Origin of the sequence: Kitasatospora sp. NPDC089797, from assembly GCF_040684795.1 — a bacterium.
Classification (GTDB): Bacteria; Actinomycetota; Actinomycetes; order Streptomycetales; family Streptomycetaceae; genus Kitasatospora.
Window position 1 is genome coordinate 10,334 of sequence record NZ_JBFBGS010000065.1, and the last position, 41,783, is coordinate 52,116.

The window sequence follows — 41,783 nt, forward strand, 5'->3', positions numbered from 1 at the left end:
CCCGCCGGCCGGGCGCGGGCGGGCCCGCCCGGGCTCCGGCCGACCCGCCCGGCGGCGCCCCGCGGGCCGGGCCGCCGGCGCACCATGCCGGCGGCGGGGCCGCGCCCTCACCGCCGCGGGTGGCCGGTGCGCACGGCGGCGACCAGGCTCAGGCCGAACATCAGGACGCCCAGCGGGAGATGGACCGCCGGGACGTGCGCGACGCCCAGCACCACCTGGGCGGAGGCGAGCAGCAGGAAGCCCGCCGCGTGCCACACCGGCCGCAGCGGGCCGCCGCCCGGCTTCCAGGCGAGCACCGCCGCGAGGAGGTGGAGCATCGAGGCGCCGTACATCACCCGGGCCCCGGCACTGTGCAGCGTCTCGCCGTAGGAGGTGCTCAGCAGCAGCCCGGCGGACGCGGCCTGGACGAGGATCGTGAGCGTCTGGAGGGCGACCGCGAGGCGCAGCAGGGAGGCGAAGGCGGAGGTGCGGGGCGCCGTGGGGCGGGTGGTGGTGGCCATGGTCCTCGTTCCGGTGAGGTGAGTAGGGTCTTGCCGGTTCGACGACGCAGGCGCGCGAAAGGTCAGGCGATGGTGGCGGGGGAGCACGGGCAGCTGATCAACATCGCCTACCGGCTGCTCGGTTCGCTGGCCGAGGCCGAGGACGCCGTGCAGGAGGCGTACGCGCGGTGGTACGCGCTGCCGGGGGCGCGGCGGGAGGAGATCGCCTCGCCGGGGGCCTGGCTGACGACGGTCACCGGGCGGATCTGCCTGGACGTGCTCGGCTCGGCGCGGGTGCGGCGCGAGCGGTACGTGGGGCAGTGGCTGCCGGAGCCGCTGCCGGGGCACGGCGAGTCCTGCTCCGACGTGGCCGAGCGGGTGGTGCAGGACGAGTCGGTGAGCATGGCGCTGCTCGTCGTGCTGGAGACGATGACGCCGGCCGAGCGGGTCGCCTTCGTGCTGCACGACGTGTTCCGGTACCCGTTCGCGGAGATCGCCGGGGTGCTCGGGCGGACGCCCGCGGCCTGCAAGCAGCTGGCCTCCTCGGCGCGGCGGCGGGTGGCCGCCGGGCGCCCGCCCGCCGCCGGGAACCGGGCGGAGCTCGTGCGGAGGGTGCGGACGGCGTGGGAGGACGGGGACATCGCGGGGCTCGTCGCCGTCCTGGACCCGTCCGCCGTGATGACGGCGGACGGCGGCGGGGCGGTCGGCGCCGCCCTGCGGCCGGTCGAGGGCGGGGCGCGGATCGCCCAGTACATGGTGGCGGTCGCGCAGGCGGCGCCCGGGCTGGTGCTGGAGGAGCGGACGGTCAACGGACTGCCCGGCCTGGTGGCGCTGCGGGCCGGGGCGGTGGTGACGGTGGCGGCGTTCGAGGTGGCGGACGGCCGGGTGAGCCGGATCTGGGTGGTGCGCAACCCGGCGAAGCTGGGGGCCTGGACGCCCCAGGGCGTGCCCTAGCGTCGTTCGGCGCCCGGTTCCTGTGCGGGCAGGCCGCGCAGCAGCGTGCCGAGGAACAGGTCGAAGCGGGGGGTGCTGTCGCCGAGGTCGAGGGGGTGTTCCTGGGCGGCGAGCCAGCCGACGACGGAGGTGATGAAGACGTACCAGCTCTGTTCGGCGAGGTGGGGCGGGACCCCGGCGTCGGTGAAGGCCGCGATGACGCCGGCGCGCAGGCGCCCGAAGGCCGGGCCGGTGTGGCGGTGCGGTCGTGAGAGGCGGGACGCGTAGCCGGGCAGGGCGAGGAAGACGTCGTGCATGCCCCAGGCGAGGTCGGCGAGCCAGGTCCGCCACTCCCGGTCGCGCGGGCCGTCGGCCGGGAGGACGCGTTCGACCATCACCTCGTTGACGAGGTCCAGCAGTTGGTCCCGGTTGGCGACCCAGCGGTAGAGCGCGGCGTGGGTGACCCCGAGGCGGGTGGCGAGCTCCCGCATGGTCAGGGTGTCGAGGTTCCCGGCCGCGACGGCGGCGTCGACGATCAGCTCGCGGCTGATCCGTGCGGGGCGCCCCCGGCGGGCGGGGGTCGTCGGGGTGTCGGCCATGGTCAGGACTATACGAGGGCCGTCGTGGGGCGCCCGTCACGGGGGCTTTCGCCGTGGGCTGGACCGGCGCGAAGAAATAAGTAACCATTGGTAAATAAGTGGGTCGGCCGGCTGGCCGCCCCGCCGACACCCATGCCGTCACGAAGCCGGGAGGACGCGGTGATGGACGAGAAGACGATGGTCGGGACGACGACGGTCGAGACGACGACGGTCGGGAAGACGACGGACGAGAACACGGTGCGGGGCACGGTGGCCGCCGGTTTCGAGCCGGTGCGCGCGGAGTTCGCCGCCGTCGCGGCCGAGGAGGGCGGCGACCACGCCGCGCAGCTCACGGTCTACCGGTGGGGCGAACGCGTCGTGGACCTGTGGACCGGCCCGGGGACGGACGCGGACTCGCTGTTCGGCGCGTACTCCGCGTCCAAGGGCGCCGCGCACCTGGTCGTCGCCTCGCTGGTCCAGGACGGCGTGCTGGACCTGGACCGGAAGGTCGGCCACTACTGGCCGCAGTTCGCGGTGCACGGCAAGGGCGACCTCCTGCTGCGCGAGCTGCTGGCCCACCGGGCCGGCCTGGTCGGTACGGACAGCGGCTTCAGCGCCGAGGAACTCGCCGACGACCGGACCGTCGCCGAGCGCCTCGGCGCCCAGCGCCCCTACTGGCGGCCGGGCACCGCGTTCGGCTACCACGCGCTGGTCGCGGCGGCGCTCAGCGGCGAAGTGGTGCGCCGCGCCACCGGGCGCAGCGTCCAGGAACTGTTCGCCGAGCGGGTGCGCGACCGCTACGGCGTCGACTTCCACCTCGGGCTGGCCGCGGAGCAGGAGCACCGCTTCCTCGACGCCCGGCCGATGCTGGCGACCCCTGAGCGGCTGGCCGCCCTGGCGGCCGGCACGGGCGCCCCGAACAGCCTGTCCGGCATCGCCTTCAACCGCCACCACCCGCGCAACCCCGCGGTGTGGGAGCTGCCGAACATCCCGGCGGTCCGCTCCCGGGGGACGGCCTCCTTCGGCGGCGTCGCCTCGGCGCGCGGCCTGGCCCGGATGTACGCGGCGGCGATCGGGCCGCTCGACGGGACGCCGCCGCTGCTCGGGCCGGAGACGGTCGCGCTGGCCGGGCAGATCCAGTCCTGCGGCCACGACCTGGTCCTCGGTGCCCCGAAGGCGTTCACCATCGGTTTCCACGCCACCGCCGAGTACCACTCCGAGCTCGGCCAGGGCTCCTTCGGGCACAGCGGCGCGGGCGGTCAGCAGGCCTTCGCCGACCCCCGCAACGGCATCGCCTACGGCTACACCCGCCGCCGCACCCCCTTCCCGGCCGCCGCCGGCCCCGAGAACGACCGCCTGATCCGCGTCCTGTACGCGGCCGCCGCACGATGAGCGTCCCTCCTGGCCGCCGGCGGGCCCCACCCCGGGCCGGCCCGGCACGAGGCCGGCGCCGGAGCGCGCCGCACGGGACGCGGCACCGGCTCAGGGCCGCCAGTAGTTGTTGGCGGCGGCGATGGTCCGGAACTCCACGGCGACGGCGTGGGCGGCGGCGATCAGGACGGCCGGGTCCGTCGAGTAGTTCGGTCGGCCGCCCTTGAGGACGTCCAGGTCGGGCTGGATGGTGTGGATGGTGTGCCGGGCCAGGGTGAGGGCCAGGGCGCGGCCCTCCTCCGGCGTCCCGGTGATCAGGGTGTTGCCGGGAACGAGGACCAGGCCTTCGTCGGGTACGCGGTTCATGGCACCACCTTCGGTCCCCGGCGGCGTCCGCGCGGCCCCGGGTCCGCACCCGCTCGGCCGTACGGGGGGCGGAACGGGCCCGGTGCCGGGAACTCGGTGACACTGGGCCGCATGGACGGCTTCCTTCCCGAGTCGACGCTGCACGACGTCGTCGACGTGTTCGTTCGCCTGGTCGAACTCGCGGGTGCGCTGATCATCTTCGTCGGCGCGGTGTGGGCGTTCGTCCGCTTCCTCCTCTTCTGGACCAGGCGGCCGTCCCGGACGCCCGTCCCCGAGCCGGGCCCGCACTGGGACTTCACCCGCATCCGGCTCGGCATGGGCCGCTTCCTCATCCTGGGGCTGGAGTTCCAGCTCGCCGGCGACATCCTGCGCACCGCCGTCGCGCCCACCTTCACCGAGATCGGCCAGCTCGGGGCCATCGCGGCGATCCGCACCGCGCTGAACTACTTCCTCGGCCGGGAGATCCAGGAGGAGCGGGCCGAGATCGAACGCACCACCGGCGCGGCCGCCGTGGCCCGGCCCACCGAAGGATGACCGCCGCCCTCCTGGGGCAGGCCGCGCTCTGGGCCACCGTGCTCGGGATCGGCGCGGCCGCACTGGCGGCCCTGCGCCTGCGCCGGGTCCGGCCCGCCGTGACCCTGCTGTCCGACTACCTCCTCGCCGCCGGACTGATCCACCTCGCCGGGCGGGCCACCTGGGCCTCGCTCGCCCTCGCGGCGAGCACCGCCGCCCTGCGCATCGTGCTCAACCTCGATCTGCGCGCCCTCGCCGCCCGGCGACGCGAGAGCGGCGCCCCGCGGCAGGGCTGACCGGGCATCACCGGCGGAAGCGGTCGGACCGGCCGCGGAGGCGACGGGTCACCCGCCCTGCCCCGGGCGGCAGTTGGGCCCGCTGCGGAGGACCGGGCCGTGCGGGGCGCCCGGTCGGGCGGGAACGTCCCCGGTGACGGCGCCGGTCGGCGGCGGGCGCCGATCGGAGCGTCTGCCCAGGTCCGGGGTCCGGCCGCCGGTCAACCGGGCCGAACCGACGAGCGTGCCGCGCCCGTTCCAGCATCGGGGGCTCACCGCAACGAGCCCGGTCGCGCCCGCGGCCTTCCCCTCCCCGAAAGGTGGCCATGCCCCACACCTCCGCCATGCTCGCCCGCCCGGCCGGTGCCGCCCTGCGGCGTCTGCGGCGCCTGACCCGGAGGGCGACGGTGACCGCCCTCGCCACCTTCGCCCTGGCCGTGGCCCCGCTGGCCGTACCGCACGCCGCCCTGGCCGAGGGGACGGACAACCGCGACGCCTTCCAGAACCTCGGTTCGGCCGACCAGCAGGACTGGATGGGCAAGCTGGGGGCGACCACGCCGCTGACGGCGATGTCCATCCCCGGCACCCACGAGACGCTGGCCGTGCACGGGGGATCCAGCGTCGAGACCCAGCAGAGCTTCGGCGACAGCGCGGCGACCCTGAGCGCGCAACTGGACCGCGGGATCCGCGCGGTCGACATCCGGGTGCGCATCATCAACGACAAGTTCGTGATCCACCACGGCGCCTTCTACCAGAACGCCAACTTCGACGACGTCCTGACCAAGGCGAAGGCCTTCCTCTCGGCCCACCGGGGCGAGACCCTCCTGATGCGGCTGCGGGCCGAGTGCGACGGCTCCACCTTCGGCTGCACGGACGACCACCCGACGGCGAGCCACACCGCCCTCTTCGACGCCTACGCGAAGCAGTACGCGGGCCTGTTCTACAACAACGGCAAGCGCAGCGACCCGCCGACGCTGGGCCAGGCCCGCGGCAAGATCGTGCTGTCCGTCTTCAACGCCGACAACGGCGACTCCTACGGCCTCAACGGCTTCGGCGACCACACCGAGGACACCTGGGCGGCCACCGACGCCCCGGCCAAGTGGAACCTGGTCAACAGGAACATCGCCGCGGCCGGATCGGCCCCCGCCGACCAGACCTTCGTGACCTACACCTCCGCGTCCCGGGCGCCGCTCGACCTCGTCCCCTCCGAGTACGCGGGCGGCTACGGCGTCCTGCGGGGCAAGGAGTTGGTCTGGGTCGACGGCGTCAACGTGCGGCTGATGAACTACCTCAACAACGACACCGCCAACCGCCGGCTGGGCATCGTCATGATGGACTACCCGGGCTGGGCGCTGGTGCACGACATCATCGCCCGCAACAGGAACTACGAGGGCAGGAACACCAGCCCGGCGATCTGGGTGGTCAAGGCCGACAAGACGTACGTGGACAGCAAGTACGGCCGGTGCATGACCCGCGGCCCCGAGTTCGACAGCTCCGGGCAGGGCGGCCTGGTGCAGCAGCGGGCCTGCCAGGGCAACCCGCCCAGCAGCCACCAGTGGCAGGCCGCCAAGCCGTCCACCTTCGACAGCAAGGGCTACTTCTCCATCAAGGCCGCCAACGGCCAGTGCCTGACCGCCCCGTACAACAACGGGACGCCCCCGTCGGCCGGGACCCAGCTGTTCTGGTGGCCCTGCGAGACCCGCTGGATGTCCGACAACCAGATGTGGAACATCATCCCCACCAACCTCCCCGACCAGGCGGCCTACAAGTTCATCAACAAGTGGACGAACCTGTGCCTGATGGTCGACCCGGCGACCGCCTCGCAGTCGGGCGGCAAGGTCGTCCTGGGCAACTGCCCGGCCTGACCGAACCGTTCCGCCACCCGGCCCGGCCCGGCCCGGCCCGACGCGACACCGCGCCGGGCCGGGCCGGGCCCAATGCTCGTACCGGGCCCCGCCGTTGCGACGACCGGGCCGGCGGGCACCGTCGGCGGTCCGCCCCCGGGCAGCCCGCCGGTGCCCTGCCCGCCGGTCCGTCCGGAGGTCGGTCGTGCAGGAGGGCCCGGCCGGCCCGCGGGCGTCTCAAGGTGAGGGGAGGCCCCGCGGGGTGTCCACAGGTGAGCGTGGTGGGACGGGTCGTTGAGACGGGGAGGAGCGTGTTGAGACGCCGACCCGTCGCGGGCGGAGCCGGCCGGACCGCACGATGATCAAGCCCGGCGGCGCCGCGACGCCGATGGTCGCGCCGCGCCGCCGCGCCGTCCGTCCATCCCCCGCGCAACCGGCCCGCCCGCGGTCCACCCGGCGCGCGGCGACCTCCTCCTCACTACCCAAGGAACCCGCATGATCAAGAACGTCATCGGCCGCGGTCTCGTGGCCGCCGCCGCCCTCACGCTCTCCGCCGTCGGGCTGGCCGGTACCGCGCAGGCGTCGACCACCGCGCCCTACCTCGGCTACGGCCACACCACCTCGGGCACCGGGGTGTGGTGCGTGCAGCACCTCGTCAACGACTACCTGCGCGCGGGCGGCAACCCGACCATCGACGAGGACAGCCAGTGGGGCCCGAAGACGGACGCCGCCGTGCGGGACTTCCAGGCGCACGTGCGGGGCAACCTGCAGCAGGACGGCATCGTCGGCCCGCAGACGGGCAGCGTGCTGCTCAACTACGACTGGACCGACCCGGCCGCCGGCCCCAACGGCACGTGCCGGCCGTTCGTCCCGTCGGTCAGCTGACGGCCGGGACCGGACAGCGGGGGCGAGCCCCGGACGACCACCGCCGGGTGGCCGTCCGGGGCTCGCCCCCGTTCAGCGGCGGTACCGCCCCGGGCCGGCGGGCGGGTACTCCCCGGTGGCCGGCGCGACCGGTGAGTACCCGCCGTGGCGGGGCCCCGGAGGTCGGGCCCGCGTCAGTGCTGGGGGTCGGGGCGGGGGTTGAGCCGGTCCTTCAGCCGGACCGCGGTGAGTGCGGCCGCGTACCCGGCGGCGAACGGCACCGCCAGGGCCAGGGTGGCGGTGGCGTTCAGGAAGCCGTAGCCCACCAGGGTGGGGGTGAACAGCGGCGGCACGGCCAGGACGGCTGCGGTCAGGGCCGCGGAGCGGACCGTGCGGGTGGTGCAGGCGACGGCCACGCCGGTGACCAGCGGGGCGGTGAGGTGGAATCCGCTGGAGAAGACGACCGTCGCCCCGTCCGAGCCCTTGGACAGGGCGAGGGCGAGGTCCACGGCGGTGAGCGCGATGACGACCGCCCACGGCACGGCGTTGCGCGGCTGCGTGGTGCGGTCCGGCGGGGCGAGCACCAGGACGAGGGCGTTGAGGGCGAACAGCGCGGCGTCCGGGCCGCCCAGGGTGTAGGTGAGCGGGATGTGGGTGTACGCGCCGGGCAGTTCGGGGTGGCCGAGCAGGGCGGGCAGCGGCGCCAGGACGACGGTGACCGCCGCGAGGACCCGGGCCGTGGTCCAGCGGCCGGTCAGGGCCGCGACCGCCATCAGCGCGGCGGGGACGAGCAGCGCGATGACCGCCCAGGCGCCCGGATCGCCGGCGGCCCGGACGGCCCACCACAGGTGCACGGCGGCGTAGCTGCCGACCAGGGCCGCGGCGATCGGGGCCGCGGTGGCCAGGGCCCGGCCCGCCGGCCGGTGGGAGGTCAGGCCGTACCGGACCCGCAGGCCGTGCCCCGCCACGTCGGCGACCTCGCGCAGGCCGGCGATCGGGCCCGCGGTGCGGACGCGGCGTTCGGCGTGGTCGGCGACGTCGGCCAGTGCGTCGGCGCTGTAGGAGGCCGGGTAGAGGGCGAGGGCGCGGCGCAGCAGGTGGGTGGTCAGGCGGGCCGCCTCGGGGCGGCCCTGACGGTCGTTCCGGTCACCGCTTCGGTCATCGCTTCGGTCGTCGTTCCGGTGCGGGGTCATGCCGGGCCTCCTGCGAGCCGGTTGCGGGTGAGGGCGAGGCGGCGGTCGGCCTCGCGGAGGGCGGCCCGCATCCGTTCGCTCTCGTCGGTGAGGGCCTGGGTGCCGGCCGGGGTGAGGGCGAAGACGCGGCGCGGGCGTCCGTCGACGGTCTCCTCCCGTTCGACCCGGATGAGCCCCTCGGCGAGCAGCCGGTCGAGGGTGCCGTACAGGGTGCCGGCCCCGAGCCGCACCCGGCCGTCGGAGATCGCGGTGACCTCCTCGCCCAGGGCGTAGCCGTGCCGTGGCCGGTCGGCGAGGGCGGTGAGGATCAGGAAGGTGGGCTCCTGCATGGAGCGTTTCTTCGTCACACCGACCACCATAGTACGGTCACCGTAGTGTCTGGCGCCGGGGGTCCCCGTGGGCCGCTCCCCGGCAGGGCCCGAGGCGTCAGGTGTTGTCGAGGGTCTTCATGATGACGAAGCTGTTGACGGTGGCGACGCCGGGCAGCGCGGCCAACTGGTTGGCGTGGAAGTCCTCGTACGCCTCCAGGTCGGCGACCTCGACGTGCAGGAGGTAGTCGAAGCTGCCGGTGATGTGGTGGCAGGCGCGCACCTCGGCCAGCTCCGTCACGGCGCTCTCGAACGCGGCGACATCCGCGCGCACGTGCCGGACCAGGCGGACCCCGGCGAACACCCGCAGGCCCCGCCCCACCGCCTTCGCGTCCACGATCGCCCGGTAGCCGCGGATCACCCCCGTCTCCTCCAACTGCCGCACCCGGCGCAGGCACGGCGAGGGGGAGAGGCCCACGCGCGCGGCGAGCTCGCTGTTGCTGATCCGCCCCTCCCGCTCCAGCACCGCCACGATCGCCCGATCGATCTCGTCCATGGGCAGATTATTGCGCCACCTGGGCCGATCGGGCCTTGCCGTGTCGGCGGGCGACGCAATCTGCTGCCGAAGTTGCCGGGGACGAGGTCGACGCGCGACCCCTCACCGGCATGCTGGAGCGCGGCGTACGACCCCTGGAGGCGGCACGGCCGACCGCACCGACCCCGTCCGCCCGGCCGCAGGCGCCGAGGACACCGCCGACCCCGCCGCCGACCCCGGTGCCGTCCTCGCCGCCCGGACCCGACCGCCCCCACCGCGGCGGTCCGCCCCGGCCGTACACCGGCCTTCCGATCACGCACGTGCAAGGGAGCAACACCCGTGAAGACCCTCATCACCGGCGGCACCGTCCTGACCGTGGACCCGACCCTGGGCGACTTCGCCCGCGGCGACGTCCTCATCGAGGACGGGAGGATCGCGGCGGTGGCCGAACGCATCGACGCCCCCGACGCCGAGGAGATCGACGCCACCGACCGGATCGTGATGCCCGGCTTCATCGACAACCACCGCCACACCTGGCAGACCGCGTTCCGCGGCATCGGCGCCGACTGGACCTTCACCCAGTGGGCCCACGCCATGCACGGCACCGTCAAGCCCCACTACACGCCCGAGGACGTCCACGCGGCCACCCTGCTGGGCCGCCTGGAAGCCCTGCACTCCGGCATCACCACCATGCTCGACTGGTACCACGTCGCCCAGGGCCCCGACCACGAGGACGCCGCCGTCACCGCCCTGCGCCAGGCCCCCGCCCGGTCGGTGTTCTGCCTCGGCGCCGGCTGGGCCACCCCGACCCCCGTCGAGGCCGACATCCGCCGCCTGCGCGCCCACCTGGACGACACCGGACCGGTCACCATGGCCTGGGGCCTGCGCGGAGCCGACGACACCGGCATCGACACCCTCGCCCGCGAACTGCGGACCGCGGCCGAACTCGGCCTGCACACCAGCCTCCACACCGGCGGCGACCACCGCCCCGTCGCCGCCATGCACCACCACGGCCTGCTGCGCGACACCACCACCTTCGTCCACGGCAACGGCATCGCCGACGACGAACTGCGCATGCTCGCCGACGCCGGCAGCTCCCTGTCCGTCAGCCCCGACGTCGAACTCAAGATGGGCTTCGGAGCGCCCCTGACCGGCCGGGCCCTGGCCGCGGGCCTGCGCCCCACCCTGTCCGTCGACGTAGTCCCCTCCGTCGGCGGCGACATGTTCTCCACCATGCGCACCGCCTTCTGCGCCCAACGCGGCCTCGACGGCACCCTGCGCGCCCGCGACCTGATCCACTTCACCACCATCGACGCCGCCCGCTCCCTGGGCCTCCACACCCGCACCGGCAGCATCACCCCGGGCAAGGACGCCGACCTCGTCCTGCTGCGCACCGACGACCTGACCGTCTTCCCGGTCACCGACCCGGTCGGCTCGATCGTCACCGCCGGCCACCCCGGCCTCGTCGACACCGTCCTGGTCGCCGGACGCGTCGTCAAACGCAACGGCGCGCTGGTCGACATCGACCTGGCACCGCTGCGCGACCGCCTGCTCGAATCCCGCGACCGGATCGCCGCCGCCGCCGGCGTCCCCCTCGACGGCACCTGGGACCCGAAGCCCACCACCTGACCGCCCCGGGCCCGCCCGGCGGGCCCGGGCCGCCGACCGGCCCGGGCCCGCGCGGGCCCGCTACAGGGTCTTGCTCGCCAGGAGCTTGCCCTGGGCGTCGTAGGCGGCGAGCCGGACGCCCTGGAGGGGGCGGCGGTCGTTCGGGGTGGCCGGGGCCCAGGCGTGGCCGCTGGTGTAGCCGGGGGTGCCGGGCAGCGAGGTGACGGTGGCCCAGTAGGCGCGGCCGTCGACTTCGAGGGTCATCCGGGCGACCGGTCCGGGGCCGCGGTAGACGAGGTTGTACAGGCCCTCGGAGTGCTGGGCCGGGTCCCCGTAGTACTGCATGGTGAGCTCGGTGCCGCCGCCCGGCAGCCAGGAGTAGCCGCCGCAGCCCGGGCCGTCGTGGTAGGAGGGGGCGTCGTGGATGCAGATCTCCCGGTCGGCCAGCCGGATCCACCAGTCGGGGCGGCCCAGCGGCAGCTGCTGGCCGGGCTGCACCACGACGGGTTCGGGGGCCGGCCCGGCCGGGAGCCGCGGGGCCGTGGCGGCCGGGGCGGTGCCGCGGTCCCCGTGCTGGGCGGAGAGCACGGTGCCGGCGCCGGCCGCCACCGCGAACGCGGCCGCCACCGCCGCCGCGCCCAGCACCGTACGGCGCCGCCGCTGCCCGCGGCGGGCCAGGACCCGTACGGGCTCGGCGGACCACGGCCGCACGGCGAGCCCGGACGCCTCGTCGCGCAGGGCCCCGCGCACCATGTCCTCGGTGTCCATCACCTGTTGCCTCCGTCCGTGCCGTCCGTCGTCGATCCGGTGCCCGCCGCGTACGGGGCCAGCGCCGGGTGGGTGCGCAGCTTCGCCAGGCCGCGGCTGGCCTGGCTCTTCACGTTGCCCAGCGAGCAGCCGAGGACCTCGGCGACCTGCTGTTCGCTCATGTCCTCCCAGTACCGCAGGACGACCACCGCCCGCTGCCGCTGCGGCAGTTGGGCCAGCGCCTGGACCAGCACCGACCGCTCCTCGACGTCGCGGTGGCCGCTGCCCGCGGCGTGCGCCCGCTCCGGCAGCACGGGGACGAGCAACTGCCGTACCCGGCGCCGCCGGTGGCGGCTCAGGTTGTTGTTCACCAGGGCCCGGTGGACGTAGGCGTCCGGCTCGTGGAGGCGGCTGATCCGGGGCCAGTTCCGGAAGACCTTCGCGAACGTCGCCTGCACCACGTCCTCGGCCTCGTGGTGGTCGCCGGTCAGCAGGTAGGCGGTGCGCACCAGCCGCGGCCAGCGGGAGGCGGCGTACTCCTCGAAGCCCACCGCCTCGGTGTCCACCGCTGCGGTGTCCACCGTCTCGGTGTCCACCGTTTCCAGGCCCGCCGCCCCGGCGTCGGCCCCCCACGGCCCGGGGCCGCCGGCGGGAGCCGGCAGGGGCCCGGGCGCGGGCCCGTCCTCCACCGGGACGGGCAATATCCTCACGGTCATCCGGTTCCTCTTCGCATCGGCGCGACGGCCCGACCGGGCCATCGCTCTGCCCTACTCACCGCCGCACCGCCGCCAGGGTTGCACGCCGGAACCGAACACTCCGCAGGCGGCCCCGGCCGAGGGCGGGCTGCGTACAGGGCTCGGCCAAGTCCTCGGCCCGGAGCCGGGGCAGCCGCTTCGGAGTTCTTCGGCGATCGATGTCGGTGGCGAGCGGTGCCAGGAGGTGATCCAGGATTCGTCCAGGCGCAGATTGAACGAGCACACCGTCCGACCGTCCCGGTGGTACCGGAACCCCGGTGGCACCGGCTTGCCGTTTTCGGACGCCCTCCACTGTCGTGCCGAGACCGTCACCGGCTCACGGTTCCGGAGCCCACCCGGCGGCCACCACCGAACACGGTCCCCCGGAGCAGCACGTGGACCCGACGAGTGCACCTGGTGGGGGCGACGTCCCGGCCCCGGCGGCCGGGACGTGACCACCATCGCCTCTGACCGGTACCTCGCCCACGGTCGTACCCGGGTACGCCCTCCTCGCCCGCCGCAGCCGGGGCCCCGGACCTGGTGGGCGTTCGGGCCGGGGGCTCCCGGGTCAGAGGGCGTAATCCCATTGGCCGTCCCCGACGCAGAAGACGTCGGGTTCGCGTCGGAGCTTGTCGCGTTGCCGGTCGGTCAGCTGGGCGCAGAAGTTGTTGGCCTCGGCGCAGGCCCACAGCAGGGTGCCGTCCAAGCGGGCGAGCAGCGCGTCCAGGTCGCTGTCGTCTGCCACCCAGACCGAGTAGTGGCCCGCAACGCGGTGCTGCTCAGGGACTCGGAGGTAGCGGGCGATGCCGTCGACGCAGTCATGCTCGACGTACTCGACCTGGCGGTCGCTCCGCAGTACGGCGAGCTGGTCGGCGTCCAGGTCCGCTCCGACGACGAGGCCGTGACGCGTCCGGGCCGCGCCGGGGTCGATCCCGTATCGGGCCAGGATGTCCAGGACGCTCGGGCGGGTCGGTTCGGCGTGCGCCCAGTGCGTGGTGTAGATCAAGAAGCCGCGCTCCGACTGCGGCTGCCCTGTCGAGAACAACGGTGCCTCGTACGCGCCTGTCACATCGTCCACGCTTCCCCCTCCGCCGTCCGCCCTCCGGCATCGGCACGACAGTCTCCGGCACACCCGGCAGGACAGCAAGATGGGTGCACCGCGGCCAAACCCGGTGAGGCTGGTGGGACTTCGCCGCGACGGCACCGCCGGGCGCGGGTGGGAGATGGGGCCGTTTCCGGGGCCGGCCTTGTTCTGGGCGGTGGTGCTCGGCGGCCCGGCCGGCCCCGGGCCCCGGTCAGTGGTCAACCGCGCCGCGGCAGTCGTGCGCCGCCCCGAAGCCGAACAGGGCCGGTGCGTTGGTGTGGAGGATCTTCTCGATCTCCTGGTCGGACAGGCCGGATTCCTTGATGTACTCGAACGCCCGCCCGTAGGGCTCGACCGCCAGCAGGGCGGAGAAGTCGCTCCCGGGCACGAGGCGGTCGGCGCCGAAGGCCTCGCAGGCGCATCGGAGGGCGGCCTGTGAACCCCATCCGACGGTGTCGTAGTAGAGGCTGCGGGCCGTCTCGCTGGGCGGGCTGAGCAGGTCCGGCGTACTTGCCTGGCCGTCGAGGCGCGCCAGTTGCATGGGGATCAGGCCGCCCAGATGGGCGATGACGATCTTGATGTTCGGATAGCGGGCCGGGATGTTCCGCTTGATCAGGTGGAGAACGATGGCGGTGTCCTCCAGGGAGGCCCCGACCGCCGCCGTGAAGCCGTAGTCGTTGATGAACGGCGAGCAGATGCCGTTCTGGCTCGGGTGGAAGAAGAGGGTCGTCCCGCGTGCGTCCATCTCCGCGTACAGCGGCTCGAATTCGACCTCGGCCGTGGAGCGGTCGAACACCGAACAGCTGAGGGTTACGCCGACCATGCCCAGTTCGTCCAGCCCGCGCCGCATCTCCTCGAGTGCCTCCCCGACATGCGGCAAGGGGAGCGAGACGAAGGCGGAGAACCTGTGCGGGTGGGAAACCGTCAGCGCGCGTAAACCGTCGTTGAGCACGCGCGCCGCCTCGACCGCCGACCGGGATTCCGCCGCGTAAGGTGCCAGGCTGCCCGGCGAGAGGATCTGGCGTCCCACTCCGGCATCGTCCATCATGGCGATGCGCTGCTCGATCATTCCCGGTTCGTCGGACATCGCCGCGAACATCCGGCGTGCCGGTGATTCCGGGTCCGCCGTGGGCGCGGTCGGCGTGCCGGGCGCCGTGGCCGTCCTCTCCAGCACGTGCCGATACGCACCGGGCAAGTAGTGGGCGTGTACGTCGATGATCACGTCTGCTGATCCTCCTCGCGCCCTGAGGGGTGCTCCGACGGCGCGGCGGCTGGCAGGGCGATCGTGGTGGCCGTCGTCCCGTGGCCGCGGCTGCCGGCCCTGTCCGGAGTTACCAAACGATCGTTCGGAGAGTTGCCGAACAAACGTTAGGCAACTGGGGGATCCTTGTCCACCGCCGGGCCGGGATCCCTCCGCGGGGACGGCAGGGGGAAGTGGCGGGGGAGGGGAGGAAATACCGGATATCAGGCGAAGACCAGTGAGACGAACTCGTCGACGAAGGCCGTCACGGAGTCCGCGTCGTTGTGTTCGGCCGAGTCCTGGAAGAGGGCGACGCGACCGTGCGCGCCGACGAACGCGATGACAGCAGCTCGCTCGGCAGTCACCCGGAGCGCTACCCCCGCCTCGGCACAACGCGCGAAACCGGCGACGAGCAGGTCGATCACGTCGTGCAGCGGCCCGGACGGCCGGGCGCCGGGCGCGGTCCGGGGCGGCCCGTCGGCGGTCATCAGCCGGTAGTGCCCCGGGTTCTCCACCGCGAACCGGCAGGAAGCATGGATCATCGCCCGCACGCGGCCCACCACGTCACCGGCGTCCACCCGGTGCTCGGCGGCCTCCATCGTGACGCGCAGCCGGGCGAACTCGTGCTCGGTGAGGCCCGCGACGAGCGCAGCGCGATCGGAGAAGTGCTGGTAGATGCTGGCCGGCGCGATCCCGGCGGCGCGGGCGACACCGCGAATGGTCAGCCCGTCCTCTCCGCCGAGCTCGGACAGCAGCCGGCTGGCCGCGGCGAGGATCTCCCCGCGCAGCTGCTCGCCCTCCCCCCAGCGGTTGCGCTTGCGTGGTGCGCTGACCTGAGCCTCTTTCGACACGTGCCCATTCTTGCCGCCCCCGCCCCCGGGTCACAGTCCGCCCCCCGACCGGTGGGAACGGACCGGCGGGAACGGAGAAGTCCGGCACCGGTATGTGCTCAGCTCGACGGGCCTGGGCGTTCCGGGAACAGGAGCGCGACCCGGGTGGAAGAGGGTGGACACTTCACCGGGTGATCGTGATGCAGCCCGTCGTGGAGATAGTCGTCCCCGATGCGTTCGCCCTCTGGCCTGTCGCCGAGGTCGAACGCTTCGGCTTCCAGCCGCTCAGCGGCAAGCTCTCACCCGCCGAGGTCGGGACAGCAGTCATGGGCATCATCCGCTGCAACGACACCGAACCGGACAGCGACCACCCGCCGCGGCCGACCGACCCGCTCGGCTCCTTCCTCCACGGACTGCTGACCCTCGACCCCCTTTTCGCAGCCGGCGGCTTGCGGGTGACGGACACGTCAACAGGCGTCACCTTCCTGCCCGGGTGCTGCGACGGGCTGGAAGACTGGCGGGACTGGCACCGGCTGATCGACGACGGCGGCCCGCTCTGGTTCGGCCACGATCCCGTGTCACCGCTCGCCGAACGCATCGGCGACACCGTCCGGCTCACCGTCGACACCTGTCGGCACGACAGCCCGGTGATCGAACTGCCCGTGACCACGTTCGGCCGCCTTCTCGCCGACGCCGAACGCGACCTGGCCGGCTTCCTCGCACTGGCGGCCGACTGGGCTCCCGGACACCTGCCCGACCACGCCGACTCCGTTACCGCCGCGCTCGGTCGACTCTTCGGCCTGCCGGCTCCGGCCGCAGCACCGAAGGCATGAGCAACGGCAAGACGTAGCCGTGTGATCGCCTATGGCGCGGGCGGGCGCGTTCACGCTTACCTGGCTGGGCAGTTCGACATGTACGCCGACCGCCCGGAACCGGCTTGGCCGCTGTCGTGGCGGCCGGATATCCCGGAGGCAGCAGTCCACCACGACCACCGGGGGGCGCCCATGAGCATCCCCCGGCCGGTGGCCTTGCATGCCCCAGTGGTGGCAGGCGCCGCCCCCGGAACTCCCGGGCGGGGGATGGACCGGGTGGGGTTCCCCTCCCGCTGCGCCGGGCCCGGTGTGCCGTCGTCATCCGCGCCCGGTGCGGTGCCTCGCGCGTGCCGTCGGAGTGGAGGCGATCCCGGCCGTCGCCGCGCCGTCGTTCCGGCCACCGTCGGGCTCGGGGCGGCCTTTGGCGGGGGGTTTGGTCACTGATCCCGGTCGGCGGTGTAGGCGGTGAAGTCCGGGGCGAGCGCGGTTTCCAACTGCCGGCGGAGTTCCGGAGGGCAGGCGGGGTTGGCGGCCACGTTGCGGCGAACCGCGGGTGACGGGTCCTCGGCGAGCGTGGCGAGTACGTCGAGCGGGAGTTCGGGGTTGCCGGCCAGCCATTTGCGGTTGTCCGGGTCGGTCGATGCCGCCGTGGCCCGCATCAGCTTCCGGTCGGTCGTCCGGTACAGGGCCCACCAGCGGACGATGTCCTTCCTGCTGCGTGCCGCGGCGGTCACCAGCCGGGGCGGGGTTGCCGGGTTGAGGACGGCGAACACCCGGACCTGCTGGTCCCGGTCACGGGCGAGCTTCGCCAGGAGCTCGGCGGGGGTGCTCGGGTTCCGGGCCACGGCGACGCGGATGTACCACTCGTCGCGCGCCGCCCGCCGCAGGGCCGCGACATCGGTGGTGCGGCCGACGGCGCTGCGTCGTACGTCCCAGGCGTCGTCGTCGAGCATCCGGTCGACCAGGTCGGAAGGCGTATGGGGGTGGGCGAGCACCGCGACGCGGACGTCGGCGGCCGGGCTGGCCGTCAGGGTGCGCAGGAAGTGTTCGGGGAGGTCCTCGCGCAGGCGCGGCCCGGTCCGCCGGCCGCAGTCCATGATCCATTCGTCCCCGTGGTACCAAGCCGGCGCCTGGAGCATCCGGTCGCAGCCCGGGGCGAAGACGGCGTTGCAGGGCAGCTGTTCTTCCACGGGTCCTCCTGGCGTCGGCAGCCCGGCGGGCTTAGCGTCATTGAGACGATAACACTTTTCGTCTCAATGACGATAATGAAGCCCGGGGTGCCCGCGGACCGCATCCCAGGCCAACCAGCGGCGGCCGATCTCCAACCAGCAGACGTCGGCGTTCAGCGGCACCGGCAGCCCGTCCCGGCAGCCCGTCCGGGTGGCCGGTGCCCGGACCGTCCGCCCCGGGTGTACCTCGGCGTGCCCGCTGCGCCCCGGTGGCGCCTGCGGCGGCGAGCCCACCACAGCTTCTCCGCCCGGCAGTTCCCACAGCTCGGTTCCAGCCGCACGTCCGCCCGCGCCGGCCGCTGAGCGGGTGCCAGCTGGGGGCGGAGGGCGCGCGTTGGCTGAGAGGTCCTCGGTCCGGGCGGCACCGGTCGGGACGGTGGTGGGCTCTTGGGAAGCGGCCGGGTCCTGATCGGCGGTCAGTCGCAGGTCCGCCGACGCCGGCCGGGTACCCCGGAGGCCCGCCGTGCGGCCGGGACGACCAGCAGCAGCGGGCCTGGAGCGCCAGCGCCGCTCCGGGGCCGCCCGGCCACGTTCTCGCCGGTCCGTTCCTCTCCGGTGCCGGGGCGGTGGCGTTCGACGTACGCGCGCGGGCGGTGCAACTGGTCGCCGCTGCCTGCGGCGTGGGTGATGGGCTGGTGCACCCTGCCCTCGCCGACGGGCGGTTCGGGGTGGGGGAGGGGGCGAGCGCGGTCATCGCTTCCCGCACCGGGTAGCTCCGGTCTCCTGCGCACCCCGCCTGCCCGGATCGATCCGGGCAGGCGGGCGAAAATCCGTGCGCATGGCCTGGCGGTGTCGGGGCAGTCGTGGCGCCGAGTCCCTGATCGTTGTGGAGGTCGTGATGGTTCCCCTTCTGCTGGTGCTGCTGCTGGTCGTGATCCTGTTCGGCGCCGGGTTCGCGCTCAAGGTGTTGTGGTGGGTGGCCGTCGTCCTGTTCGTCTTCTGGCTGCTCGGGTTCATCGCCCGCGGTGCGCACCCTTCGGGTGGCCGGCGCCGCTGGTACCGCTGGTAGCCGCAGTGCCCTGCACCGGCGGGCCCCGGGCCGACGGGGCCCGCCGGTGCAGGGCGGACGCGGGGGAAGCCGGATTCGATCTCTGAGAGGTGCGGACATGACCACGACCCTGTTGCTGTTGCTGGTGACCCTGGCCGTGACGGCGATCCTGGCCGCGATGGCACCGCCCGGCGCCGTCCGCCGCGCCCGCCGCATGGCGGCGCGCACCGTGGTGCCCGCGCGGTCCCACCGCCCCGGGCGCACCCCCATCGTGCGCTGAGCGAACCGGGCCCTACGGCTCGTCCGGTGGTGTTCCTGGGCGGGGTGTCGGGTGGGTGCGCGTCACGGGCAATGGGGTGTGGCGCGCACCGCCGCTGTGATCTTTCCAGGGCTCGCCGGTCTCGTGCCGGGCGGGTCGGCGCCCGCTGCGCCGGGGGACTTGACGCGGCTTGCGCTGTGACTCCTGCTGTGGCGCCTGATGGCCTGCCCGTGTCGCCGCCGTGCTCGCCCGGCGCGCCGGGCGCGCGACGGGTGTTTGCGGTAGTGGGTCAGGGCAGGTCGTCAGGTGTGGCGAGGGCGGGGGCGAAGTCGGCGCGGGCCTGGGCGAGGACGTCGGCGGACGGTCCGCCGGGAGCGCACCAGGCTGCGAGGTCCCGGGCCTGGACGAGGTAGCGGCCGGAGTGGAGCTCGGTGACGGTCCATCGGGACAGATCCAGCACACGGTCGAGGTGGACGCTGTTCAGTAGCTGGAGGGCGTGTACGTCAGGTAGGCGCCGGGTCCACAGCGCGTTGTTGGTGTTCACGGCGCGGACGGGGAGGGACGGCAGTGGCCGGCCGCGATCCGCCCAGCCGTAGGACCACTTCGGGGTCAGGTCGATGAAGGCGAGCCTCGCTGTGGCGGAGTTCGACACGACGGCCTCCCGCGCCCGCTCCACCAGGGCCTCCCAACCGGCGGTGGGGTCGTACGCCTGGTAGACGGTCAGGCCGTCCTGTTGCACCCACACCCGGGCGGCCCGGGCCCGTGCGGGGTCGAGGTAGGCGAGGATGGCGCGGACGTTCACCAGCGACCGCGTGAAGTGCTGCGCGACGTCGGCGGAGGTGTCGAGCTGGAGGACCGGGCCGGCGGCGAGGTGGGCCTCACCCCCGCCGAGCCGAGCCCAGGCAACCGCGTCCTGGCACCAGCGCGTGGCGAACGACCGCTCGGTGAGGGGCTGCTCCAAGGCGATGAAGGCGCCGGCCCTCGGTTCCCGGCCGAAACGGAACCATCTGGGCGGCATCGCCGTGGGGGTGGCGTGGAGCCGGCCGGAGAAGCCCTGCTGGTCGAGTGAGCGGGCGAAGACGTCGAGCCAGGTGATCAGGGAGTCGGGTCCCCAGTAGTCCTCCACCCTGACGTCGACGCCCGCCAGGCTGAGGACGGGTGACTCGCCCCACATGTTCCCCTCGCTGCCGTCGCCGTTGGCCGCGCGAACCGCCTCCCGGACTGCGCAGAGAAGCCCGTCCTCGTTCCCCGGACCAGGCTGCTCCGGCACGTACTCGAGGTGACAGCCGTCGTGTCCGTTCTCTTCCAAGCTGCGCTCGATCGACCGGTGGTCGACCCGGATTCCCCCTGCGGTGGTCATGATTCAGGACTCTATCGACGGCCGACGACACCGGCCCCGGCCCCGGCCTTCGAACCGGCCGGCGCTGACGGCCTTGCCGATGGGCTGGCTGCGGATCGGCGCGCGCCGGCACGCCGCCCGGTTCCTCCGAACCGTCAAGCTCCGCTCCTTCAACCTGCGGGCGACCGCGAGACGGCGGATGCACGCCGTCGCGGCCGCGTTCCGCACGGTCACCTCGACCCCGCCGACAAGGAGCGGCACGGCGGGCTGGTCTCCTGGCTGGAGCGGCAGCGCTACCTGAACGGCCGGCACCTCCTCGACGCGGCCCGGGTCAGTGAACTGGACGCGCTGGGGATGGTCTGGTCGAAGAACGCCAACGCGTGGGAGCACGGCCACGCCTACACCCGGGCCTGGGCCGCCCGCCACGGCCACCTCGCCGTCCCCGCCGCCGAGAAGCTCGACGGCTACGCGGTGGGCGCGTGGATGCGCCGCCAGCGCAAAGCCGAGAACCTGATCACCGACCATGCCGCCAAGCTCGACGGCCTGGACGCCCTCCACCGGTACCTGCAGACCGTTACCGGCTGACCCCGTCCAGGGCCTCGTGGCCGTCGCCGGGTGTCGCCGCGCTGTTGCCGCCGCCGTGTCGTGCCGTCTTCATCGCCGGGGTGTCGAGCCTGCTGGTCGCTCACTGCGCCCCCAGCTCGTACGCGGGTAGGTCGGTCAGCCGGATGGTGGCGGGCGTGATGGGCCTGGCAGGGTCGGTGGCGATCTGCTGCTGTGTCGGCTTGGCTGTTGTCACTCACCAGCCTTCTTCGCACGCCTTCGCCACCGTCGATTCACCCGCCGAAGGGAAAAATCCAGACCGGGTCGTGCTCAGGCTCCTTCACCGCCGCGACGGTTCCCGGGTGCCATCGGAAGTGCAGCCTCAGTTCGTCCGGAGCGGTACTCACCGAGTCCAGGCGCAGCCGCCGGTCCGCCTCGTTCGTGAAGCGCGGTTGCGTCCAGTGCATGGACACCGTGGCGATCGGGCCCTCGCTTGTAGAGGGGGCGCCCTCGAAGAATATTGACCAGTTGGAGCCTCGTGTGTCGGGTTGTCGCCCGGGTGCACGTCGTCGCGCGTCAGGATTACTCGCATGCCGGAAAGCTAGCCCGACAGGCCTCTTATCGTCAATCTGACATAAATGGCTTCGTTGAGGATGGCTACAGTGGCTGTGCTCCCCCTCTCCGGATGGATTCGTGCACTTCTCCGGTCAGTGGCCAGCGGCGGTGACCGCATGGGCTCGCCGGATCGCCCGGTCGCGCGGGGAGGGCGAGCCCGCCGTCCCCGCCGGTGCCCTGGTCACCGCCCGGGCCGAGATGCAGCCTTGGCAACCCCGGGGCGCCGAATCCCGGGGCGTCGCCGGACGGGTCGTCCGGCAGTTGCGCGACGGCGAGCTGGACCATGGGCCTCACCCACTGCCGCGTCCCGAAGGGCTCGCCGCTCACCGGGCCCGGAAGACGCTGCCGCGTGGCGCCGGTGATGTGCCTGGCGTGCCCGAACGCGGTGGCCGTCACCTCCCAGCCGCCGCGGCTGCCGCTGTTCGCCGACCACGTCGAGCGGTTGCGCGAGCGCCTGGACCCGCCGGTGTGGCACCGGCACCGGGTCGCGAAGGTGAAAGTGACGGCCGAGCTGTTCGAGGAGTGCGCACACCCGCCGCCCACAGTGAGCCGACGTGGACCACCGGCCCGGGTCGGCTGCGGCAACGTCCCCCGGAGGGGCCACCCGGGAGTACGGCCGCGGCCTGTGCTGCGGGCCATGTGGCCGTCAAGTCAGCTGCAAGAGAGTCGAGTTGGCTTTCAATCGGTTTGTCGTGGCCGATACGGGCTACACGGCGGACATGAGCGGCAGATACCGAGGAGCGGGCGCGGCCCGCGCAGTCATGCTCGTCGCCGACGTCCTCGCGGGCGTCCTGGGGCTCTGGATCGCCCTGTCCCTCCTGGGCGCCAACCCGTCCAACGACCTGGCCCACGCCGTCCACGAGGTCGCCGACTGGCTGTCCACCTGGGCGCGCGACCTCTTCGCCCCCTCGCAGGACTGGCTGCGCACCCTGCTGAACTACGGCATCCCGGCGCTCGCCTACCTGCTCATCGGTCACATCGCGGCCGGCTGGCTGCGCCGCGTGGACTGACCGCCACGGCCGGGTCGAACGTCCGGCGGGACGGGCATCCCGGGTGCCCGCCAGTCGTCCCCTCCCCCCGGCCCGCTGTTCCCGCCGTCCCGGCCACCGGCGGCCGAGGGGCGGGTCAGCCGACCATTCCGGAGGCGTCCACCATCGACCGGGCCAGGCTGGAGTGCACGGTCCGGATGAAGGCCTACCAGTTCGTCTGCTTCGCCGGATCCGAGCAGGACTCCGGCGGGATCCGGCGCGGTTTCGCCCCGCGCTCGGACGGCAGGAGGAGCGCACTTACGGCTCCGCCAGCACGGGCGGCTTCGACGCTGCCGAATGTTCCCGGTGGGTCGCCGAGCACCACGGTGACGTGACCGAGGCGATGTGGGAGTGGCTGGTGGAGACCGGCCACGCCGTCGAGGACGCCGACATCGCCTACCTCGAAGTGCGCGGCTGGATCCCCGAGTAGCAGTCCCGCGGTCCCAGCACGCCCGCCACCGACCCGGCAGACGAAGGTGCACCCCGCCGTGGACACCGCGACCACCAATGGCCCGGTCGTCGCCAAGGCCTGCGTCCCGGCCCAACCGACCGGCACCATCGTGAACCCGTTGCCGCTGCACTGGCTCCAGAAGGACGCGGTCCCTGCGGCGGTGCGCTCGGCGAAGGACAGCGGGCGGGCGACGGTGGTCGGACCGCTCCCTCATGGTGGACGGATAAGAGGTCAGAGGTCCTGATTTATGAGACCAAAGACCATGTATCAGGAATCGAGAATCGGATGATGATTCTTCCGTGGGCGTCGATATTGAACGCGAGGGGGTCTGTGCGGCGAATGTCCGGTGTTCCGGGCGAATTTTCGCCGCGCTGTCGCGTCCGGAATTATCTCACCCTCCTCGCTGTCCGGCACGTGAAAGGAAGAGCCTGATGAAGAAGAATACGGGAAGGCTTGCTTTTAGTGCGTTCTCGGCGGTGGTCACTGCCGGGATCCTGATGTCCTCCACGCCGGCGGTCGCCGCGGCCGTCGGTCCCGTCGCGCCTCGGGTCGAGGCCCGTACCGCAGCCGCGGGGGAGACCCCACCGGCCGCACTCATAGGGCCGAACGGCGAAAGGCCTGTCGTGTGGGGATCCGTCTCCTTCGACGAGGGCTCCGGGCCGGTCACGAGAGAGAACGTCGGCGGCGGCACGTGGCAGCACGGATCGATGCGGGACGGTGGTTACAAGAAGTGCTATTCGAACTACACCCACCCCACCAAGAAGCATTCTGCCAGTGTCGCTATCGCGGATCAGGTCAACAAGGACGTTCAGGAAGCCGATATCTGGGCGAAGGCCGCTGCCACAAGCGGCTGGGCCTACACGTGCAAATCCTACTGGGGCATCTACTGATTTCTCTGCGCTCACTTGAAGGTGGTGTGGCCGCCTGTCTGCGGGGTGGGGGGCATGCCGCTGGCATTATTCCGGGAATCCGGAAAGGAGAAGTGGAGTCCTTCCATGCGTCCTTCGTGCCTGAGTCTCGCGCTTTCCCTCGCGAGCGGGCTGGCCGTCGGAGTGTTCGGGCCGCTTTTGGAAGCGTCGGGGAATCCGGTCGGCCATGTTGCGAGCGTCGTGCTCGTCGCGGGATGGATGTACGCGCTGCTCGCCTTCGGCGTGGGATGGGCGGCCCGGTCCAAGGTGGGAGCGGCTCTCAGGGCCTGGGTCGTGTTGGTGGTCGCGGTCGTGTCCTACTACGTGACGAAGGCGGTCCTGGGCGACTTCAGGGTGCCGGACTTCAACGATCCTGCTGACGGGGCCGTCGTCTTCGGGTGGAACGAGTTCTTGTCCATGATCGGAGTGTGGTGTGTTTTCGCCGCCGTGCTCGGGCCGCTGTGCGGACTGGCCGGATACCTCTCCCGGACCGGCTCTGGGTCCCTCCGGCCGCTTCTGCGGCTGCCCCCACGGCTGCTCGTCCCCGCCCTCGTCATTGTCGAGACGACCATGCGGCTGGCCTACGAGTCCGACACCGGACCGGACGCGCCCGTTGTCTGTGCGGTTTGGACCGTGACCCGCGCCCTGGCGGCAGCGGTCGCCCTGGTGGTGGCGGGCACCGCGCTCGTCGCCGACTTGAACTCCCGGTCCGCCGGCGTGCGCCCGCATCACTCGGACTGAACGGCGGCCGCACCATCGAGGGCGTCGCCGTCCGGGTCGGCCAGCGACTCCTGGCGATGACCTGCGCGATCTGGCACAACCGCACCACCGGCCAACCCGTCACCCGCTCACTCATCGCCTACGGCCACTGACCGACTTCGGAACTCCTCGTCCAGCCGGGCGGACCCGGGCCCCCTGTGGCTGCGATCGATGGATCGCGATTCCGAGCTCCGGTTTGCGAGGCGGGCGATCTCTCCGGTTAGTCGGCGTCGGCGGGCAGGAGCAGGAGCTTCCCGCGGGCGTGCCCGGTCAAGCTGATCTCGAGGGCCTTGCGCCAGTCCGTGAGAGGGAAGGTTCCGGCGACCGGCACGGTGAACCTGCCTTCGGCGGCCAGCTGCGCGAATTCCGGGAAGACGCCGAAGAGTTCGTCGTCGGTCCGCTTCGCGGGGTCTTCGTGAAAGGTGTCGCGTACCCCGAGCTCTGCCGCTGCGGCCATGTCGGAGCAGGTCAGTACACGCTTGGGATCGTCGCCGACGATCTCGACGAGTTCGGGCAGGGCGCCGCTCGGCGGCGCGGTGTCGAAGGCGAGGTCGACCTGGCCGGCGCCGAGGGCCTTGACCCGCTCGGCCAGGCCTTCGCCGTAGCCGACCACCGCGGCTCCGAGGGTGCGCAACTGCTCGGCGTAGGTCTGCCCGGCGGTCGCGATCACCCGCGCCCCGCGGATGACGGCGATCTGCACGGCCGCGTAGCCGATGGTGGTTCCGGCGCCGTTGATCAGGATGGTGCTGTCCGCGGCCAAGCCGAGTCGCGCGAGGTGCCAGGACGCGGTGCTCAGTGCCATCGGGAGCGCGGCGGCCCGGGTGAGGTCCAGGCCCTCGGGCACGGCGAACCAGTGATCCAGCACGGCGCGGTCCGCCGCGCCGGCGCTCGGCTGGCGGGCGAAGTCGGCTGTGCCGAACACGCGGTCACCGACGGCCACGTCCGTGACGCCCGGGCCGACGGCCTCGACGATGCCCGAGACGTCGCAGCCGATGCCGCGCGGCAGGGTTCCGGGGAAGAGCCCGCGGCACAGGGCCCAGTCGGCCGGGGCCAGTCCGCACGCGTGCACGGCGACGCGGATGCGGCCGGGTCCCGGCTCGGGCACGGGAGCGGTCTCCAGGCGCAGGACGTCGGCGGGCTCGCCGTTCTCGTGGAAGCGCAGCGTGCGCATGGTGCCGGGCGCGGAAGCGGGTTCGGCCATGAGGTCCCCTCCAGGGCTAATCGGAACATGTTCCGTTTTTGCTCGGGCCTAGACTAGCCCAACGACCCGCTCAAATGGAACGTGATCCGTTTAGACATGACCATCGACCCGTCCCCGGCAGCCCGCCAGCAGATGCTGCGCGCCGACGCCGTGCGCAACCGCGAGACCGTGCTCGCGGCGGCGACCCGCGCCTTCGCCACTTCCGACACCGAGCCATCGATGCGCGCGATCGCCCGAGACGCGGGCGTCGGCGTGGCCACCGTCTACCGCCACTTCCCGACCCGGGAAGCGCTCGTCGACGCCGTCTACCAGGACCAGGTCGTCCGACTGACCTCCGGGGCGCGCGAGTTGCTCGCCAACCATCCGCCCGCGCAGGCGCTGCGCCTGTGGATGGACCTGTTCGCGCAATGGCAGGCCACCAAGCACGGGATGACCGACACCCTGCTCGCCATGATCGATTCCGGTGAAGTCTCCCTCGCCCACACCCGGCAGGAACTCCTGTCGGCCATCACCACGATCCTCGACGCCGGCGCCGCCGCCGGGGACATCCGCACCGACGCCCGCGCCGACGACGTCTCCGCCGGCATCCTCGGCATGCTCGCCGTCGCCGCCAAGTCCGCAGACCCCGCCCAGGCCCGGCGCCTCCTCGACCTCCTCATGGACGGCCTCAGTACGCGCCGAGGCGCCACCGGAGAATGACGCTTCAGATCCGGCTGTCCATCGTGCCCATCAGCTCAAAGGAGCCCGGCCCCGCGAAGCCGGCGGCGCGGTGACGACGCTGACCCTGCCCTCGTCGCCGCTCTCGGATGAATGTCGCGCAGCGGCCCGGCACGCGACCAAGGGTGCGCACGGGACCGCAGTCGGGTGTCGGCGACGGCCGGATCTGCACTGTGTCCAGCCGTCCCGGGTAGGCCAGGCTGGTTGTCCACTCACGACGCGGGAGGATCCATGAGGAGTCAGACAGGCCGTGCTCTGGCCGTGGGCGTCGCCGGCTTAGCGGCGGCGGGCAGCCTGTTGCTGACCGCGCCCACCGCGCAGGCCGCGACCACGGCGCACTGCACCACCGCATCGGGCGGCATCAGCCTCACCACTCCCACGCTCGGGCCCTCCTTCACCGCGGCGTTGAGCAACTGCGGCGGGTCCTTCACCGACCTCGGAGCGCCCTACACGTTCACCCTGGCCAGCATAAGTGTGGGCTACATCAACGGACGTGGCATGCTGAGTTTCTACGTGTACAGCAACCTGACCGCGACGTGCACGACCGCATCCGTGAGCGGCAACCTGCTCCAGGCATCAGGGTGCACCTACGCAGCCACGAGCTGACGGACCGGTGGCCGTATCAGCCGTGGGGAAGCCCCGCGGCAAGTGGCCCGGCCCCGCGCCACAGGACAGCTGCCCGGCGCCTGCCGGCCCTGCCGCAGCGCCCTGTCCGCCGCCCAGACCCATCCTGCCCGGTGCTCGGTCTCGTGGTCCTGCTCCGGGAATTGCTCCGTTGTTGACACCGCGCGGGATCTTCCGGGCAGGCAGACTCGGCGGTCATGGCGTCGACGGCGAGGGCCGTAGGCCCCTTTCCGGCACGCCCGGACTCGATTCCCGACCGCTGCGCCGCCAGTGCAGGGCCGCGGGCCTGACCGCCGACCAGGCCGCGAAGCTCGACGGCCTGGACGAGTTGAGGCGGCTGGAGCCGGACCGGAACAGGTCGTACCGGCGCCTGCTCGCCTGCCCGGAGGCCGGCGGCACCCTCACCGGCCCCGCCAACCGCGCCGGCGGCGAAGCCGACCCCGGGCCTGGCCGGAGGTGCGGGTGTCGGTGACGAAGGCGGTGTGGATCCGGCCGACGTCGAGCGGGCGTTCGCGCCCGTGCCGGTCGGCGAGCTGTTCGGTTGCGGCGCAGCGAAGATCGGGCCCGCAGCCAGGGGCGGGGCAGGACTCGTCGGGCGGGGGGTGTCCGGTGCCTGCCGGGAGGCTGTCGGCGGGCGGCCTGGCTGCGGATCAGGTGCCGGACGGGTCGACCCGGTTGGCCGGGTCTCCTTGGCAGTACGCGTAGGCGTTCAGCCCTCCGCTGGCGAAGGGGGAGTCGAGATCGGGGGAGAGGAACCTCTGGAGCCAGGGGAGGTAGACCCGCCGGCCGAGGGAGTACCAGGCGAGGTCAGGACTGGCCTGCGCTCCGGCGAAGCCGGCGGGGGTCAGGCGGTCGATGGTGCCGGGCAGCGTCCGGGCGAGGTTGCCGGCCAGGGCCTGCGGTGTGCTGTTCAGCCTCTTCGCGGCGGCTATCAGCTGGTCGCCTCCGGCCTGGGTGATCTGGTCGGCGGTGACCGGTTCGTTCTCGCCCTGCCCGAACCAGGACGGGGTCTGCGGCAGGTTCAGCTCCACGACCACGTCGTTCTGCGGGTCGGGCTGGTCGGGGTTGCCGGTGGTCAGGAAGAGGGACGTCGACACGGGCTCTCCAGATTTAGATCTTTCTCGCTTGCCGGGACGTTACCGGGTCGTCCCGTCTGAGGCGCGGGTTTCACGGAGCCCACGGCTCCGGGCCTCGACCGCAGGGGGAGGGGGCGTTCCAGCTCCCGCCCCGCTGCCCACAGCTCTGTCCACCCACACGCCCGCCCGCTGCTGCTGAGCGGGTGCCAGGCCGGCGCGGACGGGCCGCGGTGGACCCGGTCCTCGGTGCGGGCGGCGTCGGTCGGGTCGGCCGTGCCGCCGCCGGCATCGGGCCCGGTGTCGGTCGCATGCGCTGCGGCTTCGAGGGCACGCGGGAGGTCGGGGGGAGGGGTGGTCCTCGTTCAGGCTGTTGGCCGGGGCCTGGGTCTGTTCCGGCCTCCGGGTGGTGACGAAGTCGAGGGCGGCGGACAACTGCTCGGCGGTGACGTGCACGGTGTTCCCGTTCGGGCCTGTGGATGCGGTCCTGCGTTCGGCGTATATCCCGGTACCGGACGGCCCAAGTTCCCCGGCGGGTGGGGGAGTAGGAGCGGTTCGTCATCGAACGGGCTTTAGGTTTCGAGGCTGCCACCCCCAGGCGGACCGGCCGACGGCCGGACCCGCCCCGTCCAGGAAGGACCTACGACGATGGACCGAAGCCGCCCCACCCCCACTACGGCGCTCCTTGCCGCCTTGCTGTTGACCGGCCTCGCCACCGGGGCCGGTCCGGCCCGTGCCGATGCGCCGGGCAACCCGCCGACGGCCGCCGGCCCTGCGGCCGGTCCCGCGACCGCTCCGCCCACCGTCGCCGACCCCGCCGTTCACGACGCGTTGGTTGCGGCGCTGCGGCAGGCGCAGGTCGACAGTCCCAACGCGCCGGCCCGGCACATCTGTTACGCGACGCACGTGGCGTTCATCGGCTGGCAGAAGCCGGTCTGCGACGGGCGGCCCAACGGGACCGAGGGGCAGAGCCGGGCCATCCAGGCGATCGACATCATCGCCACCAACACCGGCGGCGTCTGCGCCGACGCCAACGTGCAGAGCATCGGCTGGCAGGGCTGGCGGTGCGGTGACGACGGCACGGACATCCTCGTCGGTACGACCGGGCAGTCACTGCAGATGGAGGCCCTCGCCGTCAGCATCGCGACCAACGGGATCTGCGCCGATGCGTACGTGCAGGACCACGGCTGGCTGGGCTTCCAATGTGCCGCTGCCAAGCAGGTCGCCGTCGCCGGGACGACCGGCCAGGGGCTGCGCATGGAGGCGGTCGAGATCGTCGTGTGATCCCTCCGGGGGCTCGAAATGACAGCCCCGGCGGCACCCGGTCCGGGTACCCGCCCGCCGCCCTGGCCGTCACCGGCGCCGGACCCCTCGTGTTGGCCAACCGCCAGGAGGCCGTGGCGGACCTGTCGGCCGAGGTCTGGCGCGGCTCCTGGTGGACCGTGCCCCAGGGCGCGGCATCGGGGCCGGACGGACCGGCTGCGGATCGATGCGCGCCGACTTCGCCATAACGCTGCAGCACTCGCCTGAACCTGTAAAGATCGCTATGCCGCGCAACGGAGTTCCGCTGCGCGGCATAGCCGTACCTGAGGAGACCGCAGTGGGGAACTCCCGCCCGGGGACCCGCATGCTGACCGTCATCGGCGTGGTCGTCGCGCTGTTGACCGCAGGGGTGTTCGTTGCCGTGCAGCTCACCAGGGATGCGCACGAGCGTGACGCGGAGACCGAACTCAAGCGGCGAGTCGACTTGTTCGTCGCCGCGCTGAACAAGCAGTCGGCGGCCGGTCCGATCTCGCTGACCGACGCGCGGAAGCTGGCCGAATCAACCGGCCAGGGGGAGCTCGGCACGGTGATCGTCAGGTCCGCCGGAGCGGACGCCGTGGTCTACTTTCAGGGAAACGTGCGCTACGAGTCCCCGCCCACCGGCTGGGGCGGCGTGGTGGCGGGCTGCTACCAGGCGACCCTGCCCGGCACCGATGCCCCGGCCGTCCGGGAAATCTCCTGTGCACCGGACCAGTTTGGCCAGTAGTCCCACAGGCATGATGGCAGCTTGCTCGGACCAAGAAGACAGCCGCGTGTTCGTCGAGCTCCTGAACAGCTGAAACGCCTCGGCTCTTGAACTGGGCGAGGCTCCTGCGCATCTCCATGACGGCGCGGCGGGTGTGGACGGACTGCACGCCGGCCATGGCGTCGAGCGCACGATCAACCAGCTCAAACACTCCGGAGCCGTGGCCACACGCTACGACGAGCGCGCCTACGTCCTCACCGGCACCGTCACGGTGGCCTCGATCCGGTTCTGGCTCAAACCCTGACGAGCCGGTTCCCTCAGCGGGCTTCCGGCTCTTCGGCCTGCTCCGTGAGGCGCGCGGCAATGTCGTCCCAGTCCGGACCGTGCAGCCACAGGTTCTGCGCGGCCTCCCGCAGAAGAGCCGGCTCATCAGGCCGCTGCAGCAGCACGAGCCGATACGCGAGGTTGCGAACCCACACCGGCAGCTGGCCGTCGACCACGTTCGGGCAGAGCTCCCGCAGCATCGACAGGATCGCGTCCGCATCCGCGAACGTCAGCTCCTCGACGAAGTAGTGCTCGCGATGCTCCTGACCGCACGCCGGTGACGGACGGTACTCATCTCCGTAAAGACACCGGGCGTGCTCGGTCAGCGTGCTGTGCATGCGCTGCAGCCTACGACGTCATGATCCGCCGACCAGAACCCTTAGGCCGTATCAGCCTCGGACACCCTGCGTTCGCGGCGGAATTCAGCGACGAGCGTGAAGAAGAGTTCGATCGGATCTTGGGTCAGTGCTTCAGCTTCCCGCTCGATCTCGACCCACCAGCCCAGCGCGACGGCCGGGCTCTCCTCGGCGGCCGGCCGCGGGTACGCCACGACCGGGCGCGCATCCCGGAGTTGGCCGTGCCGACCAGGACGACCAGTGGCCGCGGGAAAGATCGTCGGGGTACCGGGGCCCGGCTGATCCACCGAATCCGGGGCACGGTCGCCCGTCCTCCCGGCGGCCTTCACGAATTCCCTCCGTGGTCACGTGGTTGGGCGCTCCCGATGCTCGCGAATCGCGAGCAGAGGTCATAGTCTTCGACTATTCCCAAACTGCTGATGGGCTCATAGTGGGGCTCCATGGAGCGGAGGTCCCTATTCTGGCCACCAGCCGCGCGGATCGCGGGGGCCGGTGGCGTTTGGTCAGGTGAACCCAGGTGAAAGCCCGTTCCGGAGGCGCACCTGAGGGACGCGAATTCGACCGCGGGCGTCGGCTTGATGTTCCAGGAATGACGAAATCCGCAGCGCGCAGGGGGCGTAAGCCCATTTCTCCGGAGGTTCAATGGCCCGGGGTCTTGGGACGTTGGTCCTGTTTTCCTGCGTGGATCTCACCGGCCTCTTCCGCGCTGTCAGTTCCGCGTGGAAAAGTCCGAGTCCGAGATCACTCCCGGGCGGAGCGGACCTGTTCTCCCCGACCCGGAGCACCCGATACCTGTTTCTTAGGGGATCCATGAACAGTCGTCAGCACACCGCCGGCGGAATTGTCGCAGCCGCCGTCGCGGGTTCGCTCGTCCTGGGGATCGCTCCGGCAGCACTGGCCGATGACGCGACCTCCACGGCCGAGCACGCGGCGTCCGTCGTCGAACGGGCCACCGGTACCGAAGGACTGGCCCCGACCGTCGACGGCGTCGCGGCCACCGACGGCCGGACCGGGCGGGTGCGCGTCGCCGTTCCCGAGACATCCGGCGGCGCTGTGGAGGCCATCGCCGCCGACGGAACCAAGGTCGCGCTCGGCCTGCCGCGCACCAGGGACGTCACCGGTGTCCGGGCCGGCGCCGGGACCGTCGTCTACCCTGACGCCGCTCCGGCCACCGATATCGCCGTCCAGGCCACCACCGACGGCGGCGCCCGCGCTGTCGCCACCCTCAAGAATTCCGAGGCCCCCGCCGAGCAGCGCTACACGCTCGACCTCCCGGCAGGCACCGAAGCCGTCGCCAACGACACCGGCGGCTACGACCTCGTCCGCGCCGTCGACGGCGGTATGGCCGTGGCCGTCGGTCAGATCGACGCACCGTGGGCCAAGGACGCGAAGGGCAGCCCCGTCGCCACCAGTTACAGGCTCGAGGGCAGCACCCTCGTCCAGAAGGTGGAGGCCACCAAGGACACCGCCTTCCCCGTGGTGGCCGACCCCAAGGTCACCTGGGGGTACGTGACCGGCACGATCTACTTCAACCGCGGAGAGACCCGCAGCATCGCCCTCGGCGGCGGCCTCGGCGCCACGGCGATCGCGGCGATCCCCGGCGGGCTCACCACTGTGGTCGGAGTCACGATGGCGGCGATCACCGCGCGCGCGGCCGCGGCCTACGATCGGGGCAGGTGCTTGAAGATCAAGCTGCCGCACGTGTACCCGGATCACTACGCGGGCGGCTACTGCCAGTGACCGCAATGCGTTGCCGGCCCCGGAGCCCGGCCGTAGACCCGCACGTCCGACGCCCTGAGTCCCGAGCAGTGGGGAGAAGCCGCTGATGTCCGTGTTCCTGCCGATCCTTGTGATCTCGGCTCTTTGCGTCTCAGAGGCCGTGGCCATCCGCAGGCGCCCTGACCGCTCCTTCCTCCTGCTGTTGAAGAACGACCGGGCGGCCCTGGTCGTCGGCGCGCTCTGGTGGGTGTTCGCCATCGCCGTGTCCATCCCCGACGGCAACGCCGCAGGAGGTGCCCTGTTCGGCTTCCTGAGCGCCTGCGTCGTCGGCTGCACCGTGGCGACGCTGCGCAGGAACAGGGCCCGCCGGCATGCGGCCCGGAGGACGACGACCTGACCACCGAGCCCCTACCCGGGACCGGGTGACAGCCCGTCCAGCAGGGCCTCAGCGTTCCCACCCGGCGCCAGGTCCCGCCACGGCCCCACCCCTCGGGCGCGGTGCCGCTGCTCCGCCCGGTCGCCGTTCAGGTGCTTGTCAGCACCTGAACGGCGACCGTCTTCACCACGGTGTCGGGTCGGTCGACAGGGCCACCTTGGTACCGGCGGGTGGTGAGGAGGTAGACCTGGGGCATCATCAGCGGCACGGTCCACCTCAACCGGGACGAGACCGACGAGCTCATCCCCGGAGCCGGCCTCGCGGTTCTTCCCGGCCTGTGGTCCGGACCGCTCTCCATTCCAGGGGTCGTTACCGCCGCCCAGGCCAACTACGTCTACAACAAGGGCCAGTGCGTGAAGATCAAGTACGGTGCGAGCGTCGAACTGACCAGGGCCGGAGGCTACTGCCGGTGATCATTCTGTGGGGATTCGCAGGCCTTGTGATCGGTTCGGGCCTCGCCATGTTTGTCTCCGTCGCAGCCCGGCAGGGAAAACCCGCCCGGGTGCGCGCGGTAAGCGCCGTCGGCGCGCTCGTGCTCGCCTCCTGCTACGCCAGGGGCCTTCGTCTCGCTGCTCCTCACCCTGGAGTGAGCGACTACCTCGTGTTCAGCACGGCGACCCTGGTCGGCCTCGTCGTCGTGATCATCCGGCGGTTCTGGACCAGACACCGTTCCCGTTGAGTGACTGCGCTCAGGAACCGAACGACGGGCTGGACCGGGAGGGTGGGGATGAGGAGCGGGCGACCCCACCGACAGGGCCGGGCGCGGTGGGGGTTGTTGTCCGAGGCGGGGACGGAACCGGTGTCCGGCCGGCCGCGGGTCACCGGGGCCTCGTGGTTGCCGGGGCTCTCTAGGTTTGAGGGGCGCCGGCAGGGCTGGTCTGCTCGGCAGGTTGGTCGAGCTGCTGCTGGCGGCGGCGTTGTTCGTTGCGCAAGTCCTCGACCCGCTGGGTGAACAGGGCCAGGGCCTCGCCTTCTTGGTGGGGCTCGAATCCCGCGTAGGCGCCGACGCCGAGGGTGAGGGCGTACGCCTCTTCTTCGACGGCGTCGGCGGTCTGCTGCAGGAAGTAGCTGCGCTCGCGGTACTTGTAGTAGCCGGCGAACATCGCGGCCAGGGTGATGGTGAAGCTGATGCCGGTGACCAGGAAGCTGTGCCAGCGGGCGGGGTACCCGGAGTCGAGGGCGCCCACGGTGGTGGTGACGGTGGAGCCGGCCATGACGACGGATTGCAGGGTGTTGTGGACGCGGCGGTACCTGCGGCTGTCGGTCCGGTACTGCCCGGCGATGTCGGCTACCTCCTCGCGGTACAGCTGCCGCCGCCACCCCAACGACGGGTTGGTGAAGGCACCGACCTGCCGCAGCTTTTCCCGTGCCTCGTCCAGCGTGTCTTCCAACGCCGACGTCGATTCCAGCGGCCGAAGACGGATCGCGGCTATCACCGCGGCGGTCCCCGGCACTGCCACCACGATCACGAGGATGATGTCCACGGGGATACGGCGAAGCACGGCGTCCAGGTCCAGTAGGTTCCAGGCGAGCCCGGCCAGAAGAACGGCCCCCGCTACCGTCCCCGCCCAGGTCCGCACGCGCGACAACCGCCGGCGACGCGCGAGCGCCCGTTCCGCACGTCTGAGGTCCCGCCGAGCGCTGACCAGCCGTTCCTGCTCCTTGCGCCGCTCCTCTGCGATCCGCGCTCGCTCCGCGGCCTGCAACGTCTTCTCGGCATCGCTCAGACGATGTGACGCGTCGTCGTCCATACTGCGAGCCACCGCAGCACCCTTCCACCCCGGCCGCACCCCCGGCCACCCGGCCCTACCCTGTCACGGACCTGACCGGCCGCAGTTCTACTCCGACGAACCGAGCGTCTGCACGGCCTGATTGCCTCGGACGGCAACACCCCGGACCGGCACAAGACGTGGTGGCCCGGTCGGCGAACGTCGTGTTGCGGTCGTGTTGGTCGTGCCGGGGTCCGATCGGGGGTGAGGAGGACTCGGTCCTGGAGCCGGCCGAGAAGGCCCGGCTGGACCGGTTGGAGTGCCCCGGCCCGAGTGCGTACAGGCCCGCGCCGCAGAGGACTTGGGCCCGCTGATACCGCCGGTTCCGACCGGGCGCGAGCTGGTGGCCGTGTTGGTCTCGGCCCCGGACGGTCCGTGGTGGGAGGGCCGGGTGCCGGACGCGAGGTTCCACTCGGTGAAGGACCGTCGGGCGGTACCGTACAGGCCGACACGGGCGACGGGACGACCGTCATCGCACCCGCCACGGCCGACGGCAAGGTCACAACCGCCGCACCTGACGGCCTCGCAGTCGGCTTCGGTCTTCCGGGTACCAGGCACACCACGGCAGTCAGGGCGGGTAACGGGACCATCGTCTACCCCGGTGTCGGTCAGGACGCCGCGCCACTGGGTGTTTTCGAAGCGCCCTGGGCGAAGGACACCTTCGGCAACCCCGTGCCCACCAGTTACCGGCTCGAGGGCAACACCCTCGTCCAGACCATCGCCTTCGACGAGAACACCGCCTTCCCCCTCGTCGCCGATCCCTTCTGGGACCCGCGTACCTGGGACCTGGGGTGCCTCTCCGCGGGACTGGGCACGATCGCCGGCGGTGTCGGTGCGGCGGCGTCCGTCCTGGGAGCGCCCGTGACCGGAGGAGCCACTCTCGCAGCTACGGGAGCGCTGTTGGGCGGTGCGGGGTCGGCCCTGGCGGGGCTGGAAGCATGCGGCTAGGAACCAGGCGGGTCCTTGCGACGGGGGCGATCGTCTGCGGCGTGGCCGCGACTGCCATCGCCTTGATCGTCGGACCCAGGTGGATGGCCATCCCGGCGGTCCTGGCCGTCGTCAGTACTACCGTCGGGCTGAAGCTGAACTCCAGGCCGCGCAGGCCCTGACGGCACGCCGAGGCGCCAACTGTGCCCGAATCCTCCGGACAGGTATGGGCCGGCCATCCTTGCGGCCGAAATCGCATCGGAACAGGGGCGTCGATTCGACCGGGCATCAGCACAAAGGCCGGCTCCGCACCGTCGTGATGGGGCCGGGAGGTGGTGGTGCACGCGGTGTCGGGCAGCGGCCCGCCGGGGTGCGGGGGGTGTCACCGAACCGCGTGCGAGTCGCGCCGCCGGGAGGTGAAGCGTTGTGCGATGGCGGTTCGTTCCGGGCCGGGGCGGGGTGCGGTCGAGGTGGTAGTCGGCGGTCGTCCCGAAGGCCGTACCCGGCGGCCAGCACCCACAGGAAGTCGGCGGGTACGGCCGCGACGACACCGGTCCCGCCTTCGGACCCAAGGAAGACGACGGGCTGGTCGGTGGGTGGGAGCTCGGGGCCGGCCGGCCAGAGCGTCGCATACCCGCCGGGCCCCGTTCTGCCCGATCACGCGGAAGTCGTCGCCGGTCAGCTCGTCGTTTCCGGTCCACAGGCGCAGCCAGTCGGTGGTGTCCTCGGCGCAGAGGAAGGCGTCGCAGGGCTCGAAGCCGATGCCCTCACCGCCGTCGTAGTCGAACGGCACCGTCGGCGCGGCGGCCAGGCCGGCGGGGGAACCGTCGGGGCGCACTGCACGATCATGTCCTGGGCCGGAAGGCCTTCGGGGTGCGCGACGTCCTTTCGTGTCGCGGCTTCGACACCTGGCTCCTCTGCAAGCCCGTCAGCGGTATCAGCAAGACCCGCCCGGGCACCGGCGGCCTTGCCGCCGTGCGTGCCTTCGCCGAAGGCCTGCCGGTCGGTGAGCCCTCAGAACGAAGGCTCCCGGGCGAACAGGTGATACCCGCAGGCCACGGCGACCGAGGCGACGGCTCCGGTCTTCGTGCGCCCCAGCCAGACCACCGAGGATCCCTCGGCGTCGAACGCCACGAGGTCGGCCCCGTGCTCGTCGTCGGCCACGCGCTCGAACGCGCCGTCGAAGAGGCTCTCCGTGTGCCGGGGCTGCCGGTTACCGGTCCGGAACCCGCGCCAGAACTCCAGGAACGGGTCCGTCAGCACCGGCCAGGCCACGGCGTCGGCGAAACTCCCCATGTTCGTCTCGGTCTCGAAGCCGACCCGCTTCCCGGGGTGGATCCGCTCGATGTCGTCGCCCACGCCGAGGGCCATCTCCCAGCGGGTTACGGGGGCCTCGGTGATGCGAAGACGGACGGCGGCGAGTTCCCGGCCGTCGAAGCGCTCGCCCATGAACTCGTACGGGGCTTCCGTCCAGGCGGCCTCCATCCGGAAGACGCCGGCCGGGATCCGTTCCGCGAGTTCCCGGCCGACCCGCGTCCGCAGGTCCGGTCCGTCCTCCTGCGGCCACGGCGCGTCGACGACGAGTCGGCCGCTGGGAATGCGGATCGTGGCCACCTCCCGCACCTCGACGACCCGGACGGGCGTCGCCGGATCGTCGTGCCGCGTGCCGAGCCTGGTCCCGGGCGTGAAGGCCGCTTCCAGGTACCAGCTTTCCTCGGGACCGGCCGCCGATCGGGCATCTGCTGCAAGATCCATGGGCCGACGATAGTCGGTCGCGCCGACACGGCCCGTGATGTGGTGGGCTGGTGGAACGCTGGTTGGTCTTGTTTGTGGGCGGGGGTTTACAGGCTGGTCGAGAAGTAGCGGGTTGTGGTGGGGGTGCGTTCGGTGCCGGCTCTGGTCCGGATGGTGTTGTCGGCCGGGTGCTTGTGCCGTTCGGCCTGCTGGTTTTGGTGGTTGGTTGAGAACCGTGGGAGGGCGTGAGAAGTAGTGGGGTCTCCCACGGTCTGGTTGAGAGCCCTGTACGTGCCGGGGTGGGCTGAAGGTGGTCGGTGTCGGTCCGACGGAGTCAGTGCCCGTCTTCCGGGGTCCATTGCACTCCGGTCCCGTAGGCGACGAATCTCGGGTAGCCCTCGTTGTCCCAGGAGGTCAGCGCCGCACCGAGGACCGCGTCGTAGCCGTGGTCGGCCGCCAGCTGACGCAGGTTCGCCCAGGCCTTCCGCGGATCAAGGTCGCGCTCCCCTGTGAGCACCTCCACCTGCTTGAACGGTCTGGGACCGATCGGCAGCGTGGAGACGTATACATGGGCGGCACGCGCGTCGACCTCGGCAGCCCTCTCCGCAGCGCGCTGCTTCGCCTTCTCGAACATCGGCCTTCCCCCTTGACCCGTCGTGAGCCGTCATCCGGCCCGTCCGTCACCGGCCCATGTTGTAGCGGATGACGCCCCCTCTCCCTGTGCGGTTGCGCCGGGCTGGTGCGGGGTGGGTTGTGGCGACTTTGTGTGGTGGTTGGTGGGGTCGGTCGGGTTGACGGGGCGGGTGGTCCTTTCTGGGTGTGTTTCGCAGCGGAGTTTCGGTTCCGGTGTTTTGGTGAATTGCTGGGCGGTCTTCTGGGTTCGGGTTGGATTGGTCGGGGGAGGGCCCTCAACCGGGGTCGGTGTTCGGTTTCCGGCGGGGCCGGGCCGTCTCGTCGCCGCTTCGCTGCCGTTGGCGCTGGGCCGTTGCTGTTCCTCGGCCGCCGTCCTCGCCGTCCGGCCGCCGTTCTCGGTTGTCGGGCGGTCCCGCTGTGCCCGGCCCGACCGTGCTGCCTGTCGTCTTCGTGTTGCTGTGTCGGGGCGTTGGGCGGGTCTGTTGCTGGACGGCTGTCAGGCCGTGGCGAGGAGCCAGGTGGCCAGGAGCCCGAGCATGGCCGCCGCTGCGGGCAGGTAGATCGCCAGCAGCAGGTCGAAGCAGCCGCGTGCCACGCGCTGGGGGCCGGAGCGGGTCGCCAGGCCCAGGCGGACCGCCGCATGGCGGGAGACCCGTGCCGTGGCGGTGGCGGGGGCATCGGCCGCCGGCTCGCCCGCCCGTGGTGGTGCGAGGAGAGCGGCGACGCGCGCGATGACCTCCGGCTCGTCGACCCGGAGCGAGACCCCCCGTGCGTCGGTGAGCCAGAGTTCGTCCCATCCTCGGTAGCGGCCGGGGAGGCGGCAGCGCCGTATCCGCACCAGGGCGGTGAGGTCGAGGGTCCGCAGGCCGGTCAGCGTCCGGGCGGTGACCCAGCACAGGCCGGGGCCGTGGCTGACGCTGCGGGTCGCAACGTGCAGGAAGGCGAGTACGCAGGCACCGGCCAGGCCGGTGAGTGCCCCGGCGACCTGTGCGCCGTCGTGGGCGGCGCCGACGCGTTCCAGCAGGGCGGGTACGACGACGCCCGACGCGGTGGCCACACCCAGGACGGCGTAGCCGATCCGCAGCCGGCGCCTGCTCGCCGCGGTCGGGACGCCGCAGGGCCCGGCCGCGGCGAGCAGGGCCGCCGCACGCCGGTCGGGCTCCGCGACCACCGCCGGCCGCCGCCCGGGCTGCGGCTTCTTCCGTCTCTTCCTGCCCGCCACGGATCCCCCATCTCCACGTCCGCTGGTGATCGACAACGTAGCCCTCCGCTCCTCCGAGCCCGCCGCCGGGCCCCAGGGAAGCAGGTCCGAGGGGCCCGACATCAGCTCGGCGAAGTTCTGATGTGGCCTGTGACAGAGACCGCGATACGGCTGGCGCGGGTTGTACTAGGGCGGTCACCGGGCTGCGGCGCGGCTCTGCCTGAGGTGGAACTCGACGGAACGGCACAGGCTCAGCGCGTCCTGCGGGTCGTCGGCTCGGTGGCCGAACCGGCGGATGAGCACCACCGAGTCGAGCGTGACGCCGGCGCGGGCCAGCACGAACAACAGGGTGAGCAGGGCGGAGCGGGCGTTGCCGTCGTCGAACGGGTGGAAGAAGCAGACATCCAGGTAGGCCCGGGCCGTTCTGGCGGCCAGTGAGAGTCGGCTGTCAGCGGCCTGCGCCAGACAGGCGTCGAGGCGGGTGCGGGTTTCGGGGCCGATCCCGTAGCGCTCCTTGCCGCCTTTGGCGAAGGCGGGGTGGGCACGCAGCCGCGGTGGCTCGGGTGTGTCCAGGACGTGCTGCTGCCAGCCGCGCAGCAGCTCGAAGTCGAGCGCGGCACCACGGGCCGCGTCGGCTCGTACCAGTTCCAGCGCGGTGAGCAGGCCGGCGGCGCGGGCGGGGTCCACTGCGGCGTCGAAGGAGCGGAAGTCCGCCGCCGCGCCGTCGCGTGCCGGGGTCGTCGGCCCACCGTCCGCGCTGTCCTCGTCGTCCGGCCACGGCACGCTCTCGCGTACCGCGAGCCAGCACTCCAGGTGGTCCGGGAGGTCGATCGGGTCCGGCGACCAGTGGGTGTCCTGCGGGCGCAGGGGGCCGACGAGCCGCTCGGCGATGTCCTCCGCCAGGACGGTGTCGGGCGCGGTCCAGCTCTTGAACCGGCTGCCGATTGCCTGTTGCGCCAGCCGCTCCGCCAGCTCGGGGGCGACACCCCAGTAGCTGAGGAACCAGCCCAGCACCTGCTGGCAGTGCCCGTACCAGCCGCTCTCGGCGCCTGTCCGGTCGGCCACCTGCAGGATCAGGTTGCGGGCGGCGCGCTCCCACAGGATCCGGTCCGCCGTCAGGGTCTCCGGGGCCAGGGGATAGGCCTCGAACCACTCTGCAAGGTGCTCCAGCCAGTCATGCCACTCGCACAGCGCCGCCACGACGTGGTCGAGGGTCTGCTCCGCAGTGGTGATCGAGTGCGACCCGCAGCACCAGTTCCCGACGGGCCCGCCACCGACGTCCCCCTCGCCGAGCGACCAGCGCCACGGTCGTCCACGTGTTGACGACCGGGTGTTCGTGGCGGCATCTTCCGCCGTGTTTCGGGCTGTCGAAGTCGACGGTGCACCGCCGCTTCACGCTCTACCGGTGGCGCTGACCTCCCGCGCGCACGGCGCAGCCGGCCCGGTGTGACTGTGCACCGTAGATGGCCAGAGTGTGCAGGGTAGTTGGCCAGGCTGTTCGACGTAACGGGGTGGCGTTCAGTCGTAGCCGAGCATGCCGCACAGGTGACTGCGGTCCGGCTGGCAGGCCCATCGCGGGCATACCGGCCCGTCGCGGCCGGAGCTGCCCGTCCCACCCGCCGACCGTAAACAGAACCTTGGTTCTGCTAACGTTCCCTCATAAGCAGAGCAGTCATTCTTTTTGTGGAGGTGTGGTGCCTCGGCTCACCGACGCGCGCAAGGAGCTCCGGCGTGCGCAGATCACTGAGGCTGCTGTGCGCTGTTTCAGTCGCAACGGTTTGGAGCGGACGTCGATCGCGGACATCACCGCGGAGTCGGGTCTGTCGACGGGTTCGATCTACGCGCACTACCGGAACAAGGCCGACCTGGTCCGTGCCACGGCCCGTGGGATGCTTGCCAGGCGTGCCGAGGCGATCGCCGGGTATGCGGCCGCTGACGTCCCGCCCGATCCCGATGAACTGCTCCGCCGTCTGGTCGCCGCGATCGACCCGGCCGGGGCCCGGGTCGGCGTGCAGACCTGGGGCGAGGCGACGACCGACCCGGCCGTCCGCGACATCGTCGTGGATGCGACCGACCGGATGCGCGCGATGCTGCACGACTGCGTCACGGCCTGGCTCGTGAAGACCGAGCACCGCGAACCGGCCCCGGCCCGGGAGCAGGCCGCCCCGATCGCCCACCGGGTCATGGCGCCCTACCAGGCCGAACTGCTCTACACCGCCTTGCGAACACCGGACGAGGAGCCAGCGCCATGACCACCACGACCGCGTCGATCGCCACCCGCACCGTCTCGCGGGTCGGCTACGGCGCCCTGCAGCTCGAGCGCCTGCACGACCGCCGCGACGAAGCCGTCGCCCTGCTGCGCCACGCGCTCGAGCTGGGCGTCGACCACGTGGACACCGCCGAGTTCTACGGCTTCGGCTTCGCCAACGACGTGATCCGCCAGGCCCTGCGCCCCGAGGACGACGTCCTGGTCGTCACCAAGGTCGGAGCCGACCCCGACCCCGGCGGTCCCATGCCGCTGCGCCTGGCCCAGCGCCCCGGGCAACTGCGCGCCAGCGTCGAGGCCAACCTGCGCAGCCTCGGCGTCGAGCGCCTCGCGGTCGTCAACCTGCGCCGCCTGGACACCGG

47 protein-coding genes and 3 pseudogenes are annotated in these 41,783 nt (G+C 72.3%); 28 read left to right on the forward strand and 22 right to left on the reverse strand.

Going from position 1 to position 41,783, the window contains the following annotated elements:
- Positions 1–107 precede the first annotated feature (107 nt).
- Positions 108–500: a hypothetical protein gene (locus AB0O91_RS36125; protein ID WP_363442306.1), complete on the reverse strand. Its 393-nt coding sequence runs from the start codon at positions 498–500 to the stop codon at positions 108–110.
- Positions 501–569: 69 nt separating this feature from the next.
- Between AB0O91_RS36125 and sigJ the strand changes: the two genes are divergently transcribed.
- Positions 570–1,433: an RNA polymerase sigma factor SigJ gene (gene sigJ / locus AB0O91_RS36130; protein ID WP_363442308.1), complete on the forward strand. Its 864-nt coding sequence runs from the start codon at positions 570–572 to the stop codon at positions 1,431–1,433.
- Here sigJ and AB0O91_RS36135 read toward each other — a convergent pair.
- Positions 1,430–2,011 carry a TetR family transcriptional regulator gene (locus AB0O91_RS36135; RefSeq protein WP_363442310.1) on the reverse strand — a complete coding sequence of 194 codons (582 nt, stop codon included), beginning with the start codon at positions 2,009–2,011 and terminating at the stop codon, positions 1,430–1,432. The genes sigJ and AB0O91_RS36135 overlap by 4 nt on opposite strands.
- Positions 2,012–2,188: 177 nt before the next feature.
- Here AB0O91_RS36135 and AB0O91_RS36140 point away from each other — a divergent pair, with 177 nt between their 5' ends.
- On the forward strand, positions 2,189–3,382 hold the full coding sequence (locus tag AB0O91_RS36140) for a serine hydrolase domain-containing protein (protein ID WP_363442388.1): 1,194 nt from the start codon (positions 2,189–2,191) through the stop codon (positions 3,380–3,382).
- Positions 3,383–3,472: 90 nt separating this feature from the next.
- Here AB0O91_RS36140 and AB0O91_RS36145 read toward each other — a convergent pair whose 3' ends face one another.
- Entirely contained in the window at positions 3,473–3,727 is a 255-nt protein-coding gene (locus AB0O91_RS36145) for a hexameric tyrosine-coordinated heme protein (protein WP_363442312.1), read from the reverse strand.
- Positions 3,728–3,838: 111 nt separating this feature from the next.
- Between AB0O91_RS36145 and AB0O91_RS36150 the strand changes: the two genes are divergently transcribed.
- The 4 genes from AB0O91_RS36150 to AB0O91_RS36165 all read left to right on the forward strand — a co-directional run bounded on the left by AB0O91_RS36150 (position 3,839) and on the right by AB0O91_RS36165 (position 7,244).
- On the forward strand, positions 3,839–4,261 hold the full coding sequence (locus AB0O91_RS36150) for a DUF1622 domain-containing protein (RefSeq protein ID WP_363442314.1): 423 nt from the start codon (positions 3,839–3,841) through the stop codon (positions 4,259–4,261).
- Positions 4,258–4,536, forward strand: a complete 279-nt coding sequence (locus AB0O91_RS36155) for a hypothetical protein (protein WP_363442316.1) — start codon at positions 4,258–4,260, stop codon at positions 4,534–4,536. The genes AB0O91_RS36150 and AB0O91_RS36155 overlap by 4 nt, the downstream gene beginning before the upstream one ends.
- Positions 4,537–4,841: 305 nt before the next feature.
- Positions 4,842–6,380, forward strand: coding sequence for a phosphatidylinositol-specific phospholipase C domain-containing protein (locus AB0O91_RS36160; protein ID WP_363442318.1), 1,539 nt, complete (start codon positions 4,842–4,844; stop codon positions 6,378–6,380).
- A gap of 474 nt (positions 6,381–6,854) precedes the next feature.
- Positions 6,855–7,244, forward strand: coding sequence for a peptidoglycan-binding domain-containing protein (locus AB0O91_RS36165; RefSeq protein WP_363442320.1), 390 nt, complete (start codon positions 6,855–6,857; stop codon positions 7,242–7,244).
- A 173-nt stretch (positions 7,245–7,417) separates the two neighbouring features.
- On the opposite strand, the gene AB0O91_RS36170 is transcribed toward AB0O91_RS36165, so the two are convergent.
- The 3 genes from AB0O91_RS36170 to AB0O91_RS36180 form a co-directional block, all read right to left on the reverse strand.
- Complete coding sequence (locus AB0O91_RS36170; protein WP_363442322.1) at positions 7,418–8,416, reverse strand: hypothetical protein; 999 nt, start codon at positions 8,414–8,416, stop codon at positions 7,418–7,420.
- Complete coding sequence (locus tag AB0O91_RS36175; protein ID WP_363442390.1) at positions 8,413–8,745, reverse strand: PadR family transcriptional regulator; 333 nt, start codon at positions 8,743–8,745, stop codon at positions 8,413–8,415. Before AB0O91_RS36175 ends, AB0O91_RS36170 begins: the two co-directional genes overlap by 4 nt.
- 97 nt (positions 8,746–8,842) lie before the next feature.
- Positions 8,843–9,280, reverse strand: coding sequence for an Lrp/AsnC family transcriptional regulator (locus AB0O91_RS36180; protein ID WP_363442324.1), 438 nt, complete (start codon positions 9,278–9,280; stop codon positions 8,843–8,845).
- A 318-nt stretch (positions 9,281–9,598) separates the two neighbouring features.
- On the opposite strand from AB0O91_RS36180, the gene AB0O91_RS36185 reads away from it, so the two are divergent.
- A complete protein-coding gene (locus AB0O91_RS36185) occupies positions 9,599–10,888 on the forward strand; it encodes an amidohydrolase family protein (RefSeq protein WP_363442326.1) in 1,290 nt (429 codons plus the stop codon).
- Positions 10,889–10,948: 60 nt separating this feature from the next.
- Here AB0O91_RS36185 and AB0O91_RS36190 read toward each other — a convergent pair whose 3' ends face one another.
- The 5 genes from AB0O91_RS36190 to AB0O91_RS36210 all read right to left on the reverse strand — a co-directional run bounded on the left by AB0O91_RS36190 (position 10,949) and on the right by AB0O91_RS36210 (position 15,523).
- Complete coding sequence (locus AB0O91_RS36190) at positions 10,949–11,635, reverse strand: hypothetical protein (protein ID WP_363442328.1); 687 nt, start codon at positions 11,633–11,635, stop codon at positions 10,949–10,951.
- Complete coding sequence (locus tag AB0O91_RS36195) at positions 11,635–12,180, reverse strand: SigE family RNA polymerase sigma factor (protein ID WP_363442392.1); 546 nt, start codon at positions 12,178–12,180, stop codon at positions 11,635–11,637. The genes AB0O91_RS36190 and AB0O91_RS36195 overlap by 1 nt, the downstream gene beginning before the upstream one ends.
- A gap of 736 nt (positions 12,181–12,916) precedes the next feature.
- The gene (locus AB0O91_RS36200; protein ID WP_363442330.1) at positions 12,917–13,426 is read right to left on the reverse strand and encodes a hypothetical protein; all 510 of its coding nucleotides are present in this window, start codon (positions 13,424–13,426) and stop codon (positions 12,917–12,919) included.
- 217 nt (positions 13,427–13,643) lie between these two features.
- A complete protein-coding gene (locus AB0O91_RS36205; protein ID WP_363442332.1) occupies positions 13,644–14,654 on the reverse strand; it encodes an amidohydrolase family protein in 1,011 nt (336 codons plus the stop codon).
- Between the two features lie 242 nt (positions 14,655–14,896).
- Complete coding sequence (locus tag AB0O91_RS36210; RefSeq protein WP_363442334.1) at positions 14,897–15,523, reverse strand: TetR/AcrR family transcriptional regulator; 627 nt, start codon at positions 15,521–15,523, stop codon at positions 14,897–14,899.
- A 179-nt stretch (positions 15,524–15,702) separates the two neighbouring features.
- Between AB0O91_RS36210 and AB0O91_RS36215 the strand changes: the two genes are divergently transcribed.
- The gene (locus AB0O91_RS36215; protein ID WP_363442394.1) at positions 15,703–16,335 is read left to right on the forward strand and encodes a hypothetical protein; all 633 of its coding nucleotides are present in this window, start codon (positions 15,703–15,705) and stop codon (positions 16,333–16,335) included.
- A 416-nt stretch (positions 16,336–16,751) separates the two neighbouring features.
- On the opposite strand, the gene AB0O91_RS36220 is transcribed toward AB0O91_RS36215, so the two are convergent.
- A complete protein-coding gene (locus tag AB0O91_RS36220; protein WP_363442336.1) occupies positions 16,752–17,504 on the reverse strand; it encodes a hypothetical protein in 753 nt (250 codons plus the stop codon).
- 877 nt (positions 17,505–18,381) lie between these two features.
- Here AB0O91_RS36220 and AB0O91_RS36225 point away from each other — a divergent pair.
- Both AB0O91_RS36225 and AB0O91_RS36230 read left to right on the forward strand, forming a co-directional pair.
- Positions 18,382–18,552, forward strand: coding sequence for a DUF5670 family protein (locus AB0O91_RS36225; protein ID WP_363442338.1), 171 nt, complete (start codon positions 18,382–18,384; stop codon positions 18,550–18,552).
- A gap of 97 nt (positions 18,553–18,649) precedes the next feature.
- Positions 18,650–18,811 carry a hypothetical protein gene (locus tag AB0O91_RS36230; RefSeq protein ID WP_363442340.1) on the forward strand — a complete coding sequence of 54 codons (162 nt, stop codon included), beginning with the start codon at positions 18,650–18,652 and terminating at the stop codon, positions 18,809–18,811.
- A gap of 268 nt (positions 18,812–19,079) precedes the next feature.
- On the opposite strand, the gene AB0O91_RS36235 is transcribed toward AB0O91_RS36230, so the two are convergent.
- The gene (locus tag AB0O91_RS36235; RefSeq protein ID WP_363442342.1) at positions 19,080–20,060 is read right to left on the reverse strand and encodes a hypothetical protein; all 981 of its coding nucleotides are present in this window, start codon (positions 20,058–20,060) and stop codon (positions 19,080–19,082) included.
- A 21-nt stretch (positions 20,061–20,081) separates the two neighbouring features.
- On the opposite strand from AB0O91_RS36235, the gene AB0O91_RS36240 reads away from it, so the two are divergent.
- The 6 genes and pseudogenes from AB0O91_RS36240 to AB0O91_RS36265 all read left to right on the forward strand — a co-directional run.
- Entirely contained in the window at positions 20,082–20,714 is a 633-nt protein-coding gene (locus tag AB0O91_RS36240; RefSeq protein WP_363442344.1) for a helicase associated domain-containing protein, read from the forward strand.
- Positions 20,715–22,006: 1,292 nt separating this feature from the next.
- The gene (locus tag AB0O91_RS36245; protein WP_363442346.1) at positions 22,007–22,297 is read left to right on the forward strand and encodes a hypothetical protein; all 291 of its coding nucleotides are present in this window, start codon (positions 22,007–22,009) and stop codon (positions 22,295–22,297) included.
- A 506-nt stretch (positions 22,298–22,803) separates the two neighbouring features.
- Positions 22,804–23,010, forward strand: coding sequence for a hypothetical protein (locus AB0O91_RS36250; protein ID WP_363442348.1), 207 nt, complete (start codon positions 22,804–22,806; stop codon positions 23,008–23,010).
- Between the two features lie 187 nt (positions 23,011–23,197).
- A complete protein-coding gene (locus AB0O91_RS36255) occupies positions 23,198–23,656 on the forward strand; it encodes a lactococcin 972 family bacteriocin (protein ID WP_363442350.1) in 459 nt (152 codons plus the stop codon).
- A gap of 105 nt (positions 23,657–23,761) precedes the next feature.
- A complete protein-coding gene (locus AB0O91_RS36260; RefSeq protein WP_363442398.1) occupies positions 23,762–24,415 on the forward strand; it encodes a hypothetical protein in 654 nt (217 codons plus the stop codon).
- Positions 24,415–24,546 (forward strand): annotated as a pseudogene (locus tag AB0O91_RS36265) (IS982 family transposase); the annotation flags it as partial. The gene AB0O91_RS36260 and the pseudogene AB0O91_RS36265, both read left to right, overlap by 1 nt.
- Positions 24,547–24,653: 107 nt before the next feature.
- Here the strand turns inward: AB0O91_RS36265 and AB0O91_RS36270 are convergent.
- Positions 24,654–25,604 carry an NADP-dependent oxidoreductase gene (locus tag AB0O91_RS36270; protein WP_363442396.1) on the reverse strand — a complete coding sequence of 317 codons (951 nt, stop codon included), beginning with the start codon at positions 25,602–25,604 and terminating at the stop codon, positions 24,654–24,656.
- Positions 25,605–25,730: 126 nt separating this feature from the next.
- Here AB0O91_RS36270 and AB0O91_RS36275 point away from each other — a divergent pair, with 126 nt between their 5' ends.
- Together AB0O91_RS36275 and AB0O91_RS36280 are read left to right on the forward strand one after the other, a co-directional pair.
- The gene (locus AB0O91_RS36275; protein ID WP_363442352.1) at positions 25,731–26,333 is read left to right on the forward strand and encodes a helix-turn-helix domain-containing protein; all 603 of its coding nucleotides are present in this window, start codon (positions 25,731–25,733) and stop codon (positions 26,331–26,333) included.
- 249 nt (positions 26,334–26,582) lie between these two features.
- Complete coding sequence (locus AB0O91_RS36280; RefSeq protein ID WP_363442354.1) at positions 26,583–26,957, forward strand: hypothetical protein; 375 nt, start codon at positions 26,583–26,585, stop codon at positions 26,955–26,957.
- Positions 26,958–27,625: 668 nt separating this feature from the next.
- Here AB0O91_RS36280 and AB0O91_RS36285 read toward each other — a convergent pair.
- Entirely contained in the window at positions 27,626–28,072 is a 447-nt protein-coding gene (locus AB0O91_RS36285) for an RHS repeat-associated core domain-containing protein (protein ID WP_363442356.1), read from the reverse strand.
- Positions 28,073–28,696: 624 nt separating this feature from the next.
- Between AB0O91_RS36285 and AB0O91_RS36290 the strand changes: the two genes are divergently transcribed.
- The 3 genes and pseudogenes from AB0O91_RS36290 to AB0O91_RS36300 form a co-directional block, all read left to right on the forward strand.
- A complete protein-coding gene (locus tag AB0O91_RS36290) occupies positions 28,697–29,332 on the forward strand; it encodes a hypothetical protein (protein WP_363442358.1) in 636 nt (211 codons plus the stop codon).
- Between the two features lie 343 nt (positions 29,333–29,675).
- Positions 29,676–30,077, forward strand: a complete 402-nt coding sequence (locus AB0O91_RS36295) for a hypothetical protein (RefSeq protein ID WP_363442360.1) — start codon at positions 29,676–29,678, stop codon at positions 30,075–30,077.
- A 154-nt stretch (positions 30,078–30,231) separates the two neighbouring features.
- Positions 30,232–30,360 (forward strand): annotated as a pseudogene (locus AB0O91_RS36300) (IS5/IS1182 family transposase); the annotation flags it as partial.
- Positions 30,361–30,373: 13 nt separating this feature from the next.
- On the opposite strand, the gene AB0O91_RS36305 reads toward AB0O91_RS36300, so the two are convergent.
- The gene (locus AB0O91_RS36305) at positions 30,374–30,718 is read right to left on the reverse strand and encodes a hypothetical protein (protein WP_363442362.1); all 345 of its coding nucleotides are present in this window, start codon (positions 30,716–30,718) and stop codon (positions 30,374–30,376) included.
- A gap of 41 nt (positions 30,719–30,759) precedes the next feature.
- Complete coding sequence (locus AB0O91_RS36310; RefSeq protein WP_363442364.1) at positions 30,760–31,065, reverse strand: hypothetical protein; 306 nt, start codon at positions 31,063–31,065, stop codon at positions 30,760–30,762.
- Positions 31,066–31,546: 481 nt separating this feature from the next.
- Here AB0O91_RS36310 and AB0O91_RS36315 point away from each other — a divergent pair, with 481 nt between their 5' ends.
- The 3 genes from AB0O91_RS36315 (at position 31,547) to AB0O91_RS36325 (ending at position 33,570) form a co-directional block, all read left to right on the forward strand.
- A complete protein-coding gene (locus AB0O91_RS36315) occupies positions 31,547–32,476 on the forward strand; it encodes a hypothetical protein (protein ID WP_363442366.1) in 930 nt (309 codons plus the stop codon).
- A gap of 85 nt (positions 32,477–32,561) precedes the next feature.
- Positions 32,562–32,852 (forward strand): hypothetical protein, encoded by a 291-nt coding sequence (locus tag AB0O91_RS36320; protein WP_363442368.1) that lies wholly within the window; start codon positions 32,562–32,564, stop codon positions 32,850–32,852.
- A gap of 448 nt (positions 32,853–33,300) precedes the next feature.
- Positions 33,301–33,570, forward strand: a complete 270-nt coding sequence (locus AB0O91_RS36325) for a hypothetical protein (protein WP_363442370.1) — start codon at positions 33,301–33,303, stop codon at positions 33,568–33,570.
- Between the two features lie 169 nt (positions 33,571–33,739).
- Here AB0O91_RS36325 and AB0O91_RS36330 read toward each other — a convergent pair whose 3' ends face one another.
- Complete coding sequence (locus AB0O91_RS36330) at positions 33,740–34,642, reverse strand: DUF4231 domain-containing protein (protein WP_363442372.1); 903 nt, start codon at positions 34,640–34,642, stop codon at positions 33,740–33,742.
- A gap of 690 nt (positions 34,643–35,332) precedes the next feature.
- Between AB0O91_RS36330 and AB0O91_RS36335 the strand changes: the two genes are divergently transcribed.
- Positions 35,333–35,608 carry a hypothetical protein gene (locus tag AB0O91_RS36335; protein WP_363442374.1) on the forward strand — a complete coding sequence of 92 codons (276 nt, stop codon included), beginning with the start codon at positions 35,333–35,335 and terminating at the stop codon, positions 35,606–35,608.
- 993 nt (positions 35,609–36,601) lie between these two features.
- On the opposite strand, the gene AB0O91_RS36340 is transcribed toward AB0O91_RS36335, so the two are convergent.
- From AB0O91_RS36340 to AB0O91_RS36355, 4 genes are all read right to left on the reverse strand, one after another.
- The gene (locus tag AB0O91_RS36340) at positions 36,602–37,342 is read right to left on the reverse strand and encodes a DUF4241 domain-containing protein (protein ID WP_363442376.1); all 741 of its coding nucleotides are present in this window, start codon (positions 37,340–37,342) and stop codon (positions 36,602–36,604) included.
- 313 nt (positions 37,343–37,655) lie between these two features.
- On the reverse strand, positions 37,656–37,955 hold the full coding sequence (locus AB0O91_RS36345) for a hypothetical protein (RefSeq protein ID WP_363442378.1): 300 nt from the start codon (positions 37,953–37,955) through the stop codon (positions 37,656–37,658).
- Positions 37,956–38,450: 495 nt separating this feature from the next.
- Positions 38,451–39,176: a hypothetical protein gene (locus AB0O91_RS36350; RefSeq protein ID WP_363442380.1), complete on the reverse strand. Its 726-nt coding sequence runs from the start codon at positions 39,174–39,176 to the stop codon at positions 38,451–38,453.
- Positions 39,177–39,350: 174 nt separating this feature from the next.
- A complete protein-coding gene (locus AB0O91_RS36355; RefSeq protein ID WP_363442382.1) occupies positions 39,351–40,355 on the reverse strand; it encodes a cell filamentation protein Fic in 1,005 nt (334 codons plus the stop codon).
- 101 nt (positions 40,356–40,456) lie between these two features.
- Between AB0O91_RS36355 and AB0O91_RS36360 the strand changes: the two are divergent.
- From AB0O91_RS36360 to AB0O91_RS36370, 3 genes and pseudogenes are all read left to right on the forward strand, one after another.
- Positions 40,457–40,558, forward strand: a pseudogene (locus tag AB0O91_RS36360) (transposase); the annotation flags it as partial.
- A 291-nt stretch (positions 40,559–40,849) separates the two neighbouring features.
- Positions 40,850–41,407 (forward strand): TetR family transcriptional regulator, encoded by a 558-nt coding sequence (locus tag AB0O91_RS36365; RefSeq protein ID WP_363442384.1) that lies wholly within the window; start codon positions 40,850–40,852, stop codon positions 41,405–41,407.
- On the forward strand, positions 41,404–41,783 hold a 380-nt coding region (locus AB0O91_RS36370), incomplete at its 3' end, for an aldo/keto reductase (RefSeq protein ID WP_363442386.1). The genes AB0O91_RS36365 and AB0O91_RS36370, both read left to right, overlap by 4 nt.

What these genes read in the sequence shown, in the direction of transcription:
- AB0O91_RS36190 (WP_363442328.1), bottom strand. Translation starts at nt 11,635, where the DNA reads ATGGACACCGAGGACATGGTGCGCGGGGCCCTGCGCGACGAGGCGTCC.
- AB0O91_RS36155 (WP_363442316.1), top strand. Translation starts at nt 4,258, where the DNA reads ATGACCGCCGCCCTCCTGGGGCAGGCCGCGCTCTGGGCCACCGTGCTC.
- sigJ (WP_363442308.1), top strand. Translation starts at nt 570, where the DNA reads ATGGTGGCGGGGGAGCACGGGCAGCTGATCAACATCGCCTACCGGCTG.
- AB0O91_RS36245 (WP_363442346.1), top strand. Translation starts at nt 22,007, where the DNA reads ATGAGCGGCAGATACCGAGGAGCGGGCGCGGCCCGCGCAGTCATGCTC.
- AB0O91_RS36165 (WP_363442320.1), top strand. Translation starts at nt 6,855, where the DNA reads ATGATCAAGAACGTCATCGGCCGCGGTCTCGTGGCCGCCGCCGCCCTC.
- AB0O91_RS36225 (WP_363442338.1), top strand. Translation starts at nt 18,382, where the DNA reads ATGGTTCCCCTTCTGCTGGTGCTGCTGCTGGTCGTGATCCTGTTCGGC.
- AB0O91_RS36140 (WP_363442388.1), top strand. Translation starts at nt 2,189, where the DNA reads ATGGTCGGGACGACGACGGTCGAGACGACGACGGTCGGGAAGACGACG.
- AB0O91_RS36305 (WP_363442362.1), bottom strand. Translation starts at nt 30,718, where the DNA reads ATGCACAGCACGCTGACCGAGCACGCCCGGTGTCTTTACGGAGATGAG.
- AB0O91_RS36315 (WP_363442366.1), top strand. Translation starts at nt 31,547, where the DNA reads ATGAACAGTCGTCAGCACACCGCCGGCGGAATTGTCGCAGCCGCCGTC.
- AB0O91_RS36345 (WP_363442378.1), bottom strand. Translation starts at nt 37,955, where the DNA reads ATGTTCGAGAAGGCGAAGCAGCGCGCTGCGGAGAGGGCTGCCGAGGTC.
- AB0O91_RS36180 (WP_363442324.1), bottom strand. Translation starts at nt 9,280, where the DNA reads ATGGACGAGATCGATCGGGCGATCGTGGCGGTGCTGGAGCGGGAGGGG.
- AB0O91_RS36280 (WP_363442354.1), top strand. Translation starts at nt 26,583, where the DNA reads ATGAGGAGTCAGACAGGCCGTGCTCTGGCCGTGGGCGTCGCCGGCTTA.
- AB0O91_RS36125 (WP_363442306.1), bottom strand. Translation starts at nt 500, where the DNA reads ATGGCCACCACCACCCGCCCCACGGCGCCCCGCACCTCCGCCTTCGCC.
- AB0O91_RS36215 (WP_363442394.1), top strand. Translation starts at nt 15,703, where the DNA reads ATGCAGCCCGTCGTGGAGATAGTCGTCCCCGATGCGTTCGCCCTCTGG.
- AB0O91_RS36275 (WP_363442352.1), top strand. Translation starts at nt 25,731, where the DNA reads ATGACCATCGACCCGTCCCCGGCAGCCCGCCAGCAGATGCTGCGCGCC.
- AB0O91_RS36170 (WP_363442322.1), bottom strand. Translation starts at nt 8,416, where the DNA reads ATGACCCCGCACCGGAACGACGACCGAAGCGATGACCGAAGCGGTGAC.
- AB0O91_RS36255 (WP_363442350.1), top strand. Translation starts at nt 23,198, where the DNA reads ATGAAGAAGAATACGGGAAGGCTTGCTTTTAGTGCGTTCTCGGCGGTG.
- AB0O91_RS36145 (WP_363442312.1), bottom strand. Translation starts at nt 3,727, where the DNA reads ATGAACCGCGTACCCGACGAAGGCCTGGTCCTCGTTCCCGGCAACACC.
- AB0O91_RS36290 (WP_363442358.1), top strand. Translation starts at nt 28,697, where the DNA reads ATGGACCGAAGCCGCCCCACCCCCACTACGGCGCTCCTTGCCGCCTTG.
- AB0O91_RS36135 (WP_363442310.1), bottom strand. Translation starts at nt 2,011, where the DNA reads ATGGCCGACACCCCGACGACCCCCGCCCGCCGGGGGCGCCCCGCACGG.
- AB0O91_RS36175 (WP_363442390.1), bottom strand. Translation starts at nt 8,745, where the DNA reads ATGCAGGAGCCCACCTTCCTGATCCTCACCGCCCTCGCCGACCGGCCA.
- AB0O91_RS36160 (WP_363442318.1), top strand. Translation starts at nt 4,842, where the DNA reads ATGCCCCACACCTCCGCCATGCTCGCCCGCCCGGCCGGTGCCGCCCTG.
- AB0O91_RS36150 (WP_363442314.1), top strand. Translation starts at nt 3,839, where the DNA reads ATGGACGGCTTCCTTCCCGAGTCGACGCTGCACGACGTCGTCGACGTG.
- AB0O91_RS36340 (WP_363442376.1), bottom strand. Translation starts at nt 37,342, where the DNA reads ATGGATCTTGCAGCAGATGCCCGATCGGCGGCCGGTCCCGAGGAAAGC.
- AB0O91_RS36230 (WP_363442340.1), top strand. Translation starts at nt 18,650, where the DNA reads ATGACCACGACCCTGTTGCTGTTGCTGGTGACCCTGGCCGTGACGGCG.
- AB0O91_RS36270 (WP_363442396.1), bottom strand. Translation starts at nt 25,604, where the DNA reads ATGCGCACGCTGCGCTTCCACGAGAACGGCGAGCCCGCCGACGTCCTG.
- AB0O91_RS36320 (WP_363442368.1), top strand. Translation starts at nt 32,562, where the DNA reads ATGTCCGTGTTCCTGCCGATCCTTGTGATCTCGGCTCTTTGCGTCTCA.
- AB0O91_RS36295 (WP_363442360.1), top strand. Translation starts at nt 29,676, where the DNA reads ATGCTGACCGTCATCGGCGTGGTCGTCGCGCTGTTGACCGCAGGGGTG.
- AB0O91_RS36260 (WP_363442398.1), top strand. Translation starts at nt 23,762, where the DNA reads ATGCGTCCTTCGTGCCTGAGTCTCGCGCTTTCCCTCGCGAGCGGGCTG.
- AB0O91_RS36330 (WP_363442372.1), bottom strand. Translation starts at nt 34,642, where the DNA reads ATGGACGACGACGCGTCACATCGTCTGAGCGATGCCGAGAAGACGTTG.